The sequence below is a fragment of the Bartonella sp. ML69XJBT genome (assembly GCF_028618515.1).
GTDB lineage: Bacteria > Pseudomonadota > Alphaproteobacteria > Rhizobiales > Rhizobiaceae > Bartonella.
Genome location: NZ_JAQITB010000007.1, coordinates 1 through 57,671 on the forward strand (window position 1 = coordinate 1; position 57,671 = coordinate 57,671).

Consider the following 57,671-nt stretch of genomic DNA (forward strand, 5'->3'; position numbering starts at 1 on the left):
GATAATATTTTTTATTTAAAATCTTAAAAGATATTTTGAAATATTTTTCATTCTATGAATAGTAGTAAATTTAGCATTATCTATTATAATGGATACAATATATTAAATTTAATTAAATTATTTTTAAAGTAAATTAAAACAATATTTAAATTTTATCTCAAAAAATATGTATAATATTTGCAAATATATTTATTTTTTCTTATTTTGGGTGCTTATGATTGGAATATTGAATGCTAACATGTAAACAATATGAACTACTGTTGTTCATTCATAATCATATGAAAGAAACTGGCATTCCTCCCTCCTTTGATGAAATGAAAATTGCCTTGGAGCTTTCTTCAAAGTCTGGCATTCATAAACTTATGATAGCTTTAGAACAACGAGGTTTTATACGTCGTTTGCCAAATCGAGCCCGCGCAGTTGAGGTGATACGACTTCCCGATAAAATAACATTTAATCTTTCTTTAGCGCGTAAACTTTCTCCCACTATGATAGAGAAAAATAAAAGAAAAATATCAAAAAACTTTACTGATTTTAGTAACTTCGAGGCAGAAGAAAAAAAGAATGTTACTATTCCCATTATGGGCCGCATTTCTGCAAGTATACCTGTCTTTGCTTTATTACAACAAATAGATACGCTTTCTTTACCACAAGATATGATTAACTCAGGTGAGCACTATGCTTTAGAAGTCAGAGATGATTCTATGATTGAGGCTGGTATTCTTGATAAAGATACTATAATTGTTAAATGCCAAAGTACAGCAACATCAGGTGAAATTGTTGTGGCATTCATCGATAAAGAAGAAGCAACTTTAAAACGTTATCGACGTAAAGGAGCCTTTATTGAGCTAGAATCAGCAAATCCTCACTATGAAACACGCATATATGGATCTGAGCGTGTGCAGATACAAGGTAAACTTATCGGACTTATTCGGAAATATTAAAAGATAAAAAACTACTGAGCACGTTCATACATTGACCAAAAAAATAATTTGATACTTTTGTTATTGTGCCATAATCAGTAACAATACATATTCACTCAATAAATTTTTTGAGCACGAAAACGAATAATTTTCTAATAAATTCTATTGCATATGTATTAAAGATAAAGAGCCTTTTCATTCTTTATAGATAGTAAAAACAGTAGATAAAATGTAATCGTTATAAAATTACAGGATTGATCAATGGCAGCACCTCGTATTAGCTTTGTTTCCCTCGGATGTCCAAAAGCATTAGTAGATTCTGAGCGAATTATTACCAGACTCCGGTCTGAAGGTTATGAAATTTCACGGAAGCATCAAGGAGCCGATGTCGTTATTGTAAATACCTGTGGGTTTCTTGATTCTGCTCGAAATGAATCATTAGCCAATATTGATGAAGCTCTCAAAGAAAATGGAAAAGTTATTGTAACGGGGTGTCTTGGTGCTGATCCTGATGTTATTCGTCAAGCACATCCTCATGTATTAGCCATTACAGGGCCACAAGCCTATGAAAGTGTTATAGAAGCTGTTCATACAGCAATTCCCCCAGTTCATGATCCCTTTATTGATTTAGTTCCCCCGCAAGGTATTCGCTTAACACCTCGCCACTATGCTTACTTAAAAATTTCTGAAGGATGTTCTAATCGATGTAGTTTTTGTATCATCCCTACTCTGCGCGGTAATCTTACTTCACGCCCCATCAATGAAGTTCTTCGTGAAGCCGAAAAACTTGTACAGGCAGGTGTAAAAGAGCTCTTGGTTATCTCTCAAGATACCAGTGCTTATGGCATTGATCTTAAATATCTCGAAAGTCCTTGGAAAGATCGCATCGTAAAAACCAAATTTTTTGATCTTTGTCGCGAATTGGGTGATATGGGAATTTGGATACGCATGCACTATGTCTATCCTTATCCTCATGTGGATGAAGTTATTGAGCTTATGGCTGCAAAAAAAATTCTTCCGTATTTAGATATTCCTTTTCAACATGCATCACAAACTGTTTTACGTAATATGAAACGCCCTGCTGTTATGGAAAAAACAAATCGTAGAATTGAAAACTGGAGAAAAATTTGTCCAGATCTCACCTTACGATCAACATTTATTGTTGGTTTTCCAGGCGAAACAAATGAAGATTTTAATATACTCCTCGAATGGCTGGAAGAAGTAAAAATTGAACGTGCTGGATGCTTTAAATATGAAGAAGTAAAAGGCGCTGTCGCAAATGATTTGGGATTAGAAAATATTTCTGAAGAAGTGAAAGAAAACCGCTGGCATCGCTTTATGGCAAAACAAAAACAAATTTCTACCCATCTTTTAAAGAAAAAAATCGGAAAAAGACTTCAAATTCTCATTGATGAAAGTCAAGGAAAAATTGCTAAAGGTCGTAGCCAATATGATGCTCCAGAAATAGATGGTGTTGTACATATATCATCACGACGTCCATTACGTGTCGGTGAATTTGTCACTGTCAAAATCGAAAAGTCAGATGCTTACGATCTCTATGGTATTGCAGTTTAAAGAGAAGGCTAGAGTTATTGTGCTAAAAAAATCAGCTTTATAATAAGCTTTTGAAGTCAAAAATATTTTTATCGAGCAAATGACTTGGACGAACATTCGTTAAAGCACGAATCATAGTGTCTTTACGCCCTGGCATTCTTCTTTCGATATCCTTTAACATTTCTTTCATTGCATTGCGTTGTAAACCATCTTGGCTACCACAAAGATTGCAGGGAATAATAGGAAATTGCATTGCTTGTGAAAATTTCTCCATATCTTCTTCAGCTGCGTAAACAAGAGGACGCAAAACAAAAAGATCCCCTTCATCATTCATAAGCTTTCCAGGCATAGCTGCTAATCGGCCTCCATGAAATAAATTCATAAAAAACGTTTCTAAAACATCATCACGATGATGTCCAAGAACTAATGCAGAACATCCCTCTTCACGTGCAATACGGTATAAGTTACCACGTCGCAAACGCGAGCAAAGCGAACAATATGTTTGTGTCTCTGCTAGTTTATCTGTAACAATGGAATAAGTGTCTTGGTACTCAATGCGATATGGAATTTGATAAGAGGTCAAAAAATCTGGAAGAATATGTTTTGGAAAGCCTGGTTGTCCTTGATCAAGATTACAAGCTAGAATTTCAATAGGCAAAAAACCACGCCACTTTAAATCCAAAAGAAGCGCGAGTAAACCGTAAGAATCTTTTCCACCTGATAAAGCGATAAGCCATTTTTTTCCTGAAGAAAGCATGGAAAAATCATCTAATGCTTGCCGTATGTGACGTAAAAGTCGTTTACGCAGCTTATTAAACTCTACAGTTGAAGGAGCTTTCCTAAATATCGGATGACAATCATCAGCAGCTGGTGATGTGATTTCTCTGGCTAAAAAATCAGTTTTCTCTACATTCTTTTGCATTGTTTGATATTCGACTGAACTATTATCCATAATATCATAATCCTGCACAATAAAGAGCTTGTTTTATAAGAATGATAGAGAGAAGGACAGAGAGGTTACACAGTATAAACCGATACGCCGTGGAGCCGTAAGATGAAAATAAATGGCGCTATAAAAGCCAATTGTTATAAAATATAACAACAAACTTAATATAGCACCATCCATAAGAATTATTCATTAGCTTTAAGGACTATAAAGCAAATTCCGAGCATATAATCAAAAGCAAAAGAGCAATACTCCCATAAAGAATTTAACGAGAATAAAACTCAACAACCAAATTGGGTTCCATTTGCACAGCATAAGGAACATCTGCAAAAGCAGGAACACGTGTAAAGGTTGCTTTCATCTGTTTATGATCGGCTTCAATATATTCAGGCACATCGCGTTCTGCTAACTGCACAGATTCCAACACCAAAACAAGCTGTTTTGACTTCTCACGAACTTCAATAACATCACCTGGTTTACAACGATATGATTGAATATTTGTACGCCGACCATTAACATTGACATGACCGTGATTGATAAATTGGCGAGAAGCGAAGATGGTTGGCACAAATTTTGCACGGTAGACAACAGCATCTAAACGCGATTCCAACAGTCCGATAAGATTTTCACCAGTATCACCACGTCGACGAGCAGCTTCTGCATAAGTTTTACGAAATTGCTTTTCTGAGATATCACCGTAAAACCCTTTTAATTTCTGCTTAGCGCGCAACTGCACACCATAATCAGAAAGCTTACCTTTTCGGCGTTGTCCGTGCTGACCTGGACCATAATCACGACGATTTACAGGAGATTTCGGACGTCCCCAAATGTTTTCCCCCATCCGACGGTCAATTTTATACTTGGTTGTTTCGCGTTTACTCATCGCATTTCCTTTTAAAATAGAAAACAAGATCTCATATAAGATCTCAAGGAAACGCGCCCTCCTCTGCCTTCAAATAAAAGACTGACAGGACATCTTTAACATTAAATATGCAAAGTTACCCACGGGACACGTCAATTCATACGCTTTTCTCAAGAGAAAAAGCTAAAAGAACTTCTATTAATCTTACACCCCAAAGTCAACTCCTTTCATGATATTTAAGCAAAATCTTTGTAACAAGCGCTCTGTTGAAGATGTTATATTTTGCGATGTAAATAAAGCAAAGTCTTTATGTTTCTTTATATTTTGGGGATCTACTCTTTTCGGTAGTAATGATCTTGTGTGTTTGGCGATAGCTTTTGTTGGATCAATCCATTTAACTGGCCATAACGCTTGTTCACGAAAAAAATTAATCAAAAAAGGATAATGCGTACAAGCTAAAACAATAATATCAGTATATTTGCCATTTTTCTCAACAAAGCACGGAAGGATTTCATGGCGTAATTCTTTCAAGTCTATAGGCTTTCCACGTAAATAATCTTCGGCAAATCCAGCAAGTTTTTCACTTCCAACAAGCTGAACATGACATTGAGCAGCAAAAGAATTGATTAATTCATGTGTATAAGCACGTTTAACTGTTCCAGGAGTAGCTAATACTGAAATAAAACCAGATTTTGTTTGTTCAGCTGCTGATTTAATTGCAGGAACCGTTCCTACAAAAAGAATATGGGGAAATTTTTCACGTAAATCTGTCAACATGAGTGTAGAAACAGTATTGCAAGCAATGACACATAGGACAGGATTGTAGAGTACTAAAAGATTTGTAAAAACCTTTAAAATTCGACTTTTCAAAACATTTTCTTCCCAATTTCCATAAGGAAATCCAGCATCATCAGCAACATAAATAAATTGCATTTCAGGAACAAGGACACGCACTTCCCTCAACACTGTTAAACCGCCAATGCCACTATCAAAGAAAAGAACAGGGCGCTTATCCATCCGTTTTCACACCTGTTTTTAATTTTGTACGTTGACGCTCTAAGGGTGCACCGCTTCCTCGTGGAAATTGAGGAGAAAAATGATCCAATGAAGAGATAATTCCTCGTAGCAAGCGAACCTCAGATTCACTAAAATGAGCACGTGTAAAAACAGAACGCAGATTCGCAAGCATAACCTCTTTACGTTCTCGAGGCCTAAAATATCCACGAACATCCAAAGCTTCTTCTAATTGAGATAAAAAACCATGAAACGTTGCTTTATTTGCTGGCTCCATCTTTGCGGCACGAAAAGCCGTATCGCTCACATTTTCCAAACCTGATTTCATCCATTCATAAGACATAAGTAAAACTGCTTGGGCAATATTGAGGGATGCAAAAGCAGGATTAACTGGAAAAGTAATAATTTCATCAACAAGACTGATTTCATCATTTTCTAATCCCCACCTCTCTCTTCCAAATAAAATACCCGTTTTATGCCCAAGACTCTCGCTATGACGTAACAAATACGCTGCTTCAACGGCACTTTTTACCGGTTTAAAACCACATCTTTCACGTGCTGTTGTAGCAAAAACATAGTGCAAGTCTGCAATCGCATCAGACAATCTATCAAAAACAACTGTATCATTAATAACATGATCGGCTTTACTTGCTGCCGATCTGGCTTTTTCATTTGGAAATGTTTCTCGAGGTTTGACTAACCGAAGCTTAGAGAGCCCAAAATTTGCCATTGCCCTTGCCACCATACCAATATTCTCAGGTAGCTGCGGTTCAACTAAAATAATCATTGGCCCATTTGTTAAATTCTCACGATTCTTATTGGTTCCAGCCATCAATCTTACCTAATTCTATGCATTATCTTCCTAGAGTCGACTTTTTTCAATGCAACCTTTTAGAAGGAATATTCCAAGAGATAACCTTATCTCATAACAAATTGCGGTCAATATTATCTTTTCACGCAGAGTTTATGATGAAAAGGATTAATAATGAATTGTGCAAATAAAAACAAACTTTGTTTTTTAGATCTTAAACTAGTTATGTAAGCTGCTGTAAGGCTAGAGGTACACTATTTAATGCATTTAACGCGCTATAACATTTCTAAATCATAATTTAAGTTGAATTATAAAATTATGCATTCTAAAAAAAAATATGCTCTTTATTCCCAAACTTTTTCCTGCAAAACTTATCCGTCGTTATAAGCGTTTTCTTGCTGATGTTAAATGGGATGATCAACAGATTTTCACGGTATCTGTCCCTAATACAGGATCAATGCTTGGGTTAACAACGCAAAACTCTAATATTTGGCTTTCATATCATAGCAATTCCAAACGAAAATACGCATATCGATTAGAAATTGTTGAGGCAAATAATACTCTCGTTGGTATCAATACAACTTTACCCAACAAACTTGCATTAGAAGCAATTCAAAAAGGATTACTACCCGAATTAAGCGCATATAAAACAATTTTGAAGGAACAATGTTATGGGACGCAATCACGGATTGATTTTCTGTTGCGTGATGGCATCCTTCCTGACTGTTATCTAGAAGTTAAAAATGTCCATTTTATCCGCCAAAAAGGATTAGCAGAATTTCCTGATACCGTAACAAAACGTGGTACACGTCATCTTGAAGAACTCATAAAAGTTGTGCAACAAGGAAAACGAGCCGCTATGCTTTATGTAATTCAACGGGAAGATTGCTCAGCTTTTGCAATCTGTCATGACCTTGATCCAACCTATGGACGTAAATTTGAGTTAGCATTAAAATCAGGGGTAGAATTTTATGCCGTAAAATGCCACGTAAGTGTAGAAGGTATTTTTCCGATTCATCGAGTGAAAATAGAAAACAGAAAAAACAATGACTGATTATATTGAATATAATAAAATGCCCTTAAAATTTAACGGGCAAATCCGCATTTTTGATGAGCATGCTTTTACGAAAATGCGTGAAGTTGGTCGTATTGCTGCAGAATGCCTCGATGCACTCACGGATGTTATTAAACCAGGTGTCACCACGCAAGAAATTGATGATTTTGTATTTATTTTTGGTGCCAAGCGTGGTGCTCTTCCTGCTGATCTAAATTATCATGGATATGGCCATTCATGCTGTACATCCATCAATCACGTTGTATGCCATGGTATTCCCAATAAAAGACCTTTGCAAGAAGGTGATATCGTTAATGTTGATGTGACTTTTATTCTCGATGGTTGGCATGGAGATTCAAGCCGTATGTATCCCGTTGGAAAAATCAGACGTGCTGCGGAACGCCTGCTCAAAATAACCCATGAAAGTCTTATGAGGGGAATTTCGGTAGTCAAACCTGGTGCAACAACAGGTGATATTGGCGCAGCTATTCAACACTATGCAGAATCGGAACGGTGCTCAGTTGTAAGAGATTTCTGCGGACATGGAATCGGTCAGCTTTTTCATGATGCACCTAATATTCTCCATTATGGAAATCCTGGTGAAGGAATAGAACTAAAACAAGGTATGATGTTTACGATTGAGCCAATGATTAATCTTGGAAAGCCCCAAGTTAAGATTCTCTCTGATGGCTGGACTGCTGTTACACGTGATAGATCTCTTAGTGCACAGTACGAACATACAATTGGTGTAACACATGAAGGGTGCGAAATTTTTACACAATCTCCTAAAAATATTTTTTATATTCCAAGCTCAAGTAGTTAAATAAATGTAGAAATATCATGGCTAGAAAAATCACGAAAAAGGGAGACAACCAAGGTGACCACTTTGCACTGACATCAAATTCCCCACTTAGTCCAATAGCAGAAATAAAAAGTAAAAAGCTTCAGAAAAACTCACAGATACATAAGCATTATCAAGGACATCGTGAACGTCTTCGCAAACGCTATTTAAAATCAAAAGGAAATGCAATTGAAGATTATGAATATCTTGAATTACTCCTTTTCCGTACGATACCTCGAGCAAATACAAAGCCAATAGCTAAAAACTTAATAGCGCGGTTTGGCTCATTAGCAGACGTATTGGGGGCTGATATTCACCGACTTCAAGAGATTCCAGGCTGTGGTCCAGCAACTGCAATTGACTTAAAAATTATTTCAGATGTTGCTGGACGCCTTGCTCGTGCAGAATTGTTTAAACGTGATATTTTTTCATCATGGGATAAAGTACTAGCTTATTGTAAAGCTGTTATGGCTCACGAAACACGCGAACAATTTCGTATCTTATTTCTTGATAAAAAAAACGGTCTACTTGCTGATGAAGTGCAACAAACTGGAACTATTGATCACACGCCCGTTTATCCACGTGAAGTTATCTCTCGCGCTTTAGAATTGTCCGCATCAAGTCTTATTCTCGTACATAATCATCCTTCTGGCGATGCAACCCCCTCTAAAGCAGATATAACAATGACATATATGTTAAAAGATGCAGCAAATGCACTAGGCATTACTATTCATGACCATCTTATTATAGCACGAAACGAATACACAAGCTTTAAAGCGTTAAAAATCATATGAAGCATATTAAATTGAAGAGAAATTCCCCCCAATTATTCATGAGGAATTAATTTCCTAAATCAATATCTAATATAGCCATTGAGAAATTGTAGGATAGTTCATCCTCATCTTCATCTCGATAGATAATACCTAAAAACTCATTCCCAATATAAACCTCACAAGAATCATCCTTTTTAGGCCGTGCTTTCACTTGCAATGCTGAATTTTGGAATATATTTTTAAAATAACTATCAAGTTTTTTTATTTCATCAGCATTCACTATGCTCTCCTGTCTTTTGAGACTCTTAAATTAAATCCTGAAGGGCAAATAAGGCACTCCTAAGATTCTGTAAAGATAGTAAATCTCAGTTTCCATTTTTATTTATATTACCTATAGTCACAATAGCACTATCTTAACACATTGACGAAAGCACCTTTACTAAAAGGTGTTTTGCACTGTTAAATATAACCGTATAGATTGAAAAGTAAAAAAATAGTTAGAAATTCATAAATTTTAAATATTTTTTATCTTATCCCCAATTTCAACACCTGTGTTTACAAGCATATTTGGTCAAAACATGAATTGGGAACGTATAATTTTTTCCTATTAAAAAGAGATCTTCTAAAACAAAAGCACTTTCCTCCTTATTATAATAATTAAACAAATTCTCCTTAACTACTTTCTAGATAAAAATCAGTTAAATCCCTAAAAGGAAGCCTTATTTCTTTATAGAGATATAAAATACATTCATAAAATTTAATTGTTATTCTTACAGTTTTTCATAAAAATTCACACCACAAATAGCCAAACTTTCAGACAAGCTTTTTGCCTCATCCAAGATAAAAAACATGAGACATTTTTATGAACTCTAAAGCTTATGAATAATTTTCAACGATAGGATAGCGAGAAAGAAAATCGATAACGCCTTTTTTATAGACTTTATCTCCCACAGCAAGCATATGGTCTCGATGAGGAATTGATAGAGCTTCACCACAGGGTAATAAAGCTGCTAATGGCTCGGCTTCACCACTAATTTCATCGAGTGAACCAACGGCAACAAGGGCAGGTTGTTTAATTTTGTAAATCTCAGATGCTGTTAATTCTTGTTTTGATGTGATAATGCAAGCAGCCAAAGCACGTCTATCGCTCTTGGTGTGATCTGCAAATTTGCGAAACATCAAACCACGCGGATTGGTAATGGTAGAAGTATCTTCTGCTAAAAGGGCCTCAGCAACGGGTTCCCAATTTCCTGCTCCCGTCACCATACCAATACCTAAACCGCCAAAAATAACGCTATGCACATATGTTGGATACAAAAGAGCCATAAATGCGCTAATGCGCGCCCCCATAGAATATCCCATAACATGCGCTTTAGATAATCCCAAATGCTGCAACAATCTCATCGCATCGCTAGCCATAGCTTGAGGTGTATAAAAGTTAGAATCATAACTTTTAACTGAATCCCCATGTCCACGGTTATCAAGAGCAATAACACGATATCCTGCTTCAGTAAGGGTACGAAACCAACCCGTTGCATACCAATTTACCCGTGCAGAAGAGCCAAAACCATGTATCAACAAAACAGGTGTCCCCTGTCCATCTTCTCGATAAGAAAAACGCAAACCATCATATTCAAAAAAACGAATATCTTCTGCTGTCATTTTGTATCGCTTTCGCATTTTCCACAAAGTGTAGGATGAAGAACCCGTTGTCCTTTCTTTATCTGTTTTTCAGAAACTTCACCAGCATTAACCTCAAGTGCAAAAGCTGCAGGTACCTCTGATGAAATAGTATTCATTGAAAATGGGGTGGTTTTTTCTACAATTGATACGATAATTCCCTCATCGTTTAAAAAAATCATATCTAAAGGCAAAGGCGTATTTGCCATCCACATAAAAATTTTTTGCTTATCTTTTTCACTTCCCTGCTGTTTAAAGAGCATTGCGCGATTACGTGGAAAATCAGTGCGATACATTAAACCAGCGCTCGCCTGAGATGGCGTAAAAGCAATCTCTACCTCGTAAGAGACCACACCTTGCTCTGTTTGTATTTTTAAAGGAATTGGATGAACAGGAATCTCTATGGGTTTCTTTGCTACAGCTATATTTTCTTTTACCATAAAAAACAGCATCAATACAATAATGCACCCTCTTCCAAAAGGCCGTAACATTTTTATCTCCACCAAAGATAACTTTTCAACTTTGTTGCATAAAATAAAGAGTAGCAAAACTTAAAAAATAAAAAAACTACCTTTTTATTACCCTCAATGCAATATCGGTAATCTACTTTATTTGACTGACGGCTTTATAGATAATTTCCCTCTTGGTGCTGCTGGCTTTACAGCTCTTTCTGCTTAATTTATACAACAATAGATCTCTCTAACAGATCTCTCTAAAAAAACAGCGTAACTTCAAAAGCATAATTTAATGTGTAGCAAATGGAATCCCTATGTCTGGATAAATTTCTGCTGTCATCAAACCTTTCTCGCCTTTACCAAAACGCACAAGAACAACTTGACCAGAACGAAGCTCTGCTAAACCAAAACGGCGCAACGTTTCCATATGAATAAAAATATCTTCAGTTCCTTGTCCACGGCTAAGAAAACCAAATCCCTTATCACGATTAAACCATTTGACAATTGCGCGCTCTAAACCACTTTCCGGAGTAACAACAACATGAGTACGGGCTGGAATTTCTGATGGATGCGTTGCTGAAGAACAATCTATCGATTTTACCTGAACACACTTTAACCCCCGTTCAGTTTTTTCCACAGCACAGATAACTTTAGCTCCCTCTAAAGCTGTTTGAAAACCATCTCGACGCATTACCGTAACATGCAACAATATGTCGGGAAAATGAGGCAAATCAGGTACAATAAACCCATAGCCCTTACTACCATCAAACCACTTAATGACACCACTAATTTCAATAATCTCACCACAAGCACCTACACTGTCTTCAGATAGGGAATAATCCTTTAATGTATCCTTACTCGTCATAATAAAACGTGATCCTGTAGCTGTAAATTTTACGATATTGATTCTCTACATTTTAGTAAACATTGCTCTTGTATCAACACGCAAGCCCCAAGATAAGATTTCCCCATATTGTCACACCTCTTAGAAGATCAACAAGAATATTTACACAACTGTTTGAGCCTATATCCGATAATATAATAAGCACGTGTGACAAGAAATATAAAAGTTTTTCACACAATGATATTTTCACACATGTGGAACTTGCATGATGAAGAAGTTCAAGATAAGGTGTAAAGATCACAATTAAAATCAAGGAAAGTGCGTAATGAAGAGAATCCTCACTACGCTCGTATTTTTTACGACATTTGTCGTAAGTGCCTATGCGAGTGAGCCTATAGAAATTGGTGTTTATCTTCCGTTAAGTGGTCAAAATGCATTTGGAGGACAACTCGAGATTAAAGGCATAGAATTGGCACATAAAAAAGTTCCAGAAATATTAGGGCGTAAGGTAAAACTTATTGTTGTTGATAATAAATCTGATAAAGTAGAAGCTGCTAATGCTGTTATGCGTTTGACTGCGAGTGAAGAAGTAAATGGAATCATTGGTAGTTATGGCTCTTCACTCTCGTTGTCTGGAGGTGAAATAGCTGAAAAAGCCAAGACCCCAACCATTGCAACATCTTCAACAAATCCGCTTGTTACACAGGGCAGAAAGTATTCTTTCCGTGCTTGCTTTATTGATTCTTATCAAGGGAAAGGCATCGCAACTTATGTGCATGAAACTTTACATGCAAAAAAAGCAGCTATTCTTAAAGATGTATCAAATGATTATGCAATTGGTCTTTCTAGTTATTTTGGACGTGCCTTCAAAAAATTAGGTGGTGAAGTGATCTCAAATTTGAACTATAACTCTGGAGATCAGGACTTTTCAGCGGTTCTTACACAGATTATAGCGCAGGAACCTGACATCTTATTTATTCCATCTTACTTCTCTGAAGGTGCTATCATCATAAAACAAGCTCGTGAGCTTGGTGCAAAATTTAGAATCATGGGTGGGGATGCTATGGATAATCCAGAAACTGTTGCAATTGCAGGAAAAGCTGCAGAAGGATTTTTACATACAACACTTCCCTACAGTGAAAATATGCCGGATATGTCCGCAGCTGCGCGGGAATTTACCAGGGAGTGGAGAAAGGCTTATCCTGATCAAGAACCAAATATCAATTCTGTTTTGGGATATACAAGTTATATGATGTTCATGAAAGCTATTGAAGATGCTGGCAGTGCTGATCGGGAAAAGATCACTACCGCACTTAGCCAATTAAAAGGTTTTAAAACGCCCTTTGGTGATATGTCCATGGATGAAAATCATAATCCTAAAATTCCTATTGGTATCATTGAAATAAAGGATGGGAAACGTGTCTATTTAGATGAAGTTAAACCCGCTTTTTAAAAAGTGAGAAATTTTTCTAACTAAAATATTAAGTATGAGTTGAGGATTCTGTTCTCAACTCAAATTTGGGATTTTCCTATTTTATCCTATGAATTAACAAATGTGGAAGGATGAGAGATGAGCACTGAAATGTTCATCCAGTATTTTTTTAATGCACTGGCATTAGGATCTCTTTATGGACTTATCGCTATTGGTTACACCATGGTCTATGGTATACTGAGGCTTATTAATTTTGCTCACGGTGACATCTTTATGCTGGGAGCGTATTTTGTTTTCTTTTCCACCATTAGCTTTATGCCTGCTTGGGCTGCTGTCCTTCTTTTGTTACTCGCTGTTTTCATTTATTACTCGGTATTCATAGGGTTCAAAAAACGCCCTCCAATTTATTGGATCGCTATTTTTTCAATGCTTACTTTAGGGTTCATTTATTACTTTAAAATTTCTCCGCAAGATTTTACACCGGTTTGGATTTTAGCCCTTTGTTTTGCAATTTTTATTACAAGTGCCGTGGGAATTACTGTTGATCAATTTGCCTATAAACCTTTACGCCATGCTCCGCGTATTTCAGCACTTATTGGAGCAATCGGCGTTTCATTTTTTATTGAAAATCTTGCTACTGTACTCTTTAGTGGAGTTCCGAAGGGTGTGAAACAACCCGATTTTCTTGTAATACCGTTCCTATGGCATTTAGAATCAGGAGCAGGTAAAGTTATTAGAATTGCTCCTATGTCTCTCATCGTTCCTGTTGTGGCGTTCATTCTTATTATTTTATTGCTATGGATTATTCATAAAACAAAACCTGGTCTTGCTATGCGTGCGATCTCCCATGATATTGAAACGACACGTTTGATGGGTGTTTCTGTCAATAAAGTCATTGCATTTACATTTGGGATAGGCACTGCACTTGCTGCTATTGCAGGCATTATGTGGTCACTACGCTATCCTCAGATCCATCCTTATATGGGGGTGCTTCCTGGGCTTAAAGCATTTATCGCTGCTGTTATTGGAGGTATTGGCTCAATTCCAGGAGCAATGTTGGGAGGGCTATTACTTGGATTTATTGAAATTATGATTATCGCATTTTTCCCTGCATTATCTGGATATCGAGATGCCTTCGCTTTTATTTTATTAATTCTGATTTTATTGGTAATGCCCACAGGCTTAATGGGTAAAAAAAGTCAGGAGAAGATCTAATGGCAAAATCAGCGGCAAACTTTCTATCATGTATCAGCATTTTAGTTCTTATTGGTTTTTTGTTTTATGCTGATAACCATTTTAATGATTACACACTTCGTATCATCAATCTTATTGCTATTAATGCGATATTAGCGATCTCACTTAATTTGATTTATGGCTTTACGGGTATGTTTTCTCTTGGACATGCTGGCTTTATGGCTGTTGGTGCTTATGTATGTGCAATTTTACTTCTTTCTCCTGAACAAAAAGAAATGATGTGGATTCTTGACCCCATAGCTGAGCCATTACATCATCTGCAGTTGCCTTTTTTTCTAGCCGTTGTTGTAAGTGGTGTGTGCGCTGCCGTTGTAGGTTTATTGATTGCTCTGCCTGTTTTGCGTCTTGGTGGTGATTATCTTGGAATTGCAACCTTGGGGTTCGCAGAAATTATCCGCATTGTTATTACAAATACCACCCCCTTAACAAATGGCTCTTTGGGAATAAAAGGAATACCTCAAAATGCCACATTATGGTGGAACTATGGTTGGTTAGCATTTACAGTAACTTTTATTATACTCTTATTGCGAAGCAATACAGGTAATGTGTTGCGTGCTATTCGTGATGATGAAATCGCAGCAAAAACAATGGGGATTAATTCCTTTTTTTACCGTAGTTTTTCCTTCACGGTTGGTGCATTTTTTGCAGGCATAGGAGGAGCATTGATGGCTGCTCTTATTTCAACAATTGATCCAAAAATGTTTAATTTCCTTCTTACCTTTAATATTTTGATGATTGTGGTTGCTGGTGGTCTTGGTTCAATTACAGGAAGCATTATTGGCAGCATTATTATTACAGTCATGCTTGAGTGGCTTCGTATTATTGAAAGCCCTTTTGACTTAGGTTTTATACATATTCCAGAGACACCAGGCCTTCGAATGGTTATTTTTTCTCTTTTATTGCTCGTCATTATCTTATTTTGGAGAAAAGGTTTGTTAGGGCAACGTGAATTCTCATGGAATGGGATTTATAGTTTCTTAACACGCAAGAAGCTCTCTAATAATGAAGGAAAGCTATGAACGACCTTATTCTTTCACTTAATGATATCGTGATGCGTTTTGGTGGATTGATTGCTGTAAATAATGTGAATATGGCAATCAAGCGGGGAACCATTACTGGATTAATTGGGCCCAATGGTGCTGGAAAAACCACCGTTTTTAATATGATTTCAGGATTTTATGCTCCCACAAGTGGGACTATTCTTTTTAATGAACAAAAAGTTTCTGGATCTCCTCCTTATCTTATCTGTAGACGCCATATTGCACGAACATTTCAAAATATTCGTCTTTTTTCAGGATTAACAGTCTTGCAAAATGTTATGGTAGGAGCACATGTTCGACAAAAGCATCCATGGTTTTCTTCAGCTTTGTTTTTTCCAAATGCAATGAAAGAGAAAAGAGAAATCCATAAAAATTCCATGGAACTTCTTGAGCAGTTACAACTGGATCACCTTGCCAATCAATCTGCAACAACTCTGCCCTATGGTGTACAAAGACGTTTGGAAATTGCACGCGCGTTAGCAACAAAACCAAAATTACTTCTTCTTGATGAACCTGTTGCTGGTATGAACCCACAGGAGAGTGAAGATCTTAAAAAGTTCATAGAAAAAGTGCAAAAAGATTTTGATATTACGATTCTGCTTATCGAACACGATATGAAAGTTGTTATGGGGCTTTGCCAATATATTTGGGTAATGGAACACGGCTGTGCCATTGCCAATGGCACTCCAGATGAAATTCGTAACAACCCTAAAGTTATTGAAGCTTATCTTGGCGGAGATGTTTATGGATATTCTTAAAATTAAAAATCTTCACGTTCATTATGGTGCCATTAAAGCTATTCAAAATCTTTCGATGTCTATAAAAAAAGGAAGTATAGTCACTTTAATAGGTGCTAATGGAGCAGGGAAAAGCAGCATTGTACGTTCTATTACAGGACTCAATCGATCTGTTCATGGAGAGATTACCTATAAGGGCGAATCAATTATTAAAAAGTCACCAGAAAAAATTTTAAGATTAGGGATTGCTCTTAGTCCTGAAGGGCGACGCATTATGCCCCATCTGACTGTTTTAGAAAATCTCCATTTAGGAGCTTATATTCGTCATGATAAGTCGGGTATTGCTCGCGATATCGAGTGGATATTTGAGCTTTTCCCACGCTTGCGTGAAAGAGCAAAGCAATTGGGAGGGACGATGTCAGGTGGTGAACAACAAATGCTTGCTGTGGGCCGTGCGCTCATGAGCAACCCTGAGATGATAATATTAGATGAACCTTCTCTGGGATTAGCCCCACTTCTTGTAAAGGAACTTTTTTCTATTATCCGAAAAATCAATGATATGGGAAAAACAGTTCTTCTCATTGAACAAAATGCATTTGCAGCGCTTTCTATTGCGGATTACGCTTTTATTCTAGAGGTGGGGCATGTTTTATTTCACGGTGAAGGAAAAACCATGCTTTCTGACCCACGTGTCAAAGAGGCCTATCTTGGTGGATAAAACTATAAAATGCAAAAAAAGAGGTTATACTTTTCAAAGGCATTTCTCTGATGTGAGAGAAATGCTTTTTTATAGTTATCTCCACCATTTTTCAGCACTAAAGGTTCCAACCGCTTGTTCTATAATATGGGCGATTTGAAAAAGCACTTCTTCAGCAAAAGGTTTACCAATCAATTGTAACCCTAGTGGCAAACCATCTGATGAAAGCCCAGCAGGAACAGAGATACCTGGTAAACCAGCCATATTAACTGGTACAGTAAAAATATCATTGAGATACATTGCTATGCTATCATTTTTAATTGTTTCATCAGCGATGCCAAAAGCTGGTGTTGGGGTTGCAGGTGTGAGGATAGCATCAACACCAGAAGCAAAACATTGATCAAAATCACGTTTCACGAGTGTTCGTACTTTTTGAGCTTTAAGATAATAGGCATCATAATAACCCGATGAGAGGACATAAGTACCAACCAAAATACGCCGTTTAACTTCATCACCAAAACCTGCTGAACGGGTGTTTTCATACATTTCAATGATGTCTTTTCCCGGTATGCGCAAACCAAAACGAACACCATCATAGCGCGCTAAATTAGAAGACGCTTCTGCAGGAGCTATAATATAATAAGCAGGCAAGGCATATTTTGTATGAGGTAATGAAATATCATGTATTTCAGCACCTGCTTCTTTTAGCCAATTCATTCCTTTTTGCCAAAGCTTGGTAATTTCAGGAGACATTCCTTCCAAGTGGTATTCTTTTGGAATACCAATTTTCATTCCTTTGATTGATTGACCAAGGTAACTTTCATAATGAGGAACAGGTAAATTAACTGAAGTAGAATCTTTTTCATCAAAAGAAGCCATTGATTGAAGTAAAATAGCACAATCGCGGACATCTCGCCCAATAGGTCCCGCTTGATCAAGTGAGGAAGCAAAAGCGATGGTCCCCCACCGTGAACAACGTCCATAAGTTGGTTTAATCCCCACTGTTCCAGTGAATGCCGCAGGTTGGCGTATTGAACCACCTGTATCTGTGGCTGTTGCACCAGCACAAAGCCGTGCCGCAACAGCAGCAGCTGATCCCCCTGAAGAACCACCTGGCACAAGCTTTTCATGGGATCCCTTTTTTCTCCACGGACTCATAACTGGACCGTAATATGAAGTCTCATTGGAGGACCCCATAGCAAATTCATCCATATTAAGCTTTCCTAACATAACGGCTCCATCTTGCCACAAATTAGCGGTCACCGTTGATTCATAAGAGGGTTTAAAATTATCAAGAATATGGGAACAGGCTTGTGTATGAACACCGCGTGTGGCAAAAAGATCCTTAATTCCCAGTGGTATTCCTTCTAAGATCCCTCCCTGCTCTCTAGCCAAACGACTATCTGACTCAGTAGCCATTTTTTTTGCTTGTTCTGCTGTTATTGCCACATAAGCATTCAAAGTTGGATTAGCCAATTCAATTTCTTTTAAATAAGCTTCTGTTAATTCAATTGCTTTGAACTCTTTTTTGATGAGAGCATCACGGGCTTGTGCAATTGTAAAAGTTGTTAAATCAGTCATATTAATGCTCGAGTTTTTAAAATAGAAAAAATTATTCGACGATTTTTGGGACAAGAAAAAAATTCTCTTCCGTAACAGGTGCATTTGCTACGATATCTGCTGCTTTATTCCCATCTGTGATAATATCTTCACGCGTTCGTAAAGTCATTGGTATTACGGATGTCAATGGTTCAACACTGCTGACATCAACTTCATTCAATTGTTCCACAAAACCTAAAATGACATTGAGTTCTTTTGTCATACGCTGCGCTTCATCGTCGTGGATAGCAATACGCGCTAAATGCGCTACCCGCTTGACTGTTTCTTGATCGACAGACATATTATGCCTTTCTGCTTTTTTATTTTAATATTTATTGGCTATACAAGGCTACGTTTGCAAGCGCAAGAATATTGATATGCAAAGAGAATATAACTATGAACCTGAAACACGAAAAGACCTAAATTATAAATCTCATGGCCATTATTAACATAAATGAAGCGATGCTCCATATTTTGCCTGGGCAAACAATAGCAGGCTTAGATTTGGGTACAAAAACGATTGGAATTGCGATTTCTGATATCGGATTAATTTTTGCAAATCCGCGTCCTGTGCTTCAACGAAAAAAATTCATGGAAGATGCACACAGACTTATAAAAATTTTTGATGGTGAAAATGTGGGAGCTATTGTCATGGGATTACCTCTTAATATGGATGGAAGCAGTGGTCCTCGTGCTCAAGCAACAAGAACCTTTGTAAGTAATATGAAAGCACATACAGAAATTCCATTTATTTTTTGGGATGAACGCTTATCAACGATTGCCGCAGAACGCTCTCTTCTAGAAATGGACGTATCGCGTGCTAAAAGAGCAAGACGCATTGATTCGGCTGCTGCTGCTTTTATATTGCAAGGTGCTCTCAACAGAATTCAAAGCCTTCATCATATGGAGGGATAAAGAACATTGAGCAAATGTCCCGCATTGTATCGTGCGATAAGCATCCCATAGGAAGATCTCCATTGCCCACCAAGGCGACTTTCCATATAGGCATTTGCAACATGCTCTATATCTGTCGAATGTAATGCTGCTGCTGCTGCTGCGTACGCTACTTGTTCGACAAAAAATCTTCCAGCACCCTCGTTTGCCGATGCCATCTCTACAGCAGATTTAATGATCTCAATCGCTCTTGGTCCAGCAGGACCAATATCAAGGGCAATTTTTTCTAACAATTTCTGAAACAATCCCGGTGCTTTTTCAGCTATGAGAATTGCATCCTTTACCAATTGATTAGCAGAAATATTTCTGACAATTCGTGCAGGCCCATTACACAACATTTGTGATAATGGGTTTCCTTCTACAAAACTCTCGATACCAAGCTGTGCAATAATTTCGCCAATAATAGGTATAACTAATTGGCTCACATGATAAGCAATAATAGGCGTCATGATTCGTGCAAAAGCTGCTTCAGAGCGATCATTTGCGGCATTATCAAAGGCTCGTGCTAAACGTAAAACCAATGCTTGTGCGGCAGCAATATCCAGTGCAATATCTGCAAAAATACGTTCTGTTAGTGGTGGTAAAGGCTGATCTGGCATTTTTTGCCGGAAAAAATCTATGCCAAATTGAAGTGCAGCGCGCAAAACACCTGCAGATACAACAGATTGATCAAAACGCATCATCGTTTCGATATCTTTAATGACTTTAAGCCCCTCTCCCATATTTCCCAATAGCCAACCATAACTTCCTTGAAAATCAACAACACCCTCTGGCGTTAAATTTTCTCCTGAACGCTGCAGCAAATGACGAATTTTAATGTTCCCATTTAATGCACCATTTTCTTGGATACGTGGCACTAAAAAGCAGCTTAAATGACCGTCTAACTCTGCACTCACAAGATACCCATCCACTATAGGATTAATAACATTGGTTTTTACAACATTTAAACGATACAGATCACGCCCCATTTTTTCATCAAAAGAAATTTTCTTAACACTGGGAAAATTGAAAGCGTATTTTTCTCCTTGTTCAACATCATCAAAAGCGCAGGTGAGTGAAGCCGATTTTTTACTATGAATAGGCTTTGAAGATAAATCATATTGTCGTGATAAGAGTAGATTTTGCCATTTTTTAAAAAGCTCAACATCACTAATTAAGACTGCAATAGTTGCACTTGTTATAATGACCTCATTCAAATGTCCTGTTTCCAAACTAGCAGATAAAGCCAAGCGAATAGCACGTGCTTGATAGCGTACTCCATTTTCTGCTGTAGAGTTTTCCCAAAGCGAGGTAACCAAACCAGCCTGTCTAGAATATTGTTGAAGAGCTTGATAAGAAGAGTGTATCTCTAATTTTTCCACCTGTTTCCCCCATTCATCGTTATAGCGCAAAACTGGAGGATAACGATTCGCCAAAGAAGAAAACTCCCATGCTTCACGACTTGCTACAAAATCTCCTATTTCTTCAAAACTTGCTAATAAAAATTTAGGCAAACTAGAAGCAATACGAAACATCAGCGTATCACTGAGAAACGCATTTTTTCGACGGGCATTTTGCACAAATACAGCATTCATAAGCATATTCCATTATTCAAATTATTCATATCATAGACTACTAATAGACTAATTGTCTTTTTGCAGTTAAAAAACATTTATCATATTCAAACAAATGCTTGTTTAATCTGTTTAGAGAGAGATAGAAAAGAATGCTATGACTCAAAATATTTTTTTCCCCCTTTTTCCCCATCAACATCTTTTAGGTATTAAAGGTTTGAGTATACAAGACCTGTCTACATTGCTTAATCGTGCAGATACAAATGTTACTCTTTCTAAAAAAATTGATAAAACAAAATCTCTATTATATGGACGGACTCAAATTAACCTCTTCTTTGAAGCTTCCACACGAACACGATCCTCTTTCGAATTAGCCGGCAAACGATTGGGAGCAAATGTGATGAATATGGCTATCAGTAATTCATCTGTAAAAAAAGGGGAAACATTGATTGATACAGCCACAACTCTCAATGCAATGAAACCAGATATACTTGTTATTCGCCATAGTAGTGCTGGAGCAGCTGCTTTGTTAGCGCAAAAAGTTGATTGTTGTGTGATTAATGCAGGTGATGGTGCCCATGAACATCCAACCCAAGCTCTATTAGATGCCCTGACAATCAAAAGAACAAAAGGTCGTATTGAAGGATTAACGGTTGCAATTTGTGGAGATATCTTGCACTCACGTGTAGCGCGTTCCAATATCCTAAGTCTCAATGCTTTGGGAGCGCGAGTTCGTGTTGTTGCTCCTTCCACACTCTTACCCACAGGAATTGCTGATATGAGCGTTGAGGTTTTTAACACCATGAAAGAAGGCCTTAAAGATGCTGATGTTATCATGATGCTCCGCTTACAACATGAACGTATGACAGGTTCGTTTATTCCCTCTATTCGTGAGTATTTTCATTATTTCGGCTTGCATAAAGAAAATTTGGCTTATGCTAAAAACGATTGCATTATTCTCCATCCAGGTCCAATAAACCGTGGTATAGAAATCGCATCTGATATAGCAGATGGACCACAAAGCATGATTCATACACAAGTAGAAATGGGTATTGCTGTGCGTATGGCTGTGATGGAAGCCTTATTGGATTCACGTCTTCAGACCAGTGGAGAAAAAAAATGACAAAGCCAATTGTCTTTCAAAACGCTCGTATTATTGATCCTTCACGCACAGTTGATGAAATTGGTACAGTTATTGTTGAAAATGGACGGATTATAGCTGCTGGAAAGGAAGCTTTAAATCAAGGATTTCCTGATGGTGCGGAAATTATTAATGCACAAAACAAAGCAATTCTCCCTGGACTTGTTGATGCGCGTGTTTTCGTTGGGGAACCAGGAAATGAAGACCGTGAAACCATTGCCACAGCAAGTCAAGCAGCAGCAGCAGGTGGCATTACTTCTTTTCTTATGATGCCAGATACAAATCCAATTATTGATAATAGAGCACTTGTTGAATTCATTATGCGTACAGCACAGGAAATGTCATCAGTTAATATTTATCCCGTTGCTGCAATTACGCAAGGTTTCAATGGGCAAGAAATAACTGAATTTGGCTTGCTAAAAGATGCGGGAGCAATTGCTTTTAGTGAAGGAAAAAAGACACTGCAAAGCTCATCTGTTATGCGACGTGCAATGACTTATGCTCGCGACTTCGATGTTCTCTTGATGCATGAAACACAAGATAAGGAGCTTACAGGAAAAGGTGTTATGAATGAAGGATTGCTCGCCAGTTGGCTAGGACTCTCTGGTATCCCTCGCGAAGCAGAAGTTATTCCTCTCGAAAGAGATTTACGACTAGCAGCATTAACACAAACACGCTATCATGCTACCCAAATATCGACAGCACTCTCTGCCGATGCACTTCGCTTAGGTAAACAACGCAGTGAAAAGATTACAGCCGGTGTATCCATTCATCATTTATCTCTTAATGAAAATGACATTGGTGAATATCATACTTCTTTCCGTTTTATGCCTCCATTGCGTACAGAAGAAGATCGTATAGCAATGATTGAAGCAATAAAAGATAGGACAGTAGATATTATTGTCTCTTCTCATGATCCTCAACATGTTGATACAAAACATTTACCATTTAATGAAGCATCTTCAGGTGCCATTGGTATGGAAACTTTATTGAGTGCGGCTTTACGCCTTTATCATGATCAGACGATATCTCTTCTACGACTCACTGAACTTTTATCAACAGCACCAGCTAAACTCTTTGGCCTTCATGCAGGAACACTTAAAAAAGGTGCTCATGCAGATCTTATTTTGGTTGATCTTGAAGAACCGTGGGTTGTTTCTACCGAGAGGTTGTATTCACGCTCAAAAAATACACCTTTTGAAAATGCACGCTTTCAAGGGCGAGTTCTCCAAACCTTTGTTAAAGGACGATCAATCTTTAAACTTAATCAGGAAACTTAATGAGATTTTTCATGAATGAAGGTGAAACACTTTTCCAGTTCACTCCATGGTTTATTTTCCTCATGTCCTATCTCGTTGGCTCGATCCCATTTGGGCTACTTTTTACGCGATTGGCTAGACTTGGTGATGTGAGAAAAATTGGTTCTGGAAATATTGGAGCTACGAATGTTCTAAGAACAGGAAATAAAAAAGTTGCCGCTCTGACACTTCTTTGCGATATGTTGAAGGGAACTATTGTTATTCTTGTTATAAAATATTTAAATAATCCAATAGAAAATAGTCTCATTATTTTTCTAGCTGGCTTTTTTGCTTTTTTGGGACATCTTTTTCCCATATGGCTGAAGTTTAAAGGTGGTAAAGGCGTTGCGACATATCTTGGTGTTTGTTTAGCAATCTACTGGCCAATAGCAATTTTTTTCATTGTTGTATGGATGGGGATTTTTTTACTCACCCGCTATTCTTCTTTATCTGCACTGATTACTGTAGCGATAACTCCAATATTTGCTTTTTATTTTTCCGATTCTCATTTCTATTGTATGCTGTCAGCTATGAGCATATTTGTATATATAAAACATTACGCAAATATCAGTAGATTATTAATTGGGAAAGAAAGCAAGATTGGTACGCAAAACGGGGATAAATAAAGGAATCCTTCTCACGGATCGTCAACGTCTAAATTGGTTACGATTATTGCGTAGTGAGAATATAGGAGCAGTGAGTTTTCGCAATCTCATAGATCATTATAAAACAGCAGAAAACGCTCTAGGAGCACTTCCTGAGCTCAGTAGAAAAGGCGGTCTTTCTACATCTGTTCGCATAACAACGATAGAAGAAGCAGAAAAAGAAATGCAAGAAGCCGAAAGGTTAGGTATTCGTTTTATCGCTGTAGGAGAACCGGATTATCCAACCTTTCTTAAGGTGACAGAAGCCTCACCACCTCTTATTGCCATAAAAGGTGATGTTTCAGTTTTTCAAAAACCTTCTGTTGGGATTGTAGGATCTCGAAATGCCTCAGCGGCTGGCAAAAAACTTGCTGCTCAATTTGCGCATTTTCTTGGAGATGCTGGCTTTACAACAATTTCTGGACTCGCTCGTGGAATTGATAGCATTGTACATCAGGCAAGCCTATTAACAGGCACAGTTGCGGTAATGGCTGGTGGAATTGATCACATTTACCCTCCTGAAAATAAAAAACTCTATGAAGATATTATCGCTAACGGTGGAGCAATTATCAGTGAAATGCCCATTGCTTGGAAGCCACGTGCTATCGATTTTCCCAGAAGAAACCGTATCATTGCAGGTTTATCACTTGGTCTTTTGGTTGTGGAAGCAGCATTGCGATCAGGGTCCTTAATTACCGCACGTCAAGCCGCCGAAATGGGACGATTGATTTTTGCCGTTCCTGGCTCTCCACTTGATCCAAGGTCTGTTGGTACAAACAATCTCATCAAGGACGGCGCTCAACTCACCACGCATCCTGCTGATATCATAGAAACGCTTACACCATTAATTCCTGCTTCCCCGAATTCTCAACTCAATTTTTTTGAGGAAGAGGATGCAGCCTCTCTACAATTTGAAAAGGACAATTTTAGTACACCTCATGAAAAATATCAAAGCCCTTCTTGCCTTGGAGATGACAAAGAACGTGCTCTAGTTCTCTCTGCCCTTTCCACAACACCCATTGACTTAGATACACTCAGTACCCATTCAGGTGTTGCACTCCCAAATCTCTACCTCTTGCTGGTTGAGCTTGAGCTTGCTGGAAAGCTTACTCGACATGCTGGTGGTTATGTGTCATTGTCGAGTTTGGATCTTCCCCAAGAGCTTCAGCACTATTAATAATACTTTGCCCTTCTTTGGCAACCATATCCAAAAGCAGTGCTAAAAGTGGGCTGTGCGCTTGACGTGCCATTTGATTCATTTGTTTGGACATATCTGTAATATATTGGATAACTTTTAAATGATTTATAAACATAATTTTCTATCCTTGAGCATTTTCCCTCCTACTTCTCAACAGATGTTATCTTAGTATTTTGCCGTATGTTTTTGTATTAACAATATAAAATAAATCTTATAATTCCATATAGGGTGTATTTGAATAATAACAATTACAAGTTGTACAATATTAATGTTTTTTGTATGACGAATATTTTTTTATGTGCTCTTAACCAATTGCTATTAGCTATTCGTGTGAAAGAGGATTATAGAAAAGTTTTTATTTCAACATTCGGGTAAAATTATGAATATCGTTATCGTTGAATCACCAGCAAAAGCAAAGACAATTAATAAATATCTTGGATCTCAATACAAAGTCGTAGCATCATTTGGACATGTTCGTGATTTGCCTGCAAAAGATGGCTCCGTTCTACCCGATCAAGATTTTTCTATGAAATGGGATATAGATTCTGTTGCCGCGAAACGTTTAAATGAAATAGCAAAAGCAGTTAAAGAAGCTGATAGCCTCATCTTAGCAACCGACCCTGATAGAGAAGGAGAAGCTATTTCTTGGCATATTTTGGATGTTCTTCGTCAAAAAAAAGTTTTAAAGGATAAACCTGTTAAACGGGTTGTATTCAATGCGATCACCAAAAAGTCTGTGCTTGATGCCATGAACAATCCACGTGATATTGATACATCACTTGTAGATGCTTATCTTGCACGTCGTGCTCTTGATTATCTTGTTGGTTTTACGCTCTCGCCTGTTTTGTGGCGTAAACTTCCCGGTGCACGCTCTGCTGGTCGTGTTCAATCTGTCGCTTTGCGTATTATTTGTGATCGTGAAGCAGAAATAGAACATTTTATCAAAGAGGATTATTGGTCTCTTACAACAGACTTAAAGACCATCAGAAATGATAGCTTTCAAGCAAGATTAACAATGTTTAATCAAAGGAAAATTGGCAAACTTGATATTCAATCTCAAGAACAAGCAGATCAAATTCGCCTTATGTTGGAGAAAGCAAAATATCGTACATTCAGTGTTGAAGCAAAGCCGACAAAAAGAAATCCTGCGCCCCCATTTACAACATCTACTTTACAGCAAGCTGCTTCTTCAAAATTAGGATTTTCAGCTTCTCGCACTATGCAAATTGCTCAAAAACTTTACGAAGGTGTTGAAATTAATGGTGAAACGGCGGGGCTTATTACCTATATGCGTACCGATGGTGTGCAAATAGCGCCAGAAGCCATCGATTCAGCACGAAAAGTAATTCATGAATCTTTTGGCAGTGATTATATCCCTGAAAAACCACGTTTTTATTCAACAAAAGCCAAAAATGCACAAGAAGCGCATGAAGCTATCCGCCCCACAGATTTTCAACGTACTCCCAATCAAGTACGAGGTTTTCTCGATAGCGATCAGGCAAAGCTCTATGAGTTAATCTGGAAGCGCGCTATTGCCAGCCAAATGTGTTCTGCTGAAATTGAACGTACAACCGTTGAAATTGAAGCACAGCAAGGAGAAAACCATGCAAATCTACGTGCAACAGGTTCTGTTATTCGTTTTGATGGCTTTATTTCTGTTTACACGGATCAACGAGAAGAAGAAAACAGTGAAGAAAATGAAACAACACGTTTGCCACAAATAAACACTGGTGAAGCACTTGAAAAAGAAAAAGTCGAAGCTACACAACATAGCACAGAACCACCACCCCGTTATTCTGAAGCTTCCTTAATTAAGAAACTTGAAGAGCTGGGAATTGGTCGTCCTTCAACCTATGCCTCTACGTTGTCCACATTGTGTGATCGCGGATATATTATCATTGATAAACGAAAACTTATTCCTGATGCTAAAGGACGTATCGTTACAGCCTTTCTTGAAAATTTCTTTAATCGCTATGTAGAATATGGTTTCACAGCAGACCTTGAGGAAAAACTAGACCTTATATCGGATGGAAAACTTTCTTGGAAAGATGTCATGCGCGATTTTTGGGATGGATTTAACGCGTCTATTAGCAATATTAAAGAACTGCGTATAACCAATGTCCTTGATGTTTTAAACGTGACATTAGCTCCTCTTGCTTTTCCTGTACGTGAAGACGGAAGTGATGTTCGTTCTTGTCCCCTTTGTACAAACGGTGAATTATCCTTAAAGCTAGGGCGTTATGGTGCATTTGTTGGCTGCTCCAATTATCCCGAATGCAAATATACACGCCAACTTGGCACAGATACTGGAGAAGAGAATGAAGTCATTCGGAATGATGAACCTGTTATGCTCGGTGTCGATCCTCAAACAGGAAAAGATATTTCTCTTCGCAATGGTCGTTTTGGTCCCTATATTCAACTTGGTGAAAGCAAAGAAGCCAAGCGTTCAGGACTGCCAAAAGAATGGCAGGCAGAAAATATCACTCTTGATAAAGCCTTAGCTTTACTATCCCTACCCCGTGAAATTGGTACACATCCTGAAACAGGCAAAATGATTACAGCAACTATCGGACGCTATGGCCCTTACCTTACGCATAATGGTAAGTCTGCTCCCCTTCTTCACGCAGATGACGTTTTTGATATTGGCATCAACCGTGCTGTTACAGTATTGGCCGAAAAACAAGAAAATAAAGCAACGCGGAGCAGGACAACATCGGCAGAACTCGCAACATTAGGAGAACACCCTGATGGAGGAACTGTCACCGTACGCAATGGACGTTATGGTCCGTATGTTAATTGGGGCAAAATTAATGCGACATTGCCAAAAGATAAAGAACCAATTAGTGTAACACTTTCAGAAGCATTAGAACTTATATCAGCTAAAGCATCTCATAAAAAAGCAACCGGTAAGGCTTCCAGTAAAAAAGTAACGACAAAAAAAGCTCCTTCCAAAAGAAAAGAGACATAAATTTTGGCTCAAGGCGAAAAAAAAACAAAATATTTTCAATCATTCAGTATGGAAAAACTGCCCCAAAAAGCAGAAATCCTTTCCTTTATAAATGAGAATCCTGACCAATCAAGTAAACGAGAAATCGCCAAAGCTTTTAACTTAAAAGGTGATTCTCGTATCTGGCTAAGGGGTATTTTACGTGAACTGAAAGATCAAAACCTCATATCAAAACAACGTAAAAGAACAATAAACAAAGGAAAATTGCCGCCAGTTGCTTTAGTAAAAATTAGTGGACGCGATGAAGATGGCAGTTTGATCGCACAACCTGTTGAATGGGAAGATGGACCAAAACCAAATATTGAAATACACTCTTTTCATCGCATAAAAGGGGCAAGCATTGGGATTGGAGATCATGTTCTCGTAAAAATTTTTCGAACTAAAACATCTCAAAGTTTTCCTTATACAGGGAGAATTATCCGTAAAGTTGAAGTGTCACCAAAGAGCATATTTGGTATTGTACGAGAGTTGAAAAATGACCAATGGCGACTTGACCCTATAGAGCGAAAAACGGACGAACTCATTATTGAGAGCTCTGAGATATCTTCAAATATGAAGATAGAAGCAGGAAACCTTGTTGAAGTTGAAATTAAAAAAAATACCGGTTATGGACTAAAAACAGCACAAATAAAGAATGTTTTAGGGCATATTGACAGTGAAAAAACACTCTCAATGATTGCGCTTCTTTCAAAAGGCATTCCTTATATTTTTCCTGAAGATGTGCTTGAGCAAGTCAAACATATCAAACCCGCCAACAGAGAAAATCGTGAAGATTGGCGGCAATTACCGTTTATTACAATTGATCCATTCGATGCAAAAGACCATGATGATGCCGTTTATGCAACAAAAGATCAAGATCCTGCCAATGTTGGAGGTTGGATTATTGTCGTCGCAATTGCAGATGTTTCTTATTATATCAAAACAGGAAGCCCTTTAGATAAAGAAGCATTAAAACGAGGAAATTCTGTTTATTTTCCTGATCGTGTTGTGCCAATGCTGCCAGAACGCATTTCTAATGATTTATGTTCTCTGCGTGAAGGAAAAGAAAGACCAGCTTTGGCCGTTCGGATGATTTTCGATGCAAATGGTAATAAACGAAAACACAGTTTTCACCGTGTTATGGTGCGTGTTGTAGCTAAGTTCTCTTATCAAGAAGTGCAATTAGCAATTGAAGGAAATATAAATAAAAAAACTGCGTCCTTTTTCGAGAATGTTTTACAACCATTATGGGACGCTTATAGGTGTCTCAAAATCGCGCGGAATCGTCGACAACCGTTGGAATTAGAAATAGCAGAAAAAAAGATTATTCTTGATCAAAATGGATGTATTAAAGATGTTGTTAGTGAACCACATTTAGAAGCACATCGTTTGATTGAAGAATTCATGATACAAGCAAATATTGCCGCTTCTGAAACATTAAAAGAACATCACCAACCCCTTATCTATCGTATCCATGAAAAACCTTCTCTTGCAAAACAAGAAATACTACGAAGTTTTCTACAAAGTTTTGGAATATCACTCTCTCGAGGTGCAGAGCTTACATCTGCACGCCTTAATAATATTTTAGCAAAAGTTATAAATACCCAACAACAAGAATTGGTTAATCAAGTTATTTTACGCACACAATCTCAAGCAGAATATAATCCTCAAAATATTGGTCATTTTGGTTTGAATTTACATAACTATACACATTTTACATCACCCATTCGCCGTTATGCTGATCTTATTATTCATCGTGCACTCATTAAAGCTCTAAAATTAGGCAATGACCAATTAACAAAAACACAAGAACAAAATCTTGCGGAAATTGCCACGCAAATTTCCTTATATGAGCGCCGTGCAATGGTCGCTGAAAGAGAAACCGTTGATCGACTTGTCGCCCATTATTTAACCAACAAAATCGGCTGTATTTTTACAGGTCGTGTTTCTGGTGTAACAAAAGCTGGACTTTTTATCTCACTCGATAGGCTTAATACAGATGGTTTTGTACATATTACGACACTTAAAAATGATTATTATTATTTTGATGAAGTACAACATACTCTTGTGGGAAAGCGTAGTCACAAAGGCTATCAACTAAGTGATATTGTAGAGGTAAAACTTATAACAGTACAGCCTTTTGCGGGTGCTCTATGCTTTGAGCTCTTAACAGAACCTCGTCCAATAGCTTTTTCATCGAGATCTTACCATAAAAACAAACTTATAACGAAAAAACAAAGACATGCTTTTTATAGAAGAAAGAATCTTAACTAAACAAAAAATTAAAACAAATTATTATAACTTTTATTTAAAAGATTTTAAACGCTTGTGAGAGAAATTTAATAGTTATGTTATTTCCCTAAATTGAATATTATTGATAATAATTACAAAATATTGATTATTAAAAAATAAGAAACACTCTATAATTTGTAGTAATTATATTATTTAATATAATCATAATCAGATAAAAATTTGAAAGAACTTTCTGTATGAAATAACTGAAAAAGTTACAAAGGATAGGTTTGTATTTCTTTTATTCCAAGTTAACGTTTCATTAGCCTCATAAATAAAAGCACAATTAAGCCATCTACATGATAAAAAATTTGAATTCTCATAATAATTCTTTATGCGTAAAACCGTTGCAGCTATTACAACCGTTAGCACTGTTGGATAGCATTGGAAAGACAACTTGTTTCACTTCTCATGACAGAAAAAGGTATTTTAAGTAGAAAATCGAGCCATCGACTATAGCAAAAATAATTGGCAGAATTGCTACAATTATTGCTGCCATATTCACTACTCGAATCACCTTATAGCTAGGTATTATTCAAACAATATTGATAATGATGATCATAGGGACTTTGCGTTTTTAGAATTCTATGTTTTAAAAATCCATATGAATTTGGTTCATTTGAAGATTTATATTACATTTGACGATAACAATTCTTTTTATCCTGTCAGAGTTTTCAAAAAATGGTTGAGCATCAGTTAAAGCATGCCTTAATACAATTAATTTATACTATTATAGTAAAACTTATGAGAAGTCACTGCTAGCAAAGGTAGGAGCACAGAGTTTTATGTCTTTTGCGACAGACTATATCCTTATTGTCCTTTATTCTATACTAATTCTTATAGTTTGAAAATGAATTTTAAAGTTTAAAGAGAATCAGCAGAGGTTATGCGTTTTCTATCTTTTTCATATTCCAAGCATCATTGATGAAAGTCTTTCTTTACCGTGCTATCCAAATGGATAATTCTTATAACACCCTTTAATTTATTTATTGGATATAACGAAAATGAGACTGCACATTTTATGGCAACGCTCACACTTAGTAATATTTTCTTCTTAATTCCTATCAAGATTATAAGCAATTATGCAAAGGATCGGCATTATCCTAAGGCTGAGCCGTCTTAGGTTTTTGGGGAAATTTTATGATATTATGGATAACAAAACACCAATGACTTTTGATATTGGCTCTCTTTTTCCTCGGATGTGTGTGAGCCAATCTTTACACAATAGAACGCACATATCTTGGTGCGCTTTTTAAAGGACATAAACTGGCTATGCTCATTCTACTTATATTTTTGTTATGGAATTGATATATTTATGGGACAAATTCTTACAGTCAAACCATGGATATCTTTTCACGCTTTGATTTTTCAGCAGCCATCACTTGTTTTTTTATCTTATCCGTGATTTTGGTGTTTGGACATATTATCAGAAAATTAATCAGCTCTTGACTTTTTTTAGAACATCCGTAGTGTTGCCGCAAAATCTGATTATATGAAAAATAGATTTTAAGAATAAGGCAATATTGTTTTTCGATATAATATAAATAGGAATCTTAAATTATGGCTAAGGCAGCAACCATTAAGATCAAGCTTTTATCAACTGCAGATACTGGTTTTTTCTATGTGACGAAGAAAAACAGTCGTACAATGACAGATAAAATGAGCAAACGTAAATATGATCCAGTTGTAAAAAAGCACGTCGAATTTAAAGAAACAAAAATTAAATAAGTGGGTTATATCGTTTAACTGATAATTTCTAAACCCTAAAAAAGTGTTTTTACTCTTCAAAATTATTTTTGAAGAGTGTTTTTGTTTTTTTTAATTAAAGAAAGCAATCTATCTGTAAACTATGCATTTTTACGGAACGGGTTGATTTGTTTTTTGATCGCTTATCTGTATTATAATGATAAGCTTTATCATGGTATTATCTTTGATCTATTTTGATATGTAATAAAGATATAAAATGCATGACAATAACAAAATATTTCCATCACAATAAAGCGGTATTTTTATCAAGAGAATGGAAATACTCGCAGAATTTATAGGAAATTCTCACTCAATAAAACATGTTATAGTAGCAGTTTTTTAAATTTCATGAAAAAAAAGTTTTTCTCTTTTGATCAAAAAAACGTTAAGCTCAAAATTACTGGTTTTAATATTTTTATTGCTGCGCTCATTATAACAATTTATTTTAAATACATTCAAGCGTCCCCTCAAAAAGAAAATTTTTCTTCAAAAACATCTATTGAAGGTCAAGCATTTGTTATTGATGGCGACTCACTCATGATTTCTTCTATCATGATTCGGCTTGCAGGAATCGACGCCCCTGAACTCCACCAATTTTGCGGTAAAAAGGAAGCACATTATCCATGTGGGCTTGAAGCAAAAAAGTATTTAGAACGACTTATAGCCAATCAACCCGTTAGATGTTATTGGCATAAAAAAGATAAATACCGTCGCATTCTTGCAACATGCAAAACAAAACAAGTCAGCAATATCAATGCAATGCTTGTACGGAAGGGTTGGGCTGTAAGTTATTATGATTACCCTCAAGAAGAGCAAGAAGCTAAAAAGAAAAAAAAAGGAATATGGCAATCCAATTTTCAACGACCGAGAGAATGGCGAAAAGCACATCCACGAACAGAATAAGAAGAATATTTTTCAATTTCCTATTTGCCCATGAAGCAACAACACTGTAACCAAATTATCAAACTTCAAAAACAAATTTATTCTTGTCGGATTTGTATTCAACAACCATGTTATCTCCCTCCTCTTCCTCATGAACCAAATCCCGTTGTTTATTTATCTGATAGGGCTTTAATTGCAATCGCAGGTCAAGCACCTGGGTTGCGTGTCCATGAAACTTCTATCCCTTTTAATGATCGCTCTGGTGAAAGATTACGTCATTGGCTAAATGTCTCGAAAGAAGAGTTTTATAATAGATCTCTCTTCGCTATTGTTCCTATGGGATTTTGTTTTCCAGGTTACGACAAAAATAAATCCGATTTGCCACCAAGACGTGAATGTCGTGAGATCTGGCATGAGAAAGTATTTCAAGCGATGCCACAAATAAAGCTTGTAATTGCTATTGGAAGTTATGCACAAAAGTGGCATATTACAGAATTGAAACATAAAACTGTTTCAGCAACCGTCAATGATTGGAGGAATATTCTTTCCATACGTCAACCTCGAGGCTATAATGTTATGCCTTTGCCCCATCCTTCATGGAGAAACACTTCTTGGTTACAAAAAAATCCATGGTTTAATGATGAGCTTGTTGTGTATTTGCGTAGTTTGGTGCGTAAATTTTTATAAACTGAATATTGAGAAAAAATATGGATCGTCTTGATCGAAAAATTCTACATCTTTTGCAAGAAAATGCGACACTCTCTGTTGCTGATATTGCTAAAAGAGTTGGACTTTCAACCACGCCTTGCTGGCGCAGGATTCAAAAACTTGAAGAGGATGGTGTTATTCAGCGTCGTGTTGCTGTCCTTTCTCCAGAAAAAGTAAATGCTCATGTTACTGTTTTTGTTTCTATTCGTACAAACACACACAGCCATGAATGGTTTAAACGTTTTTCAAAAATTGTACAGGAATTTCGTGAAGTCATTGAATTTTATCGTATGAGTGGGGATATTGACTATTTATTGCGCGTTGTCGTTCCCAATATTGAAGCTTATGATCTTTTTTATAAAAAATTAATTGCTCAAATTGATATTCGTGATGTCTCATCTTCTTTTGCAATGGAACAGATTAAATATACAACAGAACTTCCACTCAATTACATAAAATTACAAGACAAAACCAGTGAACAAGATTCTGAAAGGATTCTGTAAAACAGAATCATCTCTCAGGCGGTTAAATTCTCTTTTTCAAAAAACGCCATTTGTGTATGTGTCAAAATAGCAGCCTTGACGACACCTGCTGCCATAGCTGCACCTGTCCCTTCGCCAAGGCGCATTTTCAAATCTAGAAGAGGTTCTTGGCCAATTGTTTTTAAAAGTTTATGATGTACTGCCTCAGAAGAAACATGTCCCACAAGAGTATGATCAAGAGCTCTCGGATGCATTTTATAAAGGATTGCTGCGGCTGCTGTTGCTACAAAACCATCTAAAATAACCGGAATTTTTTCCATTCTTGCAGCCAAAATCGCTCCAACCATAGCAGCAATTTCACGTCCTCCTAATCGACGCATTATTTCAAAAGGATCATGAAAATGTTCTTTATGTAAAGAGATCGCTGTCTTGAGCGTCGCTATTTTACGCTGATAAAATTCTCCATCTGATCCCATGGCACTTTCTGTCCATTCCTCAACATCCCCACCAAACAATGCTAAACACAAAGCTGAAGCTATTGTTGTATTTCCAATGCCCATTTCACCTATACATAAAAGATCTGTTCCACCAGCAATGGATTCCATTCCAAATGCCATTGTAGCAGCTGCACTACGCTCATCCATTGCAGCATCTTTGGTAATATTCATTGTGGGATATTCCAGGGCTAAATCAAATATCTTCAAACCAAGATCATAAGCTATGCAAATTTGATTAATAGCAGCACCACCCGTTGCAAAATTTTGTACCATCTTTTGTGTCATAGATTGCGGTAATGGAGTAATATTCTCCTCTGTAACACCATGATTTCCAGAAAAAATAGCGACGAGAGGCCGTTTTATGATAGGCTTTTCTGCGCCTCTCCATCCTGCATACCAAACTGCAATATCTCCCAATTTCCCCAGAGCCCCTTGAGAATTTGTTAATTTGTTTTGCCGTTTTTTTGCCAAAGTTATAGAAAACGCATCAGCACTAGGTAAATTTGTGAGTAAAGCACGAAAATCATCAAATGGACTAACAGTCATGAAGATACCTTTTCAAATCTACAATCTTTTATGGGAATCTTGTCATATATACAGGATATGAATAATTTATTGGTTTTTTAAAAGCAGTGTTTTAAAATATAAAATATTATTTGCGAAATTATTTTGTTGCTTAATTTTCAAACAAAATGATGACTCATCTAAAATGAGATATTATAAAATATTATCAATCTGTTCTTGTATTTTTTTATATTATAATATTAACCTATTTCCATATTAAGACACATGTATCGAATAGACTATTTAGCGTGCAATATCATCTCCATATAAAGATGAGAGTTTTCTAAAATACATGAAGCTGGACTTTTAAAAATCTTCGTAAAGCAGGAAAGCTTTAAGAGAATCTGAATTTTAACATAAACTCATCTGTAAACACTTATTAAGTGAGGGCAGAAAAAGCTTCTTTTAAAACATGGATGTTCGCATCATTTTTTGTTGCATCATTTGATAATATTTGCCGCCATCGACGTGCCCCATCCCTACCATGAAATAAACCAATCATATGACGTGTCACATGAGAAAGCCGTCCTCCTAATGCGATATGTCGAGCAGCATAATCACACATAGCTTCAATAAGATCACTATCAGTCAGATCATTGTGCGGTTCACCATATATTTCAAAATCAACCTGTTTTAATAAAGCTGGATCATGATAAACTTGTCGACCAACCATGGTCGCATCACACAAAGTTAAATGCTCCTTTATCTCAAAAATAGATGTAATTCCACCATTTATCCCAATGAATTTATGTGGATATTTACGTTTTAATTTATAAACCCGTTCATAATTGAGTGGGGGAATATTGCGATTTTCTTTCGGGCTTAATCCTTGTAGCCATGCTTTGCGTGCATGTATCCAGAGTGCATCACATCCAGCATTCCAAACTTGATTGGCTAAAACATCTAAAGCGAATTCTTCATCTTGCTCATCCACACCAACGCGACATTTGACAGTTACAGGTATCGTAACCACTTGCTTCATTGCTTCCACGGCATTTGCCACAATATCAGGATGTAACATCAAGCAAGCACCAAATACACCGGATTGAACACGATTTGATGGACAACCAACATTAAGATTTATTTCGTCATAACCAAATTCTTCAGCAATTTGTGCAGCTTGTGCCAATCTTTTTGGATCTGCTCCTCCTAATTGCAAGGCAACGGGATGTTCTTCATGATTCAAAGCCAATATTTGTTTGCGAGCGCCATGGATAACAGCATCCGCTACAATCATTTCAGTATAAAGAAGGGCTTTTTTCGTTAAAAGGCGATAAAAAAATCTGCAATGCTGGTCTGTCCAACTCAACATGGGTGCTACAGCAAATTTTACGGATGATGGAGGACCATAAAATATCATAAGAAATTACTCTCTCTTCTCCACTAAGTGCTTTTCATTCATAAGACAAAGTCACCACTTTTTTCTACTACATAGAAATTCAATTCTCTTTGCCGATACATAAAAAGAGAGAAACACATCCTCTATCTTATTGGTTTTCATAATTGATCTAAAATTTTAGCTAAAACAAATATAAGAAAGAAACATAATAGACTACTCTTAACGAAATGCGTTTCAGATATTATGTCCATGCAACAAGTGCTATAAGATATGAAATTATAATAAAAATTGATTTGAACGGTTCTCCTTACCACTTATATGCGCTTTTAAAGATTATATGGGCATTATCTACTACAATCTGTAAGCTATTTGGAGATTGATGAACAATAAATGAAAATATTATAAGAATGTATCATTATGGCTTCTTTTTTATAAGATTTCTCCATTTATTACATAAATGATGTATAAAATACCCAGTCTTCTCCATCGCTCAAAAGATAAAATATCTCTTCCCTATATACTTAATCAGATCAATTCCCTCTCTAATGAATGTACTTCATTTCATTGAATCTACAGGCAAGCCTTGCTCCTGAATATTTCATTTAATTTCATCATTTTATATTTTCAATATGCACAAATATTTTTATATTATCACCTCGAAGGAGAATCTATACAGAACTATAAATAAACTCTTTAACAATTTGAAATTATTATTAAATTTTGTTAAATTCATTTTTGATTTTGTATATAAGTAGAAAGAATCTGCATCTCGTTCTCATTAAATAAAAGTCCAAGTTTTGAACGGCGCCACAACACATCTTCACATGTTTTTGCCCATTCCTTTTCGATTAACCATTTGACTTCTATTTCATAGAGTCCATGTCCAAAATCTTTTCCTTTATCTGCTTTGCCATTTGCAAATATCACAAATGCTTCTGAACCATAAGAGCGTGCAAGTCTGCGATATGTAAAAGCATCTAAACCTGGAAGTAAAAGAGCGATTTTCTTTTCAATTATCTCTAAGCTATCATACGGAAAATCACCCCCAGGAAGCGTTGATTTTTTTGTCCACGGTGCTCCCTTTGTCCCAAGAGCTTTTTCAACAAATTTCATCGCATCTTCAGCGAGTTTGCGATAAGTTGTAATTTTACCACCATAAAGATTAAGAATCCGTGGCACATTTTCTGTACCCATTTCTTTTAAAACATAATCACGTGTGATTTCTTGTGCCTTTGAAGCACCATCATCATAGAGCGGACGAACACCAGAATAGGTCCAAACAATATTCTCACGCAATATGGGTTGAATGAAATATTCACTCGCTGCTGCACAGATATAATCAATTTCTGCATCTGTAATATGGACATGAGCGGGATCTCCCTGATAATCACAATCTGTTGTTCCAAGCAATGTAAACTCTTCTTGATATGGAATAGAAAAGAGAATACGTCCATCACCGTTTTGAAAAATATAAGCACGATCATGGGCATAAAGCTTAGGAATCAGAATATGAGACCCCCTCACAAGCCGTACAGGAGGATTTTCTTTACAGTCTAATACATTTGTCAGAATATGATTAATCCAAGGACCTGCCATATTTGCAATATAAGAAGCTGTCACACAATATTCTTTACCAGTTAATTTATTTTGAAGAGTGATCAGCCATTTTTCTTTTTCTCTTTTTAAAGAGAGAACTTCTGTCCGTACTTTTATATCGGCTCCGTACTTTTCAGCATCACGAGCATTAGCAATGACCAAACGCGTATCATCTACTCTTGCATCAGAATATTCAAAACCTTTGCTGTATTTTTTCTTAAGTATGGAAGGAAAGTTTTTTGAAAAATGAACTGTTTTACTGCGCCATAATTTCTGATTCCAGTTTCCTAAATAATCATAAATGAAGAGTCCCAAACGCAACATCCAAGCAGGACGCAATTCTTTATGATAGGGGAGAAGAAAGCGCAAAGGACGCACAATATGTGGAGCCATACGCCAGATAACTTCTCGTTCTTTTAACGCTTCACGAACCAGTTTAAACTCATAATGTTCAAGATAACGAAGTCCACCATGAATAAGCTTTGTCGATGCACTTGAGGTTCCCGAAGCAAGATCATTCATCTCCGCTAATCCCACTTTAAACCCGCGTCCAGCGGCATCTCTTGCCAGCCCACACCCGTTTATTCCTCCACCAATGATAAATAAATCATAATGCATCATGGTTTTCATAATTTTACTTTTCATCATTCAATTTAATTCATTCTACTGTACCCAATTAAAGTACCTGTAAAATGCTCTTAATCGGATTATCAATGTGCTTTTTTTCACAATAAACATGTATAAAATATTTTAGATACCATCATAAATGAACACAGATAAAAAGAAAGGAAATTTCAGTCCTTAAAGAACATAATCATTGTAAATGTGCATCATATCAAATCTTCTTAGAGAAAAAAGTTGATGTTTTCTCTGCAACCTACTAGATATATGCTATAGTTGAGGGCTTATATTGCATATAAGCAATAGTTTTCATAGACTTTGACTTTAAGCATTATAATAGAAATATGAAGGCGTATATAAATGATCCATCAGTCTCAACATTCAAAAACAACGTTTATTGCTAGACTTTTAGCAACAATTCTGTTGGGCCTTTTAACCTTTTCATCTTCTCTATCAAATGCAACATCCAGCAATAAAACAGCAAATCATTTAAGCGCGGAAAAGCTTAAAACACAACTTCTAGAAGATCCTTCTTTTTTATCTAAACTCAAAGAAAAAATTACACCACAGATCGATCATCATGATATTCAAAAAATTGTAAGGGATTATTTACTCACGCATCCAGAAATTATGATTGAAATGCAGCTTGTTCTCCAAGAAAAGTTGGAAAAGAAAAGCGCACAAGATGCACAAACACAAGCTTCAATCATTAACTTTTTAAAAAAAGAAATTTTTCACTCCCCTCATGACGCTGTTTTGGGAAATCCAAATGGTAAAAGAGTGCTGATTGATTTTTTTGATTACAATTGTGGATATTGTAAGATGTCCTATTCATACATAGAAAACTTAATAAAAGAATACCCAGATTTACGAGTCGTTATTAAAGATTTGCCTATTTTAGGACCTGATTCTATGGCAGCACACACTGTTGTTTATGCTTTTCGGAAACAATTTCCAGAAAAATATTCTCAGTTTCATAAAGCACTTTTAACCAGTGAAAGTCGTACGAATGAAGCTAAAGCTATAAAAATAGCAGTTTCGTTAGGAGCAGATGAAAAAAAATTGCGCGATGCAATAAAAGATCCTAATCTTCAAAGTCCCTTTAAAGAGAATATTCAAATTGCCTCTCAGCTCAATATTACAGGTACACCTTCTTATATCATTGGTGATAAAGTGTTTATCGGAGCCATAAGCCAAGATATGTTAAAAGAAGCCATAAAAAATATACAGTAAATATCTTTTCTCTACCTTGTCACTTTTATAAAGAATACTGTCAATGAAATGATTTTATGCTTTTTCTTTTTCGATAACAGACTTATAAGTGCAAATTTGCGTAACAAATACCAGTTTAAGATTACAAAGTGTAATTCTAAAAAAGTAGATAGTTTTTAAAGCCCTCAAATGGTCATCCGTAGTCTAGAGATATTCAGTCATAAGCATTAGGTAATTGGCGATCTTCATTGATCAAGGAGTTAGAGATAAAATGGCAAAAAAAAAGATAGACGCGGGACAACATACCGCAATTGATACAAAAATTATTCGCGACCTTGCTGAAATTTTAAATGATACAAATTTAACGAATATTGAGCTCGAACAGGGTGGACTTCGTATTTGTGTCTCACGCCAAAATATTTCAACACCTCCTGAACAAACAATTTATGCCCCTGTTTCCCCTACAGTTTCTGTAACTTCGCCCCCTACTCCGGAATCGGCCTCTCCTATAAAAGAAGATAAATTTAAAGATGCAGTAACATCTCCAATGGTTGGAACGGCCTATCTTGCGTCTTCGCCAGGAGCACAACCTTTTGTAGAAGTAGGACAGAATGTTTCTGAGGGGCAAACATTACTTATCATTGAGGCAATGAAAACGATGAATCAAATTCCATCACCGCGCTCAGGTACGGTGACCACTATTCTTGTAAAAGATGGCCAACCCGTTGAGTTTGGCGAACCACTTATTGTTGTTGAATAAAACGAGAGGCAACTATGATTCGAAAAATCCTCATTGCTAATCGAGGAGAAATTGCTCTTCGCGTTTTACGGGCTTGCAAGGAACTAGGTATCAAAACCGTAGCTGTTCACTCTACTGCTGATGCTGATGCAATGCATGTTCGTCTTGCTGATGAAAGTGTTTGTATAGGTCCTCCCCCAGCGCGCGATTCTTATTTGAGTGTTCATCAAATTATTGCTGCGTGCGAGATTACAGGAGCTGATGCTGTTCATCCTGGCTATGGCTTTCTTTCTGAGAACGCAAAATTTGCCGATGTTTTAGAAGCCCATAATATTACATTTATTGGTCCAACAGCTGCGCATATTCGAATCATGGGCGATAAAATTGAAGCGAAGAAAACCGCTAAAAAACTTGGAATCCCTGTAGTCCCTGGCTCAGATGGAGCTGTCAGCGAAGAAGCGGATGCTCTACGCATTGCGCATGAAATTGGTTATCCAGTTATTATTAAAGCTTCTGCTGGTGGTGGTGGACGCGGTATGAAAGTTGTTCATTCTGAAGAAGAGTTTGCTATGGCTCTCAAAACAACCCGTTCGGAAGCGGAAGCAGCTTTTGGTGATGATGCAGTTTATATCGAAAAATATTTAGAAAAGCCCCGTCATATTGAAATTCAAGTTATAGGTGATGGCGCAGGAAATGCTATTCATTTAGGAGAGCGCGATTGTTCACTTCAACGGCGTCATCAGAAAATATGGGAAGAAGCAACTTCGCCTGCATTAAATGAAACTGAACGGAAAAAAATTGGTGACATTGTCGCAGATGCTTGTGCACAACTTGAATATCGTGGAGCAGGTACCATTGAGTTTCTTTATGAGAATGGCGAATTCTACTTTATTGAAATGAATACACGTTTACAAGTCGAACATCCTATAACTGAGGCCATTACAGGCATAGATTTAGTTCATGAACAAATTCATATTGCATCAGGCAACAAACTTTCAGTTGCACAAGAAGATATCAGCTTCTCTGGCCATGCTATTGAATGCCGTATTAATGCGGAAGATCCTCTTACCTTTACACCATCACCAGGAACCATTACACATTTTCATACACCTGGAGGCTTAGGAATTCGGGTTGATTCGGGTGCTTATTCAGGTTATCGGATTCCTCCTTATTATGATAGCATGATTGGGAAACTGATTGTTCATGGGCGTACCCGTTTAGAATGCATGATGCGTTTACGACGTGCTTTAGATGAATTTGTGGTCGATGGAATCAAAACCACATTGCCTCTCTTTCGCGATCTCATTAACAATCAAGACGTTGCAGATGGTAATTATAATATTCACTGGCTAGAAAAATATCTTTCTAAACAATTAACTTCTTCAGAATCATAATCTGATAACAAAAGGATGAACTCTCATTATCACTTCTCTATGAAGAGTCATACATGGAAATAGCATCCAACATCATTATAAATAATAGTAATAAAATAAAGGAACTGATTATTTTATAAATTTGTTATGAAAGTTTTTAAAATATGCACTAAATCTGAAAATTTTCTATTTTCCTTTTTGTGAGTTTGTGCTACCTCGTACGTGGTTATGCCCTTATAGCTCAGTTGGTAGAGCACCTGATTTGTAATCAGGGGGTCGGGAGTTCGAGTCTCTCTGGGGGCACCATTTTCCTTATGTTAAACTATAAGTTTTGAGTTTAACTCATGTTCTTAAACATGAGAGATATCAAAGTAAAAGCTATGGAATAGGACGTTTTCAACGTGCCTCAACAAAAAACATTGTTGCCAAATTATTCCTAATTTTTCGTTGAATTTTGCAAGTTCTTTTGGGTAAATCATTTAATATTCTAATAAAACGCGTTAACAGCTTCATGTTTCAATGGATTAGAAGGCTTTTTCAGCACATAAGTGATTCAAGCCATAAAACTCTATAAGTCTTATCTTCCGTGCTAACCGGTTACTGATTTTCTTCCTACTTTTACAGAAAATAAAAATGATACAGATATATCTATTTTTAGCCATATTTAAAAGGCGTTCTGAGTAATCCATACGAAGTTTGTGTAAAAATCTTACCAAATTATCTAACCATCTAAAAAGTCCTGTTAAAATGAAGTATTATCTTTCTGTTTATAATAAATCTTTTTGAGATTCTTTTCAATTATTGTGAAATAGCACTTCTTTTTGAGGTATTTTTTACTGTACCAGATATCCAGAGGGTCTCTACTCCTAAAAAATCGAAATCCTTAAAGATCTCTCGCATTGAATCATAATCATTCAGACTCAATACCAATTCGCCTTGGATAATTTTGAGAATTTTTGCCATGCTCACAAAATCATTTTCAATAAAATTTCCAGAGCTATAAGACTTTTTTACAAGATATGGTGGGTCTAAATAAAACAAACTGTCGGGAACATAAAAAAATCAAGATAGTTGTATCAAGCAATTTTTGCCTAACACGCCTTATTCTTTTTAAACAACACCATGGATATTACCCTCTAGGACTTCCATGCTGATAAACATAGCCGTCTTCTATTTTGTTTCTTACCACAGTAGATATACAAGAAAATATCTTGTGCTTTCTCAAATTGAAAAGCAATTGTAACATTAACAGAAGCACACACCATATTGACAGAAGCCTCCTTATTTCAGGGTTTAGCCTTTTTGTTATATTGCCAATTCCTTATCTGTCACTCACTCAATCAAAGAAATTTTCTCCTTTGCTATAAAGTTTATACGCTTTATTGCTAGTAATAATGCCACTGCTGATTTTTAGTCTAATGGAACTTTACCTCTATTTTGGGAGAAAGAACTATTTTAGTTTTCTCTCCCCATTGGTATTTTTGATCCGGTCACTTTTTAAAGTGATGAGCGTAATGCTGAAGATTGCTTTTGTAAAACTTTTCTTGCTTTTTGATGTCGTTTTTCATTCTCAAAATGCATTAATAAAGCGCGTTCTTTTTTTGTTGCATTGGACACACCAAAGTTATCATTGTCCATAAATTGCTGATATCCTGCTATCATGAGATTGGTTAAAAATGAATCACTTCGTGGAGCTTCTACAAAATAAATGCTCTTTGAATCCTGTAACTTGTACTGATAACCTGCTTTAGACATACACTCATAAATTGATGCAAACTCACTCACACGCGAATTTGTATCTTCAGGCGAAGCATAAACTGGTTTCCAACCACATTTTGATAGAGCCTGTTGAATAGTAGCTTTATCAACACCTGGTTTTTCCCATAATGCCAAGGCTGATGGAGACGGTTGATTAATACATCCAGCCGTGCCTAAAAGAGTTATGGCGCTTAATAATTTCAAGATTTTTTTCATTTCCCCCCCCTCTTTTAATGGACTTATTTAAGATAAAAAGGCTTATAATCCTACTAATTTTTTATCCTAGTTTTTCAAAACAGTCTAGAGTTGAATTGATGGATTAGGGAAACAATTCTACACAGATAAGAAAAAAGAATATAAAAATTATTGATGATTATTAGCAATAAGACTTAAAGTCTGACATTTGTATTATTCTGAATGCTTTTATAAAAAGAACTATTTAAGCACTTTTTAATATTTCATCTGAAGGATGAGGGTGCTAGGATGACAAATGAGAAGTTCAAAATTTTATACCAACTCAGTTTTCCACATTTATCAAAAATTTCGCTTGAACCATGCAAGCATTAATGGAAACATATGTGTTGCTCCTTAGTTTTGATTTTCTGGATCAATACTATAGGGGGCATACTACATTTTAAAAGTGCTTTTTCTCTCTCAGTAAATCTGCAAGAAACTTCTCACATATCTTTATCGATGTCGTGTAAGCTCCTTCTAAATAACATCTTGCCATAAATAACAAAGTTACAGCTTTTAATAATTTAAAAATTTATTTCATTTTTCCCCTTCAAATAAATTTGTCCACGATGGGAAAAAACCATAAAGTCTTTAGAATATCGCATTCATCTCCAAAACAAGCATGGATACTGTTAGGATCTGCAATATTGGTGAATGCTTTTTTCTATTAATTGCCATTTGCTTAAACTGTTTTGTAGATCAAACATTATTGCCGATCTATCTAGTACAAAATTATCTTTATGTTCATCAAAACTGACAGAGGCGTATTTTCCTCCACTCAGCTAATCTAACTCACCTGCCCTAGCCACAGAGCATGCGATGCCGCATCTATAAAGATTATCACTTATTTTGCCTGTTATCCTGTACACTTTTTTATTCTTATTGCCCTGTCCGTCCACTGGGACTATAGGCGTAAAATTTCAATCTTATATTGGCCATTTCTTTTCAACAAATCTTGTGCTTCTTGTGTTGAGTTGGTAAGAGAAAAGAAGTTATTCTCCAGAAACTTCAGATATTATACTATCATTGATATTCTGATATAACAGAATTGGCTTGTCAAAATATAACAAAATTCAAAGCCTGCTTTTTAAATAAAACTGATAGAACAATATTGCACATGTATGGAAAAGAAAAAATACATAAATTATTAGTTATTATCAGTATCAATAATTAATTTTATTTATTACTTTTAAAAATAAATTTAAATATATTATATTTATAAATAAATATAATTATAAAGTCTGATTAAATTATGCACTGTTAAAATTCTTAGTAGCTATCTTTACTTATAAAAGTGTTGATCCATAATATTCATTCGTCTTTACTGTTTATATTCTATGTAGACTTGCAGTAGTTATTAATGATAGTATAAAAACATCTTCAAAACAAAAATGGTGATGAAAAAACTCTTCCTAATTTCTGGAGGGTGTTTAGCAAACGTCTTTTCCTTTGAAGTTTCAATTCGTTTTTTTATTTAACCTTTGCTGCTATTTTAATTCATTTTGCTTTTTCTTTAGATTGTAAATTTTAAGTACATAAAAACAAATAACAAGCCAAATAATCCAACTAACACCCACGATCAAAACTGGCCGTGTATCATCGAAAAACCATAACAGAACAAAGATGAAAATCATAAATAAAACAGAAAAAACTGATCCTATCGGCCACAATGGAATTGGAAATTTTAAACTACACTGTACTTCTTTAGATATTCTAAGCCGCATAAAAATTTGCGAAAGTAAAATCATCATCCAGACAAAAACCGTTGCAAATGTTGCCATTGCTGCAATAAGAAAAAAGAGTCCTTCGTGGTAAAAATAATTAAGGACAACACCAAGAAGGAAGATGATAAAGATCAACAAAATAACAAGAATTGGTATACCGTTTTTTGATAAATGTTGAAATTTTTTTAAAGCATAACCTTCTTGCGATAATCCATGTATCATGCGACAAGCACCGTACATTCCACTATTCATTGCCGAAATAGCTGCTGTAACAATAACAATGTTCAAAATATTCGCTGCATATGAAATTCCAAGATTTTCAAAAATTGCAACAAAAGGACTATCCATAAGACCAATTTTATTCCAAGGATAAAGGGACATTAGAATAGCTAACGTCATGATATAAAAAAGCAAAACACGAACTGGAGTAGAATTAATTGCCTTTGAGATTGTTTGATGAGGATTTTGTACTTCCATCACTGTCATCCCTATGATTTCTATACCACCAAAAGCAAAGACAACAACACTAAAACAAGCAAAAAAACCAAACCAGCCATTGGGAAAAATACCACCATTTTCCCATAAATTATGAACACTGATAATAGAAGAATTCGTATTTGTATCCCAGCCAAATAAAATTATTGCTAGCCCTAAAATAATCATTGCAATAATAGCAATAATTTTAATGGAGGATAGCCAAAACTCTAGTTCACCATATACTTCTACTGCTGCTAAATTAATCCCTGTAATAATCAGTGTAATACTAAGTGCCCATATCCAAGGTGCAACATGAGGATACCAAAACCCCATATAAGTTGCAAAAGCTGTAATATCAGCTAAACCAACAAGAATCATTTCAAATACATATGTCCATCCCGTTAAAAAACCAGCCAACGGTGATATGTAATTTGCAGCATAACGAGCAAAAGAACCGGGCATTGGATTATGAATAATCATCTCTCCAAGCGCTCGCATAACCATAAAAATAGCTAAACCAGCAATACAATAGGCAATCAAAACACTTGGACCAGCAAGCTTAATCGCTTGTGCTGATCCGTAAAACAGACCTGTACCAATAGCAGAGCCAAGAGCTAAAAAAATAACTTGACGCTTGTTCATGCCCCGTTTCAGTTCATTTATTGCCATTTTTTTCCTTCTTCATTGAATTTTGATAAAACTCGCACTACAGCACCAACTCTATGATAAATACAGCTTCATATTTCTCTCAAAAATATATTTTAAAAAGTATAAAACACTGACCCGCTAGACACTTTGTCTTAGGTAATGAAAAATACTTTTATTGCGAATGATCCAAACTTTTTATAGCCTACAATTGTGTATCATTTCATTGAGATAATAATGATTTTTTTACAATTGTCATTTAATTCGTTTCGTATTTTCTATTTTTTACAGAAAAATAGAAGCTCTCAAGCTTCTACCATACTAGTTGGGCATAAGTATGTTAATTGTTTTTGTTATTTTCGCAAATTCTCTTACTTTTTAGCTCATAACAATAAAAATTATACATAGTAGCCTATAAAACAACTTGCTAATATGCAACGCTATAACTTAATCAGTGATAGAGTGAATCCCGCCAATTTTCAAAAGCTTGCGAAAATCTAGCACCTACCCATCTCTTAAAGACTGTAACCGTCTTCAATGCGATTCCTCCAAGAAAAACAGCTATTGCGGTAAAAATAACCTTTTCAATTTTTTGCTCAATAATAGATTTACCATTTTCTCTAGAACTTTGATCTGAAATAGTAATAAATGTTTTATTTGTTCTTTGACAAAAAATATCTTTCCTTTGTGTCCCCACGGTAATGAAAATATTCTCTTGAGATCTATCTCTCCAAATTTTTGCATGAACCTCTACGATTGATAAAAAATACAAAATGACAGTTGTTAGAATAGATAATTTATTTTTTGCAAACATTTCTTTTTCCTTTATGTTTATTTTAAATAACAAATAAGTAAATATTAAACGCATAAGGATCTAAATACAAAAATATAGATAATAAAAATATTAACTTTACTTTGTATAAATAAGAATAATATAGATTTATACATTAGAAAATTTAATACAGAAAAAGAACATTATATAAATATTTAGAAAATCTTAAAAATATTTCTTCTTATAAGCTTGTTTTAGTAAATCACATCATCGTAAAGATAATGTTGGCAATATAACAGGAAATGCCTTTTCAATATAATCAGCAAATAAATGATCACAGATTTATTTAGTTGTGCAAAGTATCATTATGAAGCCACAAACGTTGCATGAGAAAGCCAACAGTTAAATGGCTTTCTTTATAAACTTTAAAAACAAATATTATTGGGGATACAATGGAGGAAAAATTGTTTCTGGTAAAATGGATAATAAGTGCCCTTCACGTACAAGCATATGTGCTTTATGAAGATCTGGAGCCATGTAGCGATCTTCCTTAAGAGTGTCAATATTTTTGCGTAGATGCTCCATAACAGACTGTAGGAAGAAACTTGTTTTCAAAGGTGTACGATATTCAATTCCTTGTGCTGCAACAAGTGTTTCAATGCCAATAATGGTAAAAAGGTTTTCACTCATTGCCAATAACCGGCGAGCACCATGGCAAGCCATTGAAACGTGATCTTCCTGATTTGCGGATGTTGGCGTTGAATCTACAGAAGCAGGATGTGCCATTTGTTTATTTTCAGACATTAAAGCTGCAGCGGTTACTTCAGCAATCATAAAACCTGAATGAAGACCAGCATTTTGCGCTAAAAAAGCTGGCAGTCCATAAGAAACTGCTGGATCAACCATAAGAGCAATACGCCTTTGGCAAATAGAGCCAATTTCACATAAAGCAAGAGCAATTTGATCAGCAGCGAATGCTACAGGTTCAGCATGAAAATTTCCCCCCGATATCACTGCACCATCGCTTAAAATCAATGGATTATCTGTAACCGCATTTGCTTCAATAATAAGTGTTTTTGCTGCTGCGATAAGAACATCAAAACATGCTCCCATAACTTGTGGTTGGCAACGTATACAGTAAGGATCTTGTACACGATCATCATCACGTAAATGTGTAGCTCGAATTCCTGAATCCTTTAAAAGCTTTTCTAATGTTTGTGATACAGCAATCTGTCCATAATGACCTCGTAAAGTATGAATATCGGGATGAAATGGTGCTGTTGATCCCATGATAGCATCTGTTGTCAAAGCCCCTGCAAGAAGTCCACCACACAATGCCCGATGACTACGAAAAAGACCTGCAAGAGCAAGTGCTGTCGATGTTTGGGTGCCATTAATAAGAGCTAAACCTTCTTTTGCCTGTAAAATAATAGGAGATAACCCTGCTTTTTCTAAAGCTGCAGCTCCACTCATGCGCGTGTTTTGAAAAAATGCTTCTCCCTCTCCCATCATAACAGCAGCCATATGAGCAAGTGGGGCAAGATCACCCGATGCACCAACAGAACCCTTTTCAGGAATGACAGGAATAACGTCTTTTGCAAGCATATTTTCTAGCAAATGTATCAATTCTAAACGAACACCAGAAGCTCCTCTTCCCAAAGAAAGAAGCTTTAAAGTCATTATCAAGCGTACAATATTTTCAGCTAAAGGTTCTCCTACCCCACAACAATGTGACAAAATAAGATTTCTTTGTAAAATGGCAACATCGCTTGCACCAATTTTAATCGAAGCTAATTTACCAAAACCAGTATTGATGCCATAAACTGGCTCACTCCCCGCAGAAATTTCAGCAATACGCTCAGCCCCTTTTTTAATAGATAAATATGTATCACTGTGAAGTTTGCTTATTTCATCATTGAAATAAATAGTCTTGAGTTCACTAAGTGTTACCTCACCCGGTTTTAATATAATTGTCATAATTTTCTTTCTTGTTTATTTTATATGATACTTAATATCATTAGGCTTCTCTATAAAAATATAAAAAGCTATGGATACTCTTTGAGAAGAATTCAAACCAATCAAATAAATAAATTCTGTTCATTTTTTCTTTAAATTATAAACAGCAAAATCAATTATTTGTCTTTATTTTCTTAGAGAAATCCTTGATACATATCTTCTCAGCTCTAGCCAAAACTTGTTTTGTGTTATTTGAAGAATTTGCTTATATTTTTTGGCATAAATCCCCCCATAATTAATAAAAATTCAGTAAATTGATATATTTAAAAATATCAATAAAAATAATTATAGTTTAGTCATAATACAAATTATAAATTAATTATACTTAAATATAAGTTAAGATAAATAACAAAAAAAATAAGATTATGAAATTGTATTAATAATACATATTTCAATATCTATATTTTTATGAATTTTATATTTAAATCATTATGATAATAATATTTATTTTTTAGTCAACACTTTGCAAATTTGCGATCAAAGTGATAAAAATGCTCATGTAACAAAAAGGGTAATTTTCTTTATGGTGAAAAAGAAAAAGTAGCAGACAATAAAATTGCCCATTTTAATAAGATAACTATAAACTGATACCGCTTTACCAATAATTTTTATAAAATATTTTTTCAAGCGAATAATAAAGAAGTTATTTACTCTATCTATCGAAATAAAGGAAGATATTAGAAATAACAAAGGAGAATGGTTTTATATGCTGAACGCTTTCATAACATACCCCTTTCTTTAATCCAATATTCAACATACTGAACAGAAAAGGCTACATAGAAAACACAAAAAACGTATTCTTCTAAAATTATTTGTTTTTCGTACATAACTTAACAGAGAATTCTCACAACTATTTTAATAAAAAAGTTTTATTTCTTCTCAGATCATATGCTCACAAAAATAATACGAGATAGAACGAAAAAGTGTGGTGCACCCGACAGAATTCGAATCTGTGACCTCTGCCTTCGGAGGGCAGCGCTCTATCCAGCTGAGCTACGGGTGCTTACAATTGAACAGTAATCTTTTAACTGATCATACTCTCAGCTGCAATAATGAATTCTTATTCTTTTTTAAATAGGTGTTCATGGTTTATATTACGATACAATTTTTTTATCCTTTTCCGCTATGATATATTACCTGAAACAAATCAATTTTCAGACATAATGCTTTTTCTTACAAAAATGTTTTTTTATGATACAGCTTCAAAACTCCCCCTAAATAGACTAAAAAATAAACTGTGAATATCAGGATAATTCTTAATGATTACATTACCAAATCGCTTCCATTTCATTTCTGCTGAAACTGAGGAAGCCATAAAAGCTACTGATAAATTAATTTCTGCATACGGAAATGCTTCTCTCGAAGATGCTGACGTTGTTATTGCAATCGGTGGTGATGGAACAATGTTACAAACGGTACGAGACATTATGGACACAAGAAAACCTATTTATGGTATGAATCAAGGTTCTGTAGGATTTCTTATGAATGAATTTCATGAAAAGAAATTGCCAAATCGCATTGCTGCCGCGCATAAAAAGGAAATTCATCCCTTACGTATGATTGCAGAAGCTGAATGTCAAGGAACCATTGAAGCGTTAGCAATTAATGAAGTTTCTCTTTTTCGTCAATCCTATCAAGCAGCAAAAATTCGCATTAGCATTGATGACAATATACGCATGGAACAATTAATTTGTGATGGTATTCTTGTTGCCACACCAGCAGGATCTACAGCATACAATTTATCCGCACAAGGACCTATTTTACCCCTCATGGCTCCACTTATGGCACTCACTCCCGTTAGTCCCTTTCGTCCACGACGTTGGCATGGTGCATTGCTTCCCAATACGGCAAAAATACGCTTTGATATGCTCGAAGCTGATAAACGTCCCGTCAATGCAGCTGCTGATAATGTTGAAGTTAAATCTGTTCACTCCGTCACTATTTTAACAGCAACAGAAATAACAGCTTCAATTCTTTTTGATGCTAATCATTCATGGGATGAGCGTATTTTATCAGAACAATTTCGCTATTAAATATTGTATTATGCTCTCTATGTGTATATGGCTGTTATAGTTGACTTTTTTGTGAAGTCGCCTTAACCCCTCCAGAGTAGTGTAATATTTAATTTCACGAATAATTCAGTAGCGAAACTAAAATCGCAAAGCAATTGATAAAAAAATGATAGCACTTTTAAACAGTTTTGATGATTTCGGTCTTTCCACAAAGGTTATTAAAGCCATAAAATCAGTGGGATATACAGTTCCAACACCTATTCAGAGTGAGACAATCCCCCATGTCCTTCAAAGAAAAGATGTTTTAGGAATTGCTCAAACAGGAACGGGGAAAACTGCTTCTTTTGTTTTACCTATGCTTACATTACTTGAAAAAGGTCGTGCGAGAGCACGAATGCCCCGTACTCTCATACTAGAACCAACAAGGGAGCTTGCAGCCCAAGTTGAAGAAAATTTTGATAAATATGGAATAAATCATCGTTTAAATGTTGCATTGTTGATTGGTGGCGTTTCCTTTGAACAGCAAGACCGTAAACTTGAACGGGGTGCTGATGTACTTATAGCAACACCAGGACGCCTTCTTGATCATTTTGAACGCGGTAAATTGCTCCTCATGGGAGTTGAAATTCTTGTTATTGATGAAGCTGATCGCATGTTGGATATGGGATTTATTCCTGATATTGAACGCATCTGTAAATTAACGCCTTTTACACGGCAAACTTTGTTTTTCTCTGCAACAATGGCGCCAGAAATCAGCAAACTGACAAAGCAATTTTTACATGCTCCTGTATCTATTGAAGTTACAAAAGCCTCCTCAACAGCAAGTACGATTACACAACGGCTCGTCAAATCTGGAAATAAGTCGTGGGATAAAAGAGCGGTTTTACGAGAACTTATTCATAATGAAGGCGATGAACTTAAAAATGCTATTATTTTCTGTAATAGAAAGAGAGATATTTCTGAACTTTTTAGATCACTCGTAAGACATAATTTTAGTGTAGGCGCACTTCATGGAGATATGGACCAATATTCGCGTACAAACACCCTAACCGATTTTAAAAATAATAAACTTAAACTTCTTGTTGCTTCTGACGTTGCTGCCCGTGGACTTGATATCCCAGCTGTAAGCCATGTTTTCAACTATGACGTTCCTACACATGCTGAAGACTACATTCATCGAATTGGTCGTACAGGACGTGCAAACCGTAGCGGAAAAGCTTTTACTATTGTTACAAAAGCTGATCAAAAATATATTAGTGCCATTGAAGAAATGAGTAACGAAAAAATTGAATGGCTCAATGGAGATCTCTCTACATTAACAACTGATGATCAAGAAGAAGAGATCATTTTAAAGAAAAAATTTCCAAAATCATTACAGAAAACCGCTTCAAAAAGACCTATCGTTCAAACTAAAAAGAATTTAAAAGATGATAAAGCGGATTATATTCAATCTGAAAAGAATAAAGCAAAGCCCTCTGAACAACACCACTCTCGAAAAAACAAGATGTCTTCTCCCTCTGGATTTGGTGATGATATTCCAGCATTTATGCTCATAAAGACCCGCAATTAAACAGAAAAATTCTTTTCTTTGAAAAGACAAAAAATAAAATGTTTTTAAAACGTTGCTCTTATCCGCTTTGAAGAGTCAATCTTTTTATCACCTTCTCGCGCCCTAAAAGTGGCAAAAGTCTGCCCATTTCAGGACCATGATCCATTCCAGTAAGAGCCTGACGTAATGGCATAAACAAAGCTTTCCCACTACGACCTGTTTTTTCTTTTAATGCTTTCGTCCAAACTGTCCAGCTTTCATCATTCAGCACACCTTCAGGCAAGAAATCGAGTGACTGACGAACGAATGTATAATCCTCAACCAGCACTGTATCAAAATGCTTATCATCATGAATAATTTCCCACCATAAGATAGCATCATTCACTTTATCAATATTACTTCTTATCACATTCCAAAAACACTCCGCCTTTTCTCCCTCAATAGAAAGACTTTCAAGGCGTGTTTTAACTTCTGCATAAGTTAATTCATGGACGAGATGACTATTTAAAGTAGAAAGATCAGTAATATCAAATTTTGCAACGGATCTCGACGTATCTTGCAGGTTAAAATGTTTTAAAAGTACTGCTTGATGCGGATAGGGATGCACATTTTGCGATGTTCCAATCAAAACCGCAAGGCATTGAATAATTATAGATTCAAATCCTTCTTCTCGTAAAGAGCGAATAGAAAGATCATTGTTCCGTTTTGATAGTCCTTTTCCTAAAACTGTTGTCAATAAATTGAAATGGCCAAAGATTGGTAATTCTGCACCAAGAGCTTTAAAAAGAGCAATCTGAACACCAGTATTGGTAATGTGATCATCGCCACGAATAATGTGTGTAATGGCCATATCTATATCATCAACGACAGAGGGTAATGTATAAAGATAACTTCCATCTTTACGAATGAGAACAGGATCTGAAAGAGATGCCAAATCAATTGTCTGCTTCCCTTTTACCGCATCATCCCAGCAAATTTCTGTTCGCTTTGTTTGTAAAGGATTATTTTCAAAATTAGGAAGAAGAAAACGCCAATGCGGTTTACGACCTTGCGATTCAAATAGTTTTTGATCCTCTACTGTTAATTTCAATGCAGAACGATCATAAATAGGAGGCAATTTACGAGAAAGCTGGATTTTACGACGCCGCTCTAATTCTTCTGCAGTCTCATAACAGGGATAAAGAAGACCACTTTGTTTGAGAGTTTCTGCAACTTCATCATATCGAGGAAACCGTTTAGATTGATAATAAACCTCATCCGGTTGAATATTAAGCCACTCAAGATCAACTGCAATAGCATCAATATATTCCTGTTTAGAACGTTCAACATCCGTATCATCATAGCGCAAAATAAATGTTCCATTATGCGCTTGTGCATAAAGCCAGTTGAAAAGGGCACTACGGATATTGCCAATGTGAATATAACCTGTTGGAGAGGGTGCAAAACGAACTTTTACCATAAAAACAACACTCAATTCTTATCGCGAAAACGATTGACTATAGGATAACGACGATCACGTCCAAAGTTCTTGTCACTGATTTTTACGCCGGGCGCTGATTGTCGCCTTTTGTATTCTGCACTATAGAGAAGATCTTCAATTTTCTCAACCGTTTCGCGTGAATACCCACGTTTAACAATATCATAAACACTCATGTCATCTTCCACAAGAGACTGCAAGATATCATCTAAGACAGGATAAGGAGGAAGAGAATCTTCATCTTTTTGATTTTCCCGAAGCTCTGCAGAAGGTGCCTTTTCTATAATACAAGAAGGGATCACAATTCCCTCTGGTCCCCTTAAATTTTGTAAGTGGTTTTTATTGCGCCACTGTGCCAATGCATAGACCTGTGTCTTATAAATATCTTTAAGAGGATTAAAACCTCCATTCATATCACCATAAAGTGTAGCATATCCTACAGCCATTTCCGATTTATTACCTGTCGTTACCAGCATTGAACCAAATTTATTTGAAAGCGCCATCAAAACCGTGCCACGTATACGACTTTGAAGATTTTCTTCTGTCACATCAGATGGCAAGCCTGAAAAAACAGGCGACATTATATTCAAAAAAACCTCAACAGGTTGCACAATTGGTATCACTTCATAACGACACCCTAAAAGATCTGCACATTCTTTGGCATCTTGCAATGAATTTTGTGAAGTATAATGATAAGGCATCATTACGGTGCGAACCCTTTCAGCACCAAGGGCATCTACCGCCATAACCGTACAAAGAGCTGAATCAATTCCTCCTGAAAGACCAAGAACAACATCCTTAAAACGATTTTTATTGACGTAATCTCTCAACCCCAAAATACAAGCTTGATAATCAGCAGCTAACCCATTGAGAAGATTTTCATTTGGACCAGAAATACATTGCCACCCTGTCTCTTTTCGTTGCCAATGGCTTACAGCAATATGGTTTTCAAAATGTTTCATTTGAAATACGATTTTTCCCTGCCCATTCAACGCAAAAGATCCCCCATCAAAAACCAGCTCATCCTGACCACCAATTTGATTAGCATAAATAACCGGTATGCCGGATTGAAGAACTTGCTTACGCACAACTTCTATTCGTTTTAGTGTTTTATCACGTTGATAGGGAGACCCATTAAGGACGAGAATAACCTCAGCCCCTTTATTAGCAAGTTCTGCACAAAGAGAAGCATCATTCCAAATATCTTCACAAATCACAATACCTAGTTTTAGTCCGTGATAGGCGATAGGCTCAGGACGAAAACCTGGAGAAAATAGCCTCTTTTCGTCAAATTCAGCATAATTAGGTAAATCAAACTTCAAGCTTTCAAAAACAATTCGTCCTTCATCAAGAAGGACAACTCCATTGTAATTTTTGTCATTACGCTCTAGCGGAAGACCAATGATAATTCCTGGTCCCTCTTTTGTTATCTTTGCTAATTTTTTAACAGCATCTTCGCATCTTTTGATAAAAGCGGGTTTAAGAACAAGATCTTCCGGTGGATAAGCACTTATAAAAAGCTCCGTGAATAAAACAAGATCAGCACCCTCTTCCTTCGCCTGCTGATGCGCCATTACAGCAAGAGAAAGATTTCCCTCAATATCACCGACAACAGGATTTAATTGGGCAATTGCTACCCGAAAATCATTTTTCATAAGCCTTTGTATCATTTCATCTGTTTGGTGACCACAACTCTGTTGTAATTATCAGAAACATTTCTTTTTCCAAAGAATCTATTTTCCTATAAGTCGTAAAATAAAAAATGCTATACCATTTTTGTCTAACCATTGGCAGCAAGAGCCACTGAATCAGTACAACGATTTTTTTTAAGAAGTTCAGCAACAAGAAAAGCCAATTCTAATGCTTGATCTGCATTTAATCGCGGATCACATTGTGTATGATAGCGGTCAGATAAATCTTCAACAGAAATAGCATGTGCTCCACCTGTACATTCGGTTACATCACGACCTGTCATTTCAATATGAATGCCCCCTGGATAAGTTCCCTCCCCATAATGCACTGCAAAAAAATTCTCTACTTCCTTTAAAACATAATCAAAGGGGCGTGTCTTATAGCCATTTAAAGTCACTGTATTACCGTGCATTGGATCACATGACCATATCACCGCACGCTTCTCGCATTCAACTGCACGGATCAATTTAGGCAGATAATGCTCCACCTTATCATAACCAAAGCGTGTAATAAGCGTTAACCGTCCCAGTTCATTCTCAGGATTTAAAATATCAATTAATCTCAGAAGCTCATCAGGCTCAAGTGAAGGACCACACTTCAATCCAAGGGGATTTTTAATACCGCGGCAATATTCAACGTGAGCATGATCAACCTGACGTGTACGATCACCAATCCATAACATATGGCCAGAAGTTGCATACCAATCTCCAGAGGTTGAATCGATCCGCGTCAAAGCCTCTTCATAGCCAAGCAAAAGAGCTTCATGACTGGTATAAAAAGATGTTTCACGTAATGAAGAATTTGTTTTAGAGGTTATCCCTATAGAACGCATAAAATCAATCGCTTCAGAAATACGCTCTGCTAACAATTCATAACGTTCTCCCTGAGGGCTTTGAGAAACAAAGCTCAACATCCATGCATGAGCATTTTCTAAATTGGCATATCCTCCTTGTGAAAAAGCACGCAGTAGATTG

49 protein-coding genes and 2 tRNA genes (1 of these 51 running past the window's edge) are annotated in these 57,671 nt (G+C 36.2%); 27 read left to right on the forward strand and 24 right to left on the reverse strand.

The window, feature by feature from the left end; all coding sequences use genetic code 11:
• Window positions 1–230: 230 nt before the first annotated feature.
• Complete coding sequence (gene lexA / locus PVV68_RS03600; RefSeq protein ID WP_273720431.1) at window positions 231–944, forward strand: transcriptional repressor LexA; 714 nt, start codon at window positions 231–233, stop codon at window positions 942–944.
• Between the two features lie 240 nt (window positions 945–1,184).
• Complete coding sequence (gene rimO, locus PVV68_RS03605) at window positions 1,185–2,498, forward strand: 30S ribosomal protein S12 methylthiotransferase RimO (protein WP_273720430.1); 1,314 nt, start codon at window positions 1,185–1,187, stop codon at window positions 2,496–2,498.
• Between the two features lie 37 nt (window positions 2,499–2,535).
• Here the strand turns inward: rimO and ttcA are convergent, their stop codons facing one another.
• The 4 genes from ttcA to PVV68_RS03625 all read right to left on the reverse strand — a co-directional run bounded on the left by ttcA (window position 2,536) and on the right by PVV68_RS03625 (window position 6,131).
• Window positions 2,536–3,429 (reverse strand): tRNA 2-thiocytidine(32) synthetase TtcA, encoded by an 894-nt coding sequence (gene ttcA, locus PVV68_RS03610; protein ID WP_273720429.1) that lies wholly within the window; start codon window positions 3,427–3,429, stop codon window positions 2,536–2,538.
• A gap of 259 nt (window positions 3,430–3,688) precedes the next feature.
• Complete coding sequence (rpsD, locus tag PVV68_RS03615; RefSeq protein WP_273720428.1) at window positions 3,689–4,306, reverse strand: 30S ribosomal protein S4; 618 nt, start codon at window positions 4,304–4,306, stop codon at window positions 3,689–3,691.
• 183 nt (window positions 4,307–4,489) lie between these two features.
• Window positions 4,490–5,302, reverse strand: coding sequence for a glutamate racemase (murI, locus tag PVV68_RS03620; RefSeq protein ID WP_273720427.1), 813 nt, complete (start codon window positions 5,300–5,302; stop codon window positions 4,490–4,492).
• Window positions 5,295–6,131: an RNA methyltransferase gene (locus tag PVV68_RS03625; protein ID WP_273720426.1), complete on the reverse strand. Its 837-nt coding sequence runs from the start codon at window positions 6,129–6,131 to the stop codon at window positions 5,295–5,297. Before PVV68_RS03625 ends, murI begins: the two co-directional genes overlap by 8 nt.
• Window positions 6,132–6,447: 316 nt before the next feature.
• On the opposite strand from PVV68_RS03625, the gene sfsA reads away from it, so the two are divergent.
• The 3 genes from sfsA to radC are packed head-to-tail and all read left to right on the forward strand — an operon-like array spanning window position 6,448 to window position 8,799.
• The gene (gene sfsA / locus PVV68_RS03630; RefSeq protein ID WP_273782668.1) at window positions 6,448–7,164 is read left to right on the forward strand and encodes a DNA/RNA nuclease SfsA; all 717 of its coding nucleotides are present in this window, start codon (window positions 6,448–6,450) and stop codon (window positions 7,162–7,164) included.
• The gene (gene map / locus PVV68_RS03635) at window positions 7,157–7,987 is read left to right on the forward strand and encodes a type I methionyl aminopeptidase (RefSeq protein WP_273720424.1); all 831 of its coding nucleotides are present in this window, start codon (window positions 7,157–7,159) and stop codon (window positions 7,985–7,987) included. The genes sfsA and map overlap by 8 nt, the downstream gene beginning before the upstream one ends.
• A 17-nt stretch (window positions 7,988–8,004) precedes the next feature.
• On the forward strand, window positions 8,005–8,799 hold the full coding sequence (gene radC, locus PVV68_RS03640) for a DNA repair protein RadC (RefSeq protein ID WP_273720423.1): 795 nt from the start codon (window positions 8,005–8,007) through the stop codon (window positions 8,797–8,799).
• Between the two features lie 46 nt (window positions 8,800–8,845).
• On the opposite strand, the gene PVV68_RS03645 is transcribed toward radC, so the two are convergent.
• The 4 genes from PVV68_RS03645 to PVV68_RS03660 form a co-directional block, all read right to left on the reverse strand.
• Entirely contained in the window at window positions 8,846–9,058 is a 213-nt protein-coding gene (locus PVV68_RS03645) for a DUF3126 family protein (protein WP_208440958.1), read from the reverse strand.
• Window positions 9,059–9,654: 596 nt separating this feature from the next.
• Window positions 9,655–10,440 carry an alpha/beta fold hydrolase gene (locus PVV68_RS03650; protein ID WP_273720421.1) on the reverse strand — a complete coding sequence of 262 codons (786 nt, stop codon included), beginning with the start codon at window positions 10,438–10,440 and terminating at the stop codon, window positions 9,655–9,657.
• Window positions 10,437–10,949 (reverse strand): DUF192 domain-containing protein, encoded by a 513-nt coding sequence (locus tag PVV68_RS03655; RefSeq protein WP_273720419.1) that lies wholly within the window; start codon window positions 10,947–10,949, stop codon window positions 10,437–10,439. The genes PVV68_RS03650 and PVV68_RS03655 overlap by 4 nt, the downstream gene beginning before the upstream one ends.
• 253 nt (window positions 10,950–11,202) lie before the next feature.
• Window positions 11,203–11,778 (reverse strand): cold-shock protein, encoded by a 576-nt coding sequence (locus PVV68_RS03660; protein WP_273720417.1) that lies wholly within the window; start codon window positions 11,776–11,778, stop codon window positions 11,203–11,205.
• 304 nt (window positions 11,779–12,082) lie between these two features.
• Here PVV68_RS03660 and PVV68_RS03665 point away from each other — a divergent pair, with 304 nt between their 5' ends.
• From PVV68_RS03665 to PVV68_RS03685, 5 genes are all read left to right on the forward strand, one after another.
• Complete coding sequence (locus PVV68_RS03665) at window positions 12,083–13,210, forward strand: ABC transporter substrate-binding protein (protein ID WP_273720415.1); 1,128 nt, start codon at window positions 12,083–12,085, stop codon at window positions 13,208–13,210.
• Between the two features lie 117 nt (window positions 13,211–13,327).
• Window positions 13,328–14,404, forward strand: coding sequence for a branched-chain amino acid ABC transporter permease (locus tag PVV68_RS03670; protein ID WP_273720414.1), 1,077 nt, complete (start codon window positions 13,328–13,330; stop codon window positions 14,402–14,404).
• Entirely contained in the window at window positions 14,404–15,462 is a 1,059-nt protein-coding gene (locus tag PVV68_RS03675) for a branched-chain amino acid ABC transporter permease (protein WP_273720413.1), read from the forward strand. Before PVV68_RS03670 ends, PVV68_RS03675 begins: the two co-directional genes overlap by 1 nt.
• Window positions 15,459–16,241, forward strand: coding sequence for an ABC transporter ATP-binding protein (locus PVV68_RS03680; protein WP_273720412.1), 783 nt, complete (start codon window positions 15,459–15,461; stop codon window positions 16,239–16,241). Before PVV68_RS03675 ends, PVV68_RS03680 begins: the two co-directional genes overlap by 4 nt.
• Window positions 16,228–16,938 (forward strand): ABC transporter ATP-binding protein, encoded by a 711-nt coding sequence (locus tag PVV68_RS03685; RefSeq protein WP_273720410.1) that lies wholly within the window; start codon window positions 16,228–16,230, stop codon window positions 16,936–16,938. The genes PVV68_RS03680 and PVV68_RS03685 overlap by 14 nt, the downstream gene beginning before the upstream one ends.
• A 75-nt stretch (window positions 16,939–17,013) precedes the next feature.
• Here PVV68_RS03685 and gatA read toward each other — a convergent pair whose 3' ends face one another.
• Window positions 17,014–18,498, reverse strand: coding sequence for an Asp-tRNA(Asn)/Glu-tRNA(Gln) amidotransferase subunit GatA (gene gatA, locus PVV68_RS03690; RefSeq protein WP_273720409.1), 1,485 nt, complete (start codon window positions 18,496–18,498; stop codon window positions 17,014–17,016).
• Window positions 18,499–18,529: 31 nt separating this feature from the next.
• On the reverse strand, window positions 18,530–18,817 hold the full coding sequence (gatC, locus tag PVV68_RS03695; RefSeq protein ID WP_273720407.1) for an Asp-tRNA(Asn)/Glu-tRNA(Gln) amidotransferase subunit GatC: 288 nt from the start codon (window positions 18,815–18,817) through the stop codon (window positions 18,530–18,532).
• Between the two features lie 134 nt (window positions 18,818–18,951).
• Here gatC and ruvX point away from each other — a divergent pair, with 134 nt between their 5' ends.
• The gene (ruvX, locus tag PVV68_RS03700) at window positions 18,952–19,431 is read left to right on the forward strand and encodes a Holliday junction resolvase RuvX (protein WP_273720405.1); all 480 of its coding nucleotides are present in this window, start codon (window positions 18,952–18,954) and stop codon (window positions 19,429–19,431) included.
• Here ruvX and PVV68_RS03705 read toward each other — a convergent pair.
• Entirely contained in the window at window positions 19,416–21,044 is a 1,629-nt protein-coding gene (locus tag PVV68_RS03705) for an acyl-CoA dehydrogenase family protein (RefSeq protein ID WP_273720403.1), read from the reverse strand. The two genes, ruvX and PVV68_RS03705, sit on opposite strands and share 16 nt — an antisense overlap.
• Window positions 21,045–21,180: 136 nt before the next feature.
• On the opposite strand from PVV68_RS03705, the gene PVV68_RS03710 reads away from it, so the two are divergent.
• Genes PVV68_RS03710 through dprA form a run of 4 tightly spaced genes read left to right on the forward strand, consistent with a single transcriptional unit; the run spans window position 21,181 to window position 25,283 of the window.
• Window positions 21,181–22,146 carry an aspartate carbamoyltransferase catalytic subunit gene (locus tag PVV68_RS03710; RefSeq protein WP_273720402.1) on the forward strand — a complete coding sequence of 322 codons (966 nt, stop codon included), beginning with the start codon at window positions 21,181–21,183 and terminating at the stop codon, window positions 22,144–22,146.
• Window positions 22,143–23,444 (forward strand): dihydroorotase, encoded by a 1,302-nt coding sequence (locus PVV68_RS03715; protein ID WP_273720400.1) that lies wholly within the window; start codon window positions 22,143–22,145, stop codon window positions 23,442–23,444. The genes PVV68_RS03710 and PVV68_RS03715 overlap by 4 nt, the downstream gene beginning before the upstream one ends.
• A gap of 11 nt (window positions 23,445–23,455) precedes the next feature.
• Complete coding sequence (gene plsY / locus PVV68_RS03720; RefSeq protein WP_273720398.1) at window positions 23,456–24,088, forward strand: glycerol-3-phosphate 1-O-acyltransferase PlsY; 633 nt, start codon at window positions 23,456–23,458, stop codon at window positions 24,086–24,088.
• Window positions 24,063–25,283: a DNA-processing protein DprA gene (dprA, locus tag PVV68_RS03725; protein ID WP_273720396.1), complete on the forward strand. Its 1,221-nt coding sequence runs from the start codon at window positions 24,063–24,065 to the stop codon at window positions 25,281–25,283. The genes plsY and dprA overlap by 26 nt, the downstream gene beginning before the upstream one ends.
• Here the strand turns inward: dprA and PVV68_RS03730 are convergent.
• Window positions 25,213–25,419, reverse strand: a complete 207-nt coding sequence (locus tag PVV68_RS03730; protein WP_273720394.1) for a hypothetical protein — start codon at window positions 25,417–25,419, stop codon at window positions 25,213–25,215. The two genes, dprA and PVV68_RS03730, sit on opposite strands and share 71 nt — an antisense overlap.
• A gap of 264 nt (window positions 25,420–25,683) precedes the next feature.
• Here PVV68_RS03730 and topA point away from each other — a divergent pair, with 264 nt between their 5' ends.
• The 6 genes from topA to PVV68_RS03760 all read left to right on the forward strand — a co-directional run bounded on the left by topA (window position 25,684) and on the right by PVV68_RS03760 (window position 34,421).
• A complete protein-coding gene (topA, locus tag PVV68_RS03735; RefSeq protein ID WP_273720393.1) occupies window positions 25,684–28,272 on the forward strand; it encodes a type I DNA topoisomerase in 2,589 nt (862 codons plus the stop codon).
• Window positions 28,273–28,275: 3 nt separating this feature from the next.
• Window positions 28,276–30,564: a ribonuclease R gene (gene rnr / locus PVV68_RS03740; RefSeq protein ID WP_273720391.1), complete on the forward strand. Its 2,289-nt coding sequence runs from the start codon at window positions 28,276–28,278 to the stop codon at window positions 30,562–30,564.
• A gap of 1,578 nt (window positions 30,565–32,142) precedes the next feature.
• Window positions 32,143–32,310, forward strand: coding sequence for a 50S ribosomal protein L33 (rpmG, locus tag PVV68_RS03745; protein ID WP_004864083.1), 168 nt, complete (start codon window positions 32,143–32,145; stop codon window positions 32,308–32,310).
• 366 nt (window positions 32,311–32,676) lie between these two features.
• Window positions 32,677–33,231, forward strand: a complete 555-nt coding sequence (locus tag PVV68_RS03750; RefSeq protein WP_273720389.1) for a thermonuclease family protein — start codon at window positions 32,677–32,679, stop codon at window positions 33,229–33,231.
• Between the two features lie 30 nt (window positions 33,232–33,261).
• Window positions 33,262–33,897 (forward strand): uracil-DNA glycosylase family protein, encoded by a 636-nt coding sequence (locus PVV68_RS03755; RefSeq protein ID WP_273720388.1) that lies wholly within the window; start codon window positions 33,262–33,264, stop codon window positions 33,895–33,897.
• A 20-nt stretch (window positions 33,898–33,917) separates the two neighbouring features.
• Window positions 33,918–34,421: an Lrp/AsnC family transcriptional regulator gene (locus tag PVV68_RS03760; RefSeq protein WP_273720386.1), complete on the forward strand. Its 504-nt coding sequence runs from the start codon at window positions 33,918–33,920 to the stop codon at window positions 34,419–34,421.
• Between the two features lie 14 nt (window positions 34,422–34,435).
• Here PVV68_RS03760 and cobT read toward each other — a convergent pair whose 3' ends face one another.
• The 3 genes from cobT to glpD form a co-directional block, all read right to left on the reverse strand.
• Complete coding sequence (cobT, locus tag PVV68_RS03765; protein WP_273720384.1) at window positions 34,436–35,443, reverse strand: nicotinate-nucleotide--dimethylbenzimidazole phosphoribosyltransferase; 1,008 nt, start codon at window positions 35,441–35,443, stop codon at window positions 34,436–34,438.
• Window positions 35,444–35,840: 397 nt separating this feature from the next.
• Entirely contained in the window at window positions 35,841–36,821 is a 981-nt protein-coding gene (gene dusA / locus PVV68_RS03770; RefSeq protein WP_273720382.1) for a tRNA dihydrouridine(20/20a) synthase DusA, read from the reverse strand.
• Between the two features lie 708 nt (window positions 36,822–37,529).
• Window positions 37,530–39,044, reverse strand: coding sequence for a glycerol-3-phosphate dehydrogenase (glpD, locus tag PVV68_RS03775; protein ID WP_273720380.1), 1,515 nt, complete (start codon window positions 39,042–39,044; stop codon window positions 37,530–37,532).
• A 333-nt stretch (window positions 39,045–39,377) separates the two neighbouring features.
• On the opposite strand from glpD, the gene PVV68_RS03780 reads away from it, so the two are divergent.
• The 4 genes from PVV68_RS03780 (at window position 39,378) to PVV68_RS03795 (ending at window position 42,647) form a co-directional block, all read left to right on the forward strand.
• Entirely contained in the window at window positions 39,378–40,250 is an 873-nt protein-coding gene (locus tag PVV68_RS03780; protein WP_273782671.1) for a DsbA family protein, read from the forward strand.
• A gap of 250 nt (window positions 40,251–40,500) precedes the next feature.
• Window positions 40,501–40,989, forward strand: coding sequence for an acetyl-CoA carboxylase biotin carboxyl carrier protein (accB, locus tag PVV68_RS03785; RefSeq protein WP_273720376.1), 489 nt, complete (start codon window positions 40,501–40,503; stop codon window positions 40,987–40,989).
• A gap of 14 nt (window positions 40,990–41,003) precedes the next feature.
• Window positions 41,004–42,362: an acetyl-CoA carboxylase biotin carboxylase subunit gene (accC, locus tag PVV68_RS03790; RefSeq protein WP_273720375.1), complete on the forward strand. Its 1,359-nt coding sequence runs from the start codon at window positions 41,004–41,006 to the stop codon at window positions 42,360–42,362.
• Window positions 42,363–42,571: 209 nt separating this feature from the next.
• A tRNA-Thr gene (locus tag PVV68_RS03795) sits at window positions 42,572–42,647 on the forward strand.
• A 492-nt stretch (window positions 42,648–43,139) separates the two neighbouring features.
• On the opposite strand, the gene PVV68_RS03800 is transcribed toward PVV68_RS03795, so the two are convergent.
• The 6 genes from PVV68_RS03800 to PVV68_RS03825 all read right to left on the reverse strand — a co-directional run bounded on the left by PVV68_RS03800 (window position 43,140) and on the right by PVV68_RS03825 (window position 50,970).
• Window positions 43,140–43,304 carry a hypothetical protein gene (locus PVV68_RS03800; protein ID WP_273720373.1) on the reverse strand — a complete coding sequence of 55 codons (165 nt, stop codon included), beginning with the start codon at window positions 43,302–43,304 and terminating at the stop codon, window positions 43,140–43,142.
• 534 nt (window positions 43,305–43,838) lie between these two features.
• Complete coding sequence (locus tag PVV68_RS03805; protein WP_273720371.1) at window positions 43,839–44,315, reverse strand: hypothetical protein; 477 nt, start codon at window positions 44,313–44,315, stop codon at window positions 43,839–43,841.
• A gap of 1,505 nt (window positions 44,316–45,820) precedes the next feature.
• Window positions 45,821–47,203 carry an amino acid permease gene (locus PVV68_RS03810; protein ID WP_273720370.1) on the reverse strand — a complete coding sequence of 461 codons (1,383 nt, stop codon included), beginning with the start codon at window positions 47,201–47,203 and terminating at the stop codon, window positions 45,821–45,823.
• A 427-nt stretch (window positions 47,204–47,630) separates the two neighbouring features.
• Window positions 47,631–47,993, reverse strand: a complete 363-nt coding sequence (locus PVV68_RS03815; protein WP_273782673.1) for a hypothetical protein — start codon at window positions 47,991–47,993, stop codon at window positions 47,631–47,633.
• 396 nt (window positions 47,994–48,389) lie between these two features.
• Window positions 48,390–49,928 (reverse strand): histidine ammonia-lyase, encoded by a 1,539-nt coding sequence (hutH, locus tag PVV68_RS03820; RefSeq protein WP_273720368.1) that lies wholly within the window; start codon window positions 49,926–49,928, stop codon window positions 48,390–48,392.
• A 965-nt stretch (window positions 49,929–50,893) separates the two neighbouring features.
• A tRNA-Arg gene (locus tag PVV68_RS03825) sits at window positions 50,894–50,970 on the reverse strand.
• A 256-nt stretch (window positions 50,971–51,226) separates the two neighbouring features.
• Here PVV68_RS03825 and PVV68_RS03830 point away from each other — a divergent pair.
• Both PVV68_RS03830 and PVV68_RS03835 read left to right on the forward strand, forming a co-directional pair.
• On the forward strand, window positions 51,227–52,000 hold the full coding sequence (locus tag PVV68_RS03830) for an NAD kinase (RefSeq protein WP_273720367.1): 774 nt from the start codon (window positions 51,227–51,229) through the stop codon (window positions 51,998–52,000).
• A 145-nt stretch (window positions 52,001–52,145) separates the two neighbouring features.
• Window positions 52,146–53,549 carry a DEAD/DEAH box helicase gene (locus PVV68_RS03835; RefSeq protein WP_273720366.1) on the forward strand — a complete coding sequence of 468 codons (1,404 nt, stop codon included), beginning with the start codon at window positions 52,146–52,148 and terminating at the stop codon, window positions 53,547–53,549.
• A 58-nt stretch (window positions 53,550–53,607) separates the two neighbouring features.
• Here the strand turns inward: PVV68_RS03835 and gltX are convergent, their stop codons facing one another.
• From gltX to PVV68_RS03850, 3 genes are all read right to left on the reverse strand, one after another.
• Window positions 53,608–54,987, reverse strand: a complete 1,380-nt coding sequence (gene gltX, locus PVV68_RS03840) for a glutamate--tRNA ligase (protein WP_273720365.1) — start codon at window positions 54,985–54,987, stop codon at window positions 53,608–53,610.
• An 11-nt stretch (window positions 54,988–54,998) separates the two neighbouring features.
• A complete protein-coding gene (locus PVV68_RS03845; protein ID WP_273720364.1) occupies window positions 54,999–56,660 on the reverse strand; it encodes an NAD+ synthase in 1,662 nt (553 codons plus the stop codon).
• A gap of 125 nt (window positions 56,661–56,785) precedes the next feature.
• Window positions 56,786–57,671: the 3' portion of a class II 3-deoxy-7-phosphoheptulonate synthase gene (locus tag PVV68_RS03850; RefSeq protein ID WP_273720363.1), read on the reverse strand. Its footprint extends 494 nt past the window's final position; the window shows 886 of its 1,380 coding nt (coding positions 495–1,380); its start codon lies beyond the right edge, outside the window; it ends in the stop codon at window positions 56,786–56,788.

Bases quoted from the DNA above. Each gene is read 5' to 3' on its own strand.
- PVV68_RS03830 (WP_273720367.1), top strand. From the start codon at position 51,227: ATGATTACATTACCAAATCGCTTCCATTTCATTTCTGCTGAAACTGAG.
- radC (WP_273720423.1), top strand. From the start codon at position 8,005: ATGGCTAGAAAAATCACGAAAAAGGGAGACAACCAAGGTGACCACTTT.
- PVV68_RS03815 (WP_273782673.1), bottom strand. From the start codon at position 47,993: ATGTTTGCAAAAAATAAATTATCTATTCTAACAACTGTCATTTTGTAT.
- PVV68_RS03800 (WP_273720373.1), bottom strand. From the start codon at position 43,304: ATGGCAAAAATTCTCAAAATTATCCAAGGCGAATTGGTATTGAGTCTG.
- PVV68_RS03665 (WP_273720415.1), top strand. From the start codon at position 12,083: ATGAAGAGAATCCTCACTACGCTCGTATTTTTTACGACATTTGTCGTA.
- lexA (WP_273720431.1), top strand. From the start codon at position 231: ATGCTAACATGTAAACAATATGAACTACTGTTGTTCATTCATAATCAT.
- rpsD (WP_273720428.1), bottom strand. From the start codon at position 4,306: ATGAGTAAACGCGAAACAACCAAGTATAAAATTGACCGTCGGATGGGG.
- PVV68_RS03810 (WP_273720370.1), bottom strand. From the start codon at position 47,203: ATGGCAATAAATGAACTGAAACGGGGCATGAACAAGCGTCAAGTTATT.
- PVV68_RS03750 (WP_273720389.1), top strand. From the start codon at position 32,677: ATGAAAAAAAAGTTTTTCTCTTTTGATCAAAAAAACGTTAAGCTCAAA.
- PVV68_RS03755 (WP_273720388.1), top strand. From the start codon at position 33,262: ATGAAGCAACAACACTGTAACCAAATTATCAAACTTCAAAAACAAATT.
- topA (WP_273720393.1), top strand. From the start codon at position 25,684: ATGAATATCGTTATCGTTGAATCACCAGCAAAAGCAAAGACAATTAAT.
- map (WP_273720424.1), top strand. From the start codon at position 7,157: ATGACTGATTATATTGAATATAATAAAATGCCCTTAAAATTTAACGGG.
- PVV68_RS03845 (WP_273720364.1), bottom strand. From the start codon at position 56,660: ATGAAAAATGATTTTCGGGTAGCAATTGCCCAATTAAATCCTGTTGTC.
- accB (WP_273720376.1), top strand. From the start codon at position 40,501: ATGGCAAAAAAAAAGATAGACGCGGGACAACATACCGCAATTGATACA.
- hutH (WP_273720368.1), bottom strand. From the start codon at position 49,928: ATGACAATTATATTAAAACCGGGTGAGGTAACACTTAGTGAACTCAAG.
- gatC (WP_273720407.1), bottom strand. From the start codon at position 18,817: ATGTCTGTCGATCAAGAAACAGTCAAGCGGGTAGCGCATTTAGCGCGT.
- PVV68_RS03675 (WP_273720413.1), top strand. From the start codon at position 14,404: ATGGCAAAATCAGCGGCAAACTTTCTATCATGTATCAGCATTTTAGTT.
- gltX (WP_273720365.1), bottom strand. From the start codon at position 54,987: ATGGTAAAAGTTCGTTTTGCACCCTCTCCAACAGGTTATATTCACATT.
- PVV68_RS03730 (WP_273720394.1), bottom strand. From the start codon at position 25,419: ATGTTTATAAATCATTTAAAAGTTATCCAATATATTACAGATATGTCC.
- PVV68_RS03670 (WP_273720414.1), top strand. From the start codon at position 13,328: ATGAGCACTGAAATGTTCATCCAGTATTTTTTTAATGCACTGGCATTA.
- PVV68_RS03660 (WP_273720417.1), bottom strand. From the start codon at position 11,778: ATGACGAGTAAGGATACATTAAAGGATTATTCCCTATCTGAAGACAGT.
- ttcA (WP_273720429.1), bottom strand. From the start codon at position 3,429: ATGGATAATAGTTCAGTCGAATATCAAACAATGCAAAAGAATGTAGAG.
- PVV68_RS03705 (WP_273720403.1), bottom strand. From the start codon at position 21,044: ATGAATGCTGTATTTGTGCAAAATGCCCGTCGAAAAAATGCGTTTCTC.
- ruvX (WP_273720405.1), top strand. From the start codon at position 18,952: ATGGCCATTATTAACATAAATGAAGCGATGCTCCATATTTTGCCTGGG.
- glpD (WP_273720380.1), bottom strand. From the start codon at position 39,044: ATGATGAAAAGTAAAATTATGAAAACCATGATGCATTATGATTTATTT.
- sfsA (WP_273782668.1), top strand. From the start codon at position 6,448: ATGCTCTTTATTCCCAAACTTTTTCCTGCAAAACTTATCCGTCGTTAT.
- accC (WP_273720375.1), top strand. From the start codon at position 41,004: ATGATTCGAAAAATCCTCATTGCTAATCGAGGAGAAATTGCTCTTCGC.
- PVV68_RS03715 (WP_273720400.1), top strand. From the start codon at position 22,143: ATGACAAAGCCAATTGTCTTTCAAAACGCTCGTATTATTGATCCTTCA.
- PVV68_RS03805 (WP_273720371.1), bottom strand. From the start codon at position 44,315: ATGAAAAAAATCTTGAAATTATTAAGCGCCATAACTCTTTTAGGCACG.
- murI (WP_273720427.1), bottom strand. From the start codon at position 5,302: ATGGATAAGCGCCCTGTTCTTTTCTTTGATAGTGGCATTGGCGGTTTA.
- PVV68_RS03650 (WP_273720421.1), bottom strand. From the start codon at position 10,440: ATGACAGCAGAAGATATTCGTTTTTTTGAATATGATGGTTTGCGTTTT.
- PVV68_RS03835 (WP_273720366.1), top strand. From the start codon at position 52,146: ATGATAGCACTTTTAAACAGTTTTGATGATTTCGGTCTTTCCACAAAG.
- PVV68_RS03680 (WP_273720412.1), top strand. From the start codon at position 15,459: ATGAACGACCTTATTCTTTCACTTAATGATATCGTGATGCGTTTTGGT.
- PVV68_RS03625 (WP_273720426.1), bottom strand. From the start codon at position 6,131: ATGGCTGGAACCAATAAGAATCGTGAGAATTTAACAAATGGGCCAATG.
- PVV68_RS03685 (WP_273720410.1), top strand. From the start codon at position 16,228: ATGGATATTCTTAAAATTAAAAATCTTCACGTTCATTATGGTGCCATT.
- PVV68_RS03710 (WP_273720402.1), top strand. From the start codon at position 21,181: ATGACTCAAAATATTTTTTTCCCCCTTTTTCCCCATCAACATCTTTTA.
- rpmG (WP_004864083.1), top strand. From the start codon at position 32,143: ATGGCTAAGGCAGCAACCATTAAGATCAAGCTTTTATCAACTGCAGAT.
- plsY (WP_273720398.1), top strand. From the start codon at position 23,456: ATGAATGAAGGTGAAACACTTTTCCAGTTCACTCCATGGTTTATTTTC.
- dusA (WP_273720382.1), bottom strand. From the start codon at position 36,821: ATGATATTTTATGGTCCTCCATCATCCGTAAAATTTGCTGTAGCACCC.
- gatA (WP_273720409.1), bottom strand. From the start codon at position 18,498: ATGACTGATTTAACAACTTTTACAATTGCACAAGCCCGTGATGCTCTC.
- PVV68_RS03655 (WP_273720419.1), bottom strand. From the start codon at position 10,949: ATGTTACGGCCTTTTGGAAGAGGGTGCATTATTGTATTGATGCTGTTT.
- PVV68_RS03760 (WP_273720386.1), top strand. From the start codon at position 33,918: ATGGATCGTCTTGATCGAAAAATTCTACATCTTTTGCAAGAAAATGCG.
- rimO (WP_273720430.1), top strand. From the start codon at position 1,185: ATGGCAGCACCTCGTATTAGCTTTGTTTCCCTCGGATGTCCAAAAGCA.
- PVV68_RS03780 (WP_273782671.1), top strand. From the start codon at position 39,378: ATGATCCATCAGTCTCAACATTCAAAAACAACGTTTATTGCTAGACTT.
- cobT (WP_273720384.1), bottom strand. From the start codon at position 35,443: ATGACTGTTAGTCCATTTGATGATTTTCGTGCTTTACTCACAAATTTA.